Below are 51,517 nucleotides of genomic sequence, written 5' to 3' on the forward strand. Positions count from 1 at the left end.
ACGCAAAATATTTCAGTAAGAAAATGCAGTAATCATGCAATTCCTTGATATAGGTCAAACGAAGAAGGCCGGAAGACGGTAAAACCATCTGTTTTAGGTATTGCACGACTGATTTTTTCCCCTTAACTTTGCAGCCGGAAATCAATAATAAAATATTGCGCTTATGCAGAGACCAGTTATGACTCCCGTCGACTTGAAGGTTCTCATGAACCACATCTACGAATATCAGAAAGGCGTGCGGCAGATGGTCAACCGTCCGTTGAACCGTCTCTCTCCCGAGGAAGACTTCATCCTCGGTGCCATGCTTGGCTACGACATTTGTGCCCAGTGTGAGCGCTACTGTGAGCGGAAAGAGAAACATTTGTGTCCGAAAGCATGAGATCATTCGTTTTAGCATGTTGTTTGTAAGCGTATAGCGGAACATGATCTATCATGTCCCTGTAAATGAATATTTAACTATAAAAGGAATTTAGATATGAAGAAGACTATTGTTATTTACGGCTCCTCTACGGGGACGTGCGAGAGCATCGCAGAGGCCATTGCCAAGAAGCTCGGTGTTGAGGCTATCAATGTCACGGATATGACGGAAGAGACGGTCAAGAGTCATGACAACCTTATTCTCGGTACGAGCACGTGGGGTGCCGGCGATATGCAGGATGACTGGTATGATGGCGTCACCGTCTTGAAGGATGCCGGCCTGCAGGGCAAGACTGTCGCCATCTTCGGTTGTGGTGACAGCGAGAGCTACAGCGACACGTTCTGTGGCGGCATGCATGAGCTCTATGATGCCTGCAAGGAAGCCGGCGCCAACATCATCGGCAGTGTGTCCACGGATGGCTATACTTATGATGACTCTGAGTCGGTCGTCGATGGTAAGTTTGTCGGCTTGGCTCTTGATGATGTCAATGAGGACGACCAGACAGAAGGCCGTATTGATGCTTGGCTCAAAGAGATCACTCCGGCATTGTAATAAAAAGATGGCGCGCCGTCCTGTGCTTGCGCTTCGCAATCGCAAGGCGGTGTGCCATCCTCCCGTATCCGCCCAATCATTGGCGGATTTTTTTCTCATAATATTGTAACATAAATTCCACCTGCTGTTTGCTTTGTAAAAAAATATTATGTAACTTTGCAAACAATATGGAATATATGTCACAACAAGGCTACGATGAACTGGTAGCCGAACTCAACCACATGATCAAGGTCGAGCTGCCGAAGGTCATCGAGGCGGTCGCTGAGGCCCGTGATAAGGGCGATCTCAGCGAGAACTTCGAGTATCATGCCGCCAAGCGCGAACAGGGCCGTCTGCTCGGCCGTATCCGTTTCAAGCAGAACATCCTAGCTCATGCCCGTGTTTTGGATACCTCGCAGCGCCCCGCTGACACCGTGCAGTTGCTCAGTAAGGTCACGCTGACGAATCTCAAGACCAACAAGCAAATGGTCTACACCCTTGCCAGTCCTCACGAGGCCAATCTGCGGGAGGGAAAGATCTCTATCAAGTCGCCTATGGCCCAGGCCCTGCTGAACCATAAGGTTGGCGAGACCGTGGAAGTCCGTGTGCCCGCCGGCCTCCTGAAGTTGCGCATCGAGAAAGTTGAACTATAGAGGCAGGATTTTATCATTTTTCGTACGTAGGGGCATGATTATTTTTTTTTCATCACAAAAAAGAAGGAATAACATTTGCAACTATAAGATAAAAAATATATCTTTGCAAAAAAATATAGGATATGAAAACTATACCTCTAAATCCTGAACAGGACGCCATTGTTGATGCCGTATGGACATTGATAGAGAATATGGATGACAAGATGAAGAAAGCTTTGTTAGACAGACTTTCTCATCTTAACATACCCCATGCAGTAACCATTCATAAAGAAAAACACAAATGGGAAAATATTCCTATATCAAAAGAGGTAATGGATATGACGTTTCCACATAGAAAAAATATCCCAACTCCGTATGACAACACGATTGTAGACGAACTTCAGAAAAAATACTTATGAAAGTTTTTCTCGACACGAATATCATTATTGATTTCTGCAATGCCAGAAAAGATTTCTTTCAAGCTGCAGCCCTAATCTTTGAGTTGGGTAGACAGAAGAAAATAGAAATATTGGCTTCTGCAACAACATTCGTGAACAGTTTCTATATCCTCAGAAAAATCTACGATCCACAAGAACTCTATATGCGAATGAAAGCTATAGCAGATAAGTGCGTTATAACGCCAGTAGATCAAAAAATCATTTAATAATTCTCCGTATGGCACGGCCTCCATGCCGTCCTAATTCCTATTAAACAAAAATATTATGATCAAAATGTATGTTATGCAGACGTGTCCCTACTGTACGTATGTGGAGCGTCAGATTAAAGATAATCCCGAGTTTCAGATCATCGATATCGGTGCCCATGTCCGTAACCTCCACGAGTTCCTTGAACTCCGCGACCATACCGCCGCCTTCGACGAGGCCAAGAAGATTGGAGATATTGGTATTCCTTGTTATGTGCTGGAAGACGGTACGGTGACGCTGTCATCAAAGGATGTCGGTCTCGAGCCGATGCCCGATGATGAGCCGGCGGCTCCCGCCTGCAGCCTCGACGGAAAGGGCTGTTGATATGGAAACGATGAAACATCCGGAGGTGGAGATCCTCCACAGCGCTTTCGTCCAACCGCTCCCGCTGCCCTGTGCTCCCGTGCTGCGCGCCGGCTTCCCGTCGCCCGCGGAGGCCTATGAGGTGGAACCGTTGGATTTCAACAAGGATATGATCCGGCATCCCGACACGACGTTCTATGCCCGTGTCAGCGGTGACTCGATGATCGATGCCGGTATCCATGATGGCGACATCGTTGTCGTCGACCGCTCCCTAGAGGCACAGAACGGCGATATGGTCGTGGCCTTCTACAACCGTGAGTACACCTTGAAATATTATGATGACTCGCATAAGGAGGATGGCTATATCCAACTCGTCCCGGCCAACAAGGCCTATCCCGTCTTCAAGATTACGGCTGATGACGACTTCATGATCTGGGGCGTCGTGCTCTATGCCATCCGTAATTTTCGGAAATAATCATAGTTAGGACGGCCATAAGGGCCGCCCCTACGAAGATAAAATATGAAACAACGATACTGGGCTTTGATAGATGTTGACAATTGTTATGTCAGTTGTGAGCGGGCATTCCGGCCCGATCTCAACGGAAAGGTCTGTGTCGTCTTGTCAAATAACGATGGCTGTGTCGTAGCCCGGAGCAATGAGGCCAAGGCCATGGGCATCAAGGAGGGCACGCCGTTCTTCCAACTGCCTCAGCTCTTCCCCGGCAAGGAAATCTACGCTTTCTCTTCCAATTATGAACTTTATGCCGACATGACGCGCCGGTTGATGAATATTGTGCGCAACAGTGCCCCGGAGTTCCATCGTTACTCCATCGACGAGGGCTTCTGTATCCTCGACGGCATGAGTTCTGACGAGATGAAATCATGGGGTGAAGAGCTCCACAAAAAGATACTGAAAGGTCTTGGCATGCCCGTGAGTATCGGTATCGCCCGTACGAAGACGCTGGCGAAAATGGCCAGTAAGTACGCCAAGCGCTATCCCGGCTATCATCACTGTTGTCTCATCGACAACGAGGAGAAGCGCGAGAAAGCCCTGCGACTCTTTCCCATTGGTGATGTATGGGGTATCGGACGGCGCTGGGAGGAACGGTTGCGGGGAATCCAGGTCGAGACGGCCTGGGACTTTGCGGCCCTGTCGCAGTCCTATGTCCGACTGTCGTTTAATGTCATTGCCGAACGTACGTGGCTGGAACTCAACGACACCGACTGTATCCCTGTTGATGATATGGAGATGGTGACGAAGAAGAGTGTCTGTACCTCCCGGTCTTTTCCCAATATGATAACGTCGAAAGAGGTGCTGCGGCCACATATCGCCAACTATGCCGCCCGTTGTGCCGAAAAGATCCGGCGGCAGCATAGTGTCTCCTCCGTCGTCGGCGTGTTTATCGATACCAACCGCTTCCGCGACGACCTGCCACAGTATGGCATGTTCCGCACCCGTAGTCTCCCCACGCCGAGCAGCAGCACGCAGACACTCATCGAGGCGGCTATGGACTGTCTCGACCGGGCGTTCGTTCAGGGCTACCACTACAAGCGGGCTGGGGTAATCCTTATGGATATCAGTAGTGACCGGAGTATTCAGACGGACCTTATCGATTATCATGCCGAACAATATCAGAAACTCCGGAAACTCGATAAGGTCGTGGATCATCTCAACCAGGTGTATGGCACGGAGACGCTCATCTGTGGCTCCCAGCAGTATCCCTCGAAGGATGCCGACGGCAAGGCTACGCATTTCGCCGACGCTATCCGCCGTGACCGCAAGAGTCCGAACTTCACCACCCGCTGGTCCGATCTGCTGATTGTGAAGTAGGGACATGATGATCATATTCCGCCAATTTTATGGCCTACCGTCGTGTGCTTGCACTTTGCAAGCGCAAGTAGGCCTACACCGACTCCACGAGCAGCCAGATATTCAGGACGGTGACGAGGGCGGCGATGCCGTAGAGGACGATTGTGTTCCAATGGCTGTTGGCATATTTTCCCATGACACGCCGTGATGAGGTCAGACTGACTTGCAGAAATACCGTGAAAGGCAACTGAATACTCAGAAACATTTGGGAATAGAGCAGACCCTGGAAAGGATTGCTGATGACGAAGACCATCAGCAGCGCCAGACCGAGCGAGAGGATGATGCCGACGATGGAGTGGGTGTCTTTGGCGTTGTAAGACTCTCCGAAGAGACCGGAAAAAATACTACCGGCGGCCATTCCACTCGTGATTGTACTCGACAGGCCGGCGAGCAACAGGGCAATGGCAAAGATATTTGCCGCATTGTTGCCGAGCAGTGGCTGCAACATAGCTTGTGCTTCCGACAGTTCCTCCACTTGTTTTCCATGCTCAAAGAAGGTGGCGGCGGCGAGGATGACCATGGCGGAGTTGATGGCCCAGCCGACAATCATAGAGAAGAGCGTGTCAAAAAGCTCGTATTTCAGCATGTGACGGATACGCTCGTCGCCTTCGAGGTTGATCTCCCGGCTTTGTACAATCTCGGAATGGAGAAAGAGGTTATGGGGCATGACGACGGCACCGAGGACACTCATGATGACGAGCAGGGAGCCGTGAGGTATGGAGGGCACGACGGCATGGACAGCCACGGCACCCCAGTCGACATGTACGAGGAATAGCTCATAGATAAAGCTCAGGCCGATCATGGAGACGAAGCCGATGATGGCCCGCTCCATCTTCTTGTAACTATTGGTGAAGAGCATGATCAGTACGGCCGCCGTCGTCAGGATGGCTCCCGTGGGGATACTCATGCCGAAGAGCATCTGCAGGGCGATGGCACCACCGAGGATCTCCGCCAGTGATGTGGAGACGGAGGCGAGGATAGCACTGATGATAATCGGGCGTCCCACCCATCGTGGCGCATACTTCACCGCCGCTTCACTCAGACAGAGACCGGTGACGATGCCCAGATGAGCCACGTTATGCTGCAGGGCGATGAGCATGATCGTGCTCAGCGTCACCACCCACAACAAGGCATATCCATAGGTGGAGCCGGCGGCGAAGTTCGTCGCCCAGTTGCCGGGATCGATGAAGCCTACGGTAACGAGGAGGCCGGGACCGATATATCGGAAAATGTCAAGGGCACCGAGGACATGCGGATGGTCCTTGCGTGCCAGTTCTTTGATGAGATTGATCATGCCACAAAGTTACGTTTTTTCTTTTGACCATCCAAACGTAGGAGCTACTTATTTTTGGTGATTTCATCTGTGTGGGTACCAAAAAATAGGTAAAATGGATGTGGGTGGTTGACGTCTGAAGAAAATATTGTAACTTTGCACGATAGTTAATCAATGAAAAATGGAAAATTATTTTTTTATCCAACCGGGCAAAATGGCGGAGCGGAACGAATATGGTTTCTGTGAGCGACTCGATGACCTGCTCGTCCAACTGCGGCAGCGCCTTGACGAGGAGCGGCAGCAAGGGCGCCGGCTGACTTATTGCAAGGCGTTCTTCAGTGATCTGCAAAATCAGCATCAAGATTTCCTTGACTCTGCCTTATACCAGGAAATTCTGCAGCATGTCGACCTGACGCTCGTGGAACAGCCTCCCGTTGACGGTACGAAGATCACGCTGCTCGTGAAGACGAGTGATGAGGAGAAGGACTATATTTTCCAGAGTCTCCGGCTCACCGATGAGGAGGCAAAGGGTCAGAGCAGTTATCTGCAGACGATGCTGCTCTTCGAACATTATATAAAAGGTATAGAAGCCCGCGGTCTGAACCTCCGGGACCACTGTGTGCGTACGTGGATCTATGTGGCCGATATCGATGTCAACTACGATGGTGTTGTCCGTGCCAAAGTCTGCCGCCCCCAGTGGCTCATCGAGATGGAAGCCGTTGCGGAGCAAAATGGATAATAGACAATAATCCCTTTGCAGGGGCCGTCCCTTGTGGCGGCCCGATGCCGGAACGGCATTAATCCCTGTAGATTCGGCGTAACCGCCGACGGGCCGCCACAAGGGACGGCCCCTGCAGTGGGGATGCGGATCATGATGAATCATGTCCCTACGGCTTAGAATCTCAGCGAGAGGTTGTTGTCGGGAGTGGGTGTGTCGGTGGTCAGCGACTTCGCCGTTTGATCGACAAAAGCAGCGAGTTGTGAAGAAATGTGGTTGAGGGCCTGGATGAGGCGCTGCTCTTTCTTTTCCCACGCTGTCGTCGGCTGTTCATCACCGCGGAGATGCATGATGGCAGCCTCGGCGAGGAGACTGTTGACGGCCTTTCTTGTGGCCTTTGGCGTGTTGTTGGGGATGTATTTGATCGTCATGGATGAGATGGCATCGACGACGAAGGAGCGTGACTTTCTGTCGAGATTGACCCCCTGACGACGCATCGAGGTAAGGGCCGTGACATGGGCCGTACGGATATCCATGATATTGCCGTGGACATTGATGATGCGGTAAGGATGGGGATAGGAGACGGTGGAGCCCGTCTGTACATCAGACAGAGAACCATCGGTGGCGACATCATTGGCATGGAAATGTCCGGTGAAGATGACGCGGACTCCGAGGTCCTGTAGTACCTTGGAGACATAATCGTTGTCGGCGATGAGGAACTCACCATACAGTTGTTTCTCCATCGAGAAATGAGGGATGACACCATGATGGATCATGGCGATGACCTCACAGCCGGCCTCGTGGGCTTTCTCTACCTGGTTCTGGATGAACGAGATGGTCTGCGGCTTCAAGCGACCTCCCGTGACACAGTGGTTTTTCGTGTTCTCCTCATAACGGCAACCGTCGAGGGCGAGGAGGCGCAGGCCCGGCCGTAGTTGGGCGACATAGCTCAGAGAGAAGGGATCACGGGCGATAGCACTGCCATAGCCACAGTCACGATAGATATTGGCAAACTCCTGAGGAGAGACCGACGGAACTTTATAACTCTTTTTTCCAAAGAAGCGTGAGGCCCAGGGATTGTTGATGTCGTGATTGCCGGGGATGACATACACCTTTGTTCCATTCTTGATCCACCGCTCGAGATAACGGTTGATGAGGAGCTCGTGGGAGACTTTCTCGCCATCCTTCGTCAGATCGCCGGTGATGAGGAGTACCTGGGGCTTTTCGGCCAGCACTTGTTTGGAGATACTGTCGAGGATCTCCTCACTCTGCTGCAGGAGCTTGTGGTTGGCTTGAACGGATTTTTGAAACTTCGTACTTTCATCGCCCATCAGACTCGGTGCCATGAGATGGACATCGGAGAGGACCATCATCTTCCAGGGAGTCTGGGAGAGTTGCACACGCATGTTGTCATCGAGACGTGCTGCGGAACTCATAACAAGGACGAGGAGCAGCAAACTTACAATCTTCTTCATATTCTTGTCGTTTTCAACCGAGGGGCCGCGAGGCGTGCCCTTCCTTCTTTCGTTGACAAAGGTACTTTCGTAATATTTCGTTTTTAGCACAAAAGAGTGACAAAATCATAAAGATTGTTCGTCTTTGTTTTGTCATCTTTTCGTATTGAAAGGGAAATATGTTCGTGCTACCTTTGTCGGCAAGAATCAATACAGAGTAAGGTATGAAGATTGGATTATTCAATGATTGTTTTCCACCGGTCATGGATGGTGTGTCGCTGACGGTGAAGAATTATGCGGAGAAACTCTCACGCAAGGGTAACGAAGTAACTGTGGTCACGCCCGATGAGCCGGGACTGCAGACGGACGGAAAAGACTATGACATTTTTTCTTATATGTCTCTCCCTGTTCCCCGTCGTCATCCCTATCGCTGGGGACTGCCGCAACTCGATTTTCCGTTCCAGTATCGCATCAGCCGTATGCCCTTTGATATCGTTCATGCCCATTGTCCTTTCTCTTCCGGACAGGTGGCACTGAAACAGGCACAGCGCCAGCAGATTCCTATCATCGCAACCTTTCATTCCAAATATCGTGAAGACTTCCGTCGTGTGATCCCCAACGACTATATCGTAGACCGTCTCGTCCGTCAGGTCGTGGAGTTCTATGAGCAATGTGATGAAGTGTGGGTACCCCAGGCCTCTGTCGGAGAGACACTGCGTGAGTATGGTTACCGGGGACCGATGGAAGTCGTGGATAATGGTTCGGAGTATGCGGAACTCGTCTATAGTGAAAAGATGAAGGCAGAGGGTCGCAAGCTCCTCTATATAAATAAGGAGGAGCCGCTGCTGCTCTTCGTCGGCCAGCATATCTGGGAGAAGAATGTCGGCATCATCATCGAGGCACTCGCCCGGCTGACGGATATTCCGTGGCACATGCTCTTCGTCGGTGACGGTTACGCCCGTCAGGACATGATCGCGAAAGCCACACAGCTCGGTCTCACGGGTAATGACGATTATCGCCAGGACCGTATCACGTTCATGGGTTGCGTCCATGACCGCCGGATGTTGGCACAGATCTATGCCGCCGCCGATCTCTTCCTCTTCCCGTCGATCTACGACAATGCGCCGCTCGTCGTACGTGAGGCGGCCGCCCTCCACACGCCGGCCCTCGTGGCCCGTGGCAGCAATACCGCCGAGGTGATCACCGACGGTACGAATGGCTTTCTCGCTGATGCTGACGCCGAGGCTTATGCCAACCGCCTGCGCTACCTCCTCTCTCGTCCTTGTCTTATCGACTTCTCCGCCGGCAATGCCGCCCGTACACTCGTCCGTTCTTGGACTAACATTGCCGAAGAAGTACAGGACAGATACCAGCATCTCATCCGCCGCGTTCAGCGGAAACAGGTAGCTTTGTAGGGACATGATTTATCATGTTCCGCTTGTAGGGACATAATTTATCATGTCCCTACCTTAGTATGCCATGGCGGTGGCCGGGAGCTGTTCGTGGTTCTCGGCGACATCCTCAAGGGCGGCGAGGATACGGGTGGCGGCATTGTTCTCCCAGAAGCGGAAGTCGACATCCTCCTCGTATTCATGGGCGAAGTCGAGGAGACGGCTAAGGTCGAAACGGTCGGCGGCGATGCCTACGCCCTCACGTTCGGCGTCATAGACATTGCACTCCTGTTCGATATGTGCGGGAACCATCAGTGCGGGCTTGCCCATGTACAGTGCCTCACAGACACTCTCGAAGCCGCCGGTTGTGGCGTAGGCCTTGCAGTTAGCGAGACTCTCGAGGAAAGCCTCGTCATCTATCTGGTGGAAGGAGAGGTTTTCGTCGATGATGGTCTCCACGGGCGCACCTTTTTTATCCCAAAAGAAACGGAGCGGGGTATGGGGATGTTGCTGGTGCCAGGCGATGACGGAGTCGGCGAACCCGGCATTGAGGATATATCCCGTGATATAATTGCCATGATGACGGGCGATCTCCCGCACTTCCTGACGTAGCAAGGGCGGCACCGTCGTGATTTTTCCTTCGGGATCGTCACGATAAGGATGGAAGGAGAGGGCGAGGATGCGACTGGCACCGATGGCGGTGAGCTCGGTGAACCAGCGCAGCCACTGCTGACTGTAGCGGTGTTCGTCGGGAAACTGAAAGTCGGGGTGAAGGAAGAGGTACTGATGAGCGATACATACCTCCGGTGTCTCGGGGCGGAGAAGGAAATAAGTCAGTCCACAGAGTACCTCATAGAAATTGATCACCAGGTCGGCATGACTGTCGCGGATGCAATGCCAGATCTCATGGATACTTGTGACATACTGTGGTGTCTTGAGGATATTATAAATGGTGGAACGGATATGTCCGATATGACAGTTGTTTTTCGATGGCAGAAAGTTCGGACTGTCAAAGGTCATGATAGGCGCCTGTGCCTTCTCATAAAAGAAATCGGGAATCTTACGGCTTTTGCTCTTTCCCACGAGCATGCCCACGACCTCATGTCCGTGAGCTAATAACATCTTCTCCAGAGTCAGGGCTTGCGTGAGATGACCACGTCCCTCGCCCTGCACGACAAATAATACTTTCATACGCTAAAACTTATTATTGTTTTCTCGACAACAAAGGTCGGAAAGTATTATTTCTAAATCGTGTCAGAGCGAAGACAATAGGATGAAAAAAGAACGGGCCGTCAACAAGGGCGGCACCTTGCATTATCTGCTCATCATCTCTACTTGTTGGGCAAGGCGCTTGGCAGGATCCTGCATGAACAGCCAGTAGGCCACGGGCATAACAATGAGGATGAAGAACATCGTGATGATCGTACCCCAGAAGACGACGGCAGCCATCGGCATCCACAGACTGCTGCCACCGAGGAGCATCGGGATGACACCCGTGGAGGCGCAGGCTGAGGTGAGGAAGATCGGGCGCATACGCCGTTTGGCAGCCACGAGAATGCTGTCCTTCAGACTCAGTCCGGCGGTATAGAGCTCCTGGGCGTAGTCGAAGAGGATGATACCGTTGCGTACGAGGACACCCATGAGGGATACGAAGCCGAGGATACACGTCAGACTGACGTCGATGCCCGAGAGGAGGATGCCGAAGGCGGCACCACAGATGCACAGGCTCAGACTGGCGAGCATGATCAGCGACTCACGGACATCGCGGAAATGCCAGATGAGGACGAAGAAGATGATCGCGATGGAGATGAGGAGGGCATGGATGATATTCGGGATCTGTTCGTTGTCCGTCTCATACTGTCCGCCGTAGGAGATATGGATATTTTCCGGGAGTTTGAGGCTCTTGACGATCTTCATGATGTCACTCGTCTTCTGTTCAACATTGACACCGTCGTCGACCTCACTGATGACGGAGATGGTGCGCAGGCCGTTGCGGTGCACGATCTGTCCGTATTCCATCTTGTTGTCCACACGGGCGATCTCCCGCAATGGCACGTTCTTCATGCCTCCCCATACCGGGATCTGCTCATCGAGGAAGTCATTGAGGTTGGCACTGTTGCTCTTGTCAGTCTTCAGCACCGTTTTCACGCCATAGTCACCATCCCAGGCTGTACTCACGGGGATGCCGTCACTATAACGCATGCCGAGGACCATCTCCACGTCGAGATTCGTCAGGCCGAGACGGCTGGCGGCATCCTCGTTGACATGGACGCGCGTCGTGGCCAGCGGCTCGCGGAAGTCGGTACGAACGAGCTCGAGGCCCTTTGTACGGCGCAGCGTGTCCTCGATAGTCCGTGCGGCAGTGTTGATATCTTCCAGGCTCGAGCCGGTGATCCGTACCTCAATGGGGTTCTCCTCTTTACTATAAGAGAGGTGCTTGATCTTCACAATGCCTTCGGGGAAATAGTTCGTGTATTTCTTCTTGTATTCCTTCACGAGATCCTCCGTCGCATCGATGCTCTTCGTGTTGACGATGAACTGGCAGAAGTTTTCGCCCGGGATCTGTGGCGCGTAGGTCGTCTGGAAACGTGGTGACGACATGCCGTGGAACGAGGCCACGGAGATGACACGGGGATCACGGCGCATCATGTGCTCCAGGGAGTCGGCGACCTCATTGGTATGCTCTACGGTGGAGCCCGTAGGCATGAAGATCTCCACGGCGAACTGGTCACGCTGGGCAATCGGCATGAGTTTCTGCGGCAGACGGGTGAAGACGAGAATACCTACAAGAACGCCGGCAAGGCCGATGCTGATGGTGATCTTCTGATGACGGAAGCACCAGTCGATGGCCTTATCATAGGTCTTCTGCATGATGTCGAGGAGGTTGAAGGCTTTCTTGCCGTTGCGGGTCACGCCCGTCTCGATCGGCTTACGGATACAGAAGTACATCAGGATCGGCAGGAGCGTCTGGGCAATGATCATACTCACGAATAGGACGATGGTGATGGCCCATGGGAACATCTTCAGGAAGTCATGCATGACACCCGTCATCGTCACGAGGAAGGGGAAGAAGGTGATGGAGATGCAGAGGGTAGCGGAGAAAATACTCTTCAGGAAGTGTTTCGTCGCTTCCACGGCACTGTTCCAGCGCGTCATCCCCGCCGCAAGGTCGTTGACATAGCCGTCGATGATGACGATGGAGTCGTCGACAATCATACCGAGGGTCATGATGAGGGCAGCCAGCGTCACCGTGTTCAGTTCGAGGTCGAAGATATAGAACAGGCCGAGGGAGATGAAGATCGTCACGGGCATCGTTGCTGCGGCGACCATGGCGACCTGTCGTGGCATGATGAGGACGACGACGAGGAGGACGGTGACGATGGCGATGAGGAGCTCACGGAGAAAGTCGACGATGGAGTCGTCGACGACCTGTTTCTGGTCCGTAATCTTGCTGACCTTCACATCTGCCGGCAGCTCAGCCTTGACATGATCGAGTTTCTTGTTGACGGCAGAGCCCATCTTCGAGACATCCATCCCCTCCTTGTTGCTCACGGAGAGAAGGAGGGCCTTCGTGCCGTTGACGGTGACATACTGTGTGAGTTCGGGGAACTCGAGCTTCACCGTCGCGACATCTTTCAGTCTGACGATATGTCCTTTGGGATCACTGTATACGATGGTATTCTCAATATCATAGATACTGTTGAGGTTATGGTCTACATAGACGGGACTCTTAAACTCCGGTGTCTTCAGTCGTCCGCCCGTCGTCGTAAAGCCTTTTCCGGCGAGCTTCTGCGCGATATTGAAGATATTCACGCCATAGTGGGCGAGTCTCTCGGTGTTGACATAGACGGAGATCTGCTCCTGGTTCATACCTACCATACTCATCTTTCCTACACTCGGGATGAGGCGCAGGGAGTCACGAAGGGCACACATATAATTGTAGAGTTCATGATAGGTCTTGTCCTTACTCTCCATGGAGATCAGTTCCGAACTGACATCGCCGAAATCATCCTGGACTTTCACGGCAAGGACACCCTGGGGGAGAGAGGTGGCTTTGAAGTCCTGTACACCATGTTTGAATTTCGACCAGAACTCATCCTTATTCTCAAGGTTCTCGTTGAGCTCAACCATGATGATAGCCATACCGTCACGGGAGTAGGAGACGGTCTTTTCCTTTGATACCTCTTTATAGGTGAAGATATAGTTCTCCAGTGGTTTCGTCACCTCTTCCTCTACTTCTTTAGAGGTGGCACCGGGATAGACGGCGGCGACGAGACCCTCACGGACGGTATAGTCGGGGAACTCATTCTTGTTGATATTCACAAGGCCCCAGATACCGAGGCATACAAGGATACAGACGAGGAGGATGACGAGCTGACGGTAGTACAGGCAGATCTCCTGAAAACTTTTCTTTTTCTTTCTCATCACAGCCTCCTATTTGATGATCTCACAACGGGTTCCCTCGCTGACTTTTTGCTGACCGTCGACAATCAATTGGTCGCCGGCCATGAGGCCGCCGTTGACACGGACACCCTGGGAAGTGTCACCGACATAATTGATATAGCGTTTCGTAGCGCGTCCGTTGTTGACGACCCATACAAACATGCGGTTGTCGGGGTTAAGCTGGATAACGGTGGCGGGGACGAAGACACTTGTCTGACCACGTTGAAATCGGGTGAAGACATTACAGATCATGCCCGGCAGGAGATGATGGCCGGGATTATTGACAAGGAGCTTCACGTCATAGGTACGGCTCAGCGGATCGGCGCTGACGCCGCGCTCAATGACCTTGCCGTAATAGACGGCATTGCCGAGGGCCTCACAGCTGATCATCATCGTCTCTCCTTGACGGATCTTTGAAATTTCATCCTCCGGAACACTGATATTGACTTTCACACGGTCGATATGTACGAGTTTGACAACCATCTCTCCGGCTACGACATTCTGACCCTCATCGGCAGAGCGACGGGAGATATAACCGGAGAAGGGGGCGACGAGACGGGTGTCACGGCTGTCCTTTGCCGAGATTTGTTCGAGGGCGGCAGCAGAGTGCCAAGCCTCACGGGCTGCGGCGAGGGCTGTCTGGGCAGCGACCCATTTGGCATCGCTGATGACACCACCGGCATGAAGTTTCTGGGAACGTTTATAGGTATCTAAGGCTTGGAGATAGGCGGCATGGGCCTGCGCCGTCACTGCGGCATTGGAATTTTGCAGACTGTTCTGGTTACTGCCGTCGAGCGTCGCCAACAGTTGACCTTTACTGACGGTGGAGCCCTCGTCGACGAGGAGAGTGCGGATGGTACCGGCGGTGGCGAAGCTCAGGGAGCTGCCGCTCTCTTCTTCCACAGTGCCGGAGTAGCCTTGTTCACCGTTGACCTGTTCGGCGCCAACGGTCATCACTTTTACGCGTACGGCCTCTTGTTGTTCTTCCTTTTTCGCGCCTCCACAAGCGGTGAGGAATAGCAGAAGGCTCAGTAGTCCCAATCTGCTGAATGTCATCTTCATCTTCCTTTAAGTCTTTGTTTTTTGCAAAAATAAGCATTTTTCCCGAGGAAGAGGAGGAATTAAGAGAGATTAACGGGGAAAGATTAGCTCGCAATAGATTTCTATAGGCTCGCAATAGATCTATAGAGAGCTATAGGATCTATTGCGAGCTAAGAGAGGGGATTACTTCGCGTAGTAGATAGTGATGGTCTGAACGCGGAGCTGGACGCCGCCACCACTGGTGATACTGGGATCACTGTTGGTATAGACGGCCTGCTTGCCGTTGAAGGTCACTGTTGCGGCAGCATTGCCGACATATTCGGTGCCGTTGTATTTATCGCAAGTCAAGACAATCTTGGCGATGTTCTTGACGCCTTCGAAGGTGATGGTGTTGTTCAGATAGACACGGACACCCTTGGATGCCGTATAGAACTTTGGTCCATTCTTCTGACCATTGGCATCAAAGGTGACCTTCGTACCATCGGAGAGCGTGAAGGTAGTTACTGCGGCACCATTCTTCAAGCCTTGCTCATTGAAATCGATGGTAGCCGTCTCTGTTCCGGCCGTAGCGGAGGAGTTGAGCGTCACTGTGGTACCATCGATAGAAACGGCGCTGGACGTCGGCGTATCCGGCGTGGTGCTGGCTGTTCCCGGGGTGATGGTGAAGTTCTGAAGCTCCCATGTTGTGGAGTTGTCAGAGCCACAGGTGAACTTGAAGGCGATATAGACCTCCTTGTTGATGAACTCAGCAGGGATCTGGATGGGGCTGGCGGCATAGAACGTCCAGTCCTGCGTAGCACTCTCGACGGGCTTATAGTCGAGTTTCGTCCAGTTGGTGGAGTCGGTGCTGATATACAGTTCGTGGTTGTTGATATCCGTGGCGTTCTTGACATAACGGATAACGTTGTCGAAGGAGATGTAGGCGGCATTCTCCGATGTCGTCAGGTTGATCTTCGGAGAGACGAGCCAGGTCTCCGTGGCTGTCGTCGTCTTGGAGGAACTCTCATAGCCCGTAGCCTTGGCATAGGAGTTTCCGAGGCTCCAGGGCGTACCGGCCTTCGTGACGACGGTCCAGTCTTTCAGGTTCGTGTCACTGTAGGGGAGGGCGTTGCCGGCCGTCGGCGTATTGGGGTTCGTATTCGGCTGGTCGTACGGCATAGGTACGTCATCACAACTGGTGAAGGTCAGGGCCGTCATGGCCAGAACCATCAGGGTATAGAATAACTTTTTCATATTTCGTTTCGTTTTTTTATAGCGCGCGATAGATTTCTATAGCTCGCAATTGACATTATATTGATAATGAGGAGGCTGATTATTTGATGATGTCGTCGCGTGTGCGGGCGAGGATCTGCCAGGTGGAGCGGTAGACGGTGAAGATGCCCGTGGCGCTCGTCGTGCCCTGGGGGACGAGATCAGCGGCGAACTTCGCGTAGGTGCTCGTGCGCAGGACGAGCTTGCTGGAGCTGATGCCCTTGAAGGCGCGGTTGACACTGTTGCCGGCATCCTTCTCGCTCTCCGGGGCAATCGTCGTCTTGCCGTCGCCATTGGTATAGGTGACATTCTCCACCTTCATCAGCTTGCCCTCGTTCTGCCAGATATAGTCGGCGTCAGAAGCCTTGCTGACATCGAAGGTCGTCATGAGGCTCTCGGCCTTGGAGGCGTCGGGGCTGCCGATATTCTTATGGCAGGCGGCCCACTGATAGCGGTCCATGCTGCCGATGCCCAAAGCGCCGGTCTTGGCGTTGGCGTACTCACCGCCGATCTGCGCCTGAGCGCCGTAGCCACCGATATAGAGGCCCTTGAGGTTGATGAGTACTTCCTGGCCCACGGGAATCTCACCATAGAGGCCACCTTTGGCGACATTGATGAGGATAGCGCCGCTGGCATCCTGGATAGCGAATTTCTGATAGATATTTCCGCCCTGGTCGTTGCCCGTGACGATGCCTTTGATCTGTACGTCCTGCGTGATGAGGGTATAGGAGCTGCCCTGGATCACCGATTTATATTGATCCTTCAGGTCCTGGATGTTCACCACATTCGTCTCCTGGATATCGGCTGTAGCGGGCGTCGTGTTGGGATCATCCCAGTCCTTATCCATACAGGAGGCGAAGAGGACCATCGTCAGGGCGAAGAGGATAGTTGATAATTTCTTCATTTTCTTGAGATTTTAATTGTTAGAAGCGATAGGAAACCTGGAACATCCCGTTGGTGCCGAAGGCATAGTATTTCTTTGGATTTTTCTGGAAGTTATATACACGGGTGTTGTTCAACTGTCCTTCTGAGTTGACGGTATAGGAGCTGCGGCTCTGCTCATAGCCACCGGTGACGATATGCTGGTTGTTGAGGATATTCGTGACCATGAGGTTGAAGTTCAGCTGGCCGTGCTTCAGACGGATACTCTTGCCGATGCTGCCGTCGATCATCCAGCCGCCGTGGCCTTTGGCCTGGTCGGGGACCTCGTAGTTGCCACTGTTGTCGACGAGACCTGCCGTCGTCATTGAACTGCCGTAGCGCAGACAGGGGGAGTAGGAGAGATAGATACGGTCGTACCAGTTGGCGTTGAGGTCAATGAACCAGCCGCCCTGATGGAAGCTCAGTCCGAGACTTGTCGCTGTCAGCGGTGTACCGCTCTCGCGCATACCTTTATTATATACTGTCTCACGGGTATAGGTAGCCTTCGTGGAACTCATATAGACGACATCGGCGTTGTTCGTGTATTTAGCGTCGGAGATTGTCCCGAGGGCCTTGAAGTCGAGGAAGCTGGTGAGTTTCACGTTCATGCCGGCCTCTACGCCGTAGTAACTCTTCTTAATGCCCGTCATGGACACGTAGGTGAAGGAGTTGACATCGTCGAAATAGAAGTTCTGCCATTCTGTGCCGTGGTTCGTATTGCTGTAGTATGCGTTGACATTGGCATGGATCCAGGAGTTCTGATACTGGTAGCCGAGTTCCGAGGAGAAGATACGCTCGCTTTGGAGGTTGCCGACGAAATCGTTGTTCATCTCCGGGGATACGAAAGCCGTAGAGGCATCAGGTGCGCGATGCTCATAGCCAACGCCGAGGGTGAATACCTGTCCGTGGCCGAGGTCGATGTTGGCACCGAACTTCATACCACCCGTGAGGAACTTCGCCAGACCGCTGTGGCCGTAGCTGTTGTCGGCGAACATACCGTTGCGCATATAACCTTTACGGCGCATGTCGTCGTAGTTGAGTTTACCAGCGAGGAAATAGTGGACGTTTCCGAAATCCTCGGTATAGTTGGCCCAGAGGGTACCCTTGCGCACCTCGATCTGGTAGTCGTAGCCGAACTTGTCACCCTCACCGACGACACCGTTGCGGTTGTTGAGATCGTACTGTACGCGGTCGTCGCCAATGCCATAGGTACCAAGGGCATACGTGTTGATATTATGATAGGTGGCGGCACCGAGAAGATCCTCCATCGTCTGATAGTGGCGTCCGCGGTTCTGTCCGAGGATGAGGCCGCCGACGAGGGTCTGCTTGGCGCTGAGCTGTGCCTTCAGTGTCGAGGCGAGGCTGAAGACGAGGGCGTTGTTATGCTTGGCCTGTACGTAGTAGAGGGCGTCGCGGCTGTTGATCTCCGAGCCCGTACTGCTGTTGTTGGCGCGGTTGGCAGCATAGAGAGCGTCCCAGTTGATCTGTCGGTTCTGCTTCGAGGCCTGCCACCAGTTGACCGAGCGCTGCCACTCCGAGAGGGCGAAGTCGGTATTGCGCACATCACTGCCCCAGACATTGAAATAGCTGCTTGGCAGGTTCTTCCAGTAGTCCGGCTGCGGGTTCTCAGCATTGCTGTAGTTGAGTTTCGTACTCTTGTACATGCCGTACTTTCCGAAGGCGGAGGTGGTGAGTTTCAGCTTGTCGCTGATGTCCCAGTCCCAGGTGAGGATGGCAGAGGGCGAGAAGTCGTTGACGACGCGGCTGTTGCGCTTCTTGCCATTCTGATAGCCCCAGTAAGGATTGTAGTAATAATCATTGGCGAGCCAGTAGGTCTCGTCGGTGGCAGCACCCTGTGAGGAGCGTTCCGTAGGATTGCCCCATGTAGTGAAGCTCAGGGAGTGGCCGTTGTTCCATTTCTTCTGCACGCCGAGGAAATAGGAGAGGGCGTTGTAGAATGTCCCCTCGACATATCCGCGGTTGGCCCAGCGGTAGGTGAGGCCGCCGGCGAAGGCCCAGCCTTTGGCGTTGAAGCCGGAGGCATAGGTGTACATGCCACGAAGGGTGTAGTTACGGTTGGCGGCACCGAGGGAGAGGTAGTTGCCGGCGCCCATGCTTCCGGCGCGGAAGTCGTAGTTGTTACTGCCGGCCATAGCAGGAACAGCGAAGGCATTGCTCTCAAAGGGGAGGGCGTAGTCGACACTGCGCGTGTAGCGGTTCAGTCCTCCGACAGTGGAGAAGCGGAACTGTCCCGACTCCATGTCGTTCTGCGGGGCGCCGTTGATAAACACCTCGTTGTACTTCTGGTTGAAGGCGCGGTAGCGGAACCGGGTGGGCGAGAAGAGGTAGCCCACCTCAGAGGCATAGATGTTATTGTTGGAGTTGACGATGGTGACATTCTGACTCATGTCATCATCCTCGCCCAACTGTGCCTCAGTGAAGGTGAAGGCATTGTCGTCCATCTGTCCGGCTATCGTCTGTTCAGTCTTTGGCGTCTGCGCCAGGACGAGAGGACTATAACAAAGTGCCATCAGTGTAATTTTCGCTTTGTTATGCATACATGTGTTAGTTTGAGTTATTAATTCTTATTTGCAAAGGAACAAATTTTTTTTTGATATTGGAAATTTTTCTCAATAAATTTTCAAGAAAGATGCAGTTGTTTCCGAAAAAATTCCGATATTTGCAGTAAAAATAAACAGAACACGATGAAAAAGTATTTATTGATGACGGTGCTGCTGCTTCTGTGGCTTACGGGCACCGTCAGAGCTCAGCAGAAATACGGCTGTTATGCCGTAGGTTTTTACAACCAGGAGAATCTCTTCGACACCTGTCATGACGCGGGGAAGAACGACTATGACTTCCTGCCCGGCGGGTCGTATAAATGGGATGGCCTGAAGTACAGCAACAAGCTTAAGAACATGTCGCGCGCCCTGGCTGACATGGGGACTGACGTGCTGCCGGGCATCGGCTGCTCCTTTATCGGTCTGGCGGAGGTGGAGAACGATCATGTCCTCCGTGACCTCGTGGCCCAGGAACCGCTGAAGGCGCGTAACATGCAGTTCATCCATATCGAGGGCGCCGACCGCCGTGGCATCGACTGTGCCCTGTTGTATAATCCCCGTTTCTTCACGCCGACGAAGAGTGTCCTCCATCCTTATGTCCAGGAGTTGGCGAAGGACAGCGCCTTCAAGACCCGTGGCTTCCTGACCATCGAAGGTACGCTGGCCGGTGATCCCGTGGCCGTCATCGTCTGTCATCTGCCGAGTCGTGCCTCCGCACCGTTCTACCGTGAGAGTGGTGCCCGTCAGGTGAAGGTCATCAAGGACAGCCTGCTGACTGTCCATCCCGATCTGAAGATCTTCGTGATGGGGGATATGAATGACGATCCAACGAACGCAAGCATGCATAAGTATCTCGGCGGAAAGGCGGAGATCAGTGAGGTCGGTCCCGATGATATGTATAACCCGTGGTATAACACCCTTGCCAAACAGGGCAAAGGCACGCTGAGCTACCGTGGCAGTTGGAACCTCTTCGATCAGATCCTTCTCTCCCCGGCGCTGTTGAATAAGGACGGGAAGAAAGATTACAGTACGTTGAAATATTATAAGCATCAGATTTTCCACCGTGACTACCTCACGCAGCAGGAAGGGCCGTATAAGGGCACGCCGAAGCGTACTACTGCCGCCGGAGTATGGCTCAACGGATACAGTGACCATTATCCCGTGGTCGTGTATTTATTAAAACAGATGAAATGAGTGAGGAGATAGAGACCCATCCCTTTGAGCCGTGGCTGCCGAAGGACGCGCGGTTGTTGATGCTCGGTACCTTCCCGCCGGCTCCGAAGCGCTGGTGTATGGAGTGGTATTATCCCAATTTCCAGAATGACATGTGGCGCATCATGGGCCTGTGCTTCTACGGTAACAAGGATGAGTTTGTGCTCCAGGAGCAGAAGACCTTCGATCTTCCGCGCATCCAGGCGATGCTGAAGGCCCGGCATATCGCCATCTTCGATACGGCCCTGCGCATCCGCCGTCCTACGGGGACGGCTGCCGATAAGGACCTCGACATCGTGGAACGGGCGGACCTTGACGGGATGCTCCGCTCCCTGCCGGAGTTGCGTGGCGTCCTCGCTGCCGGCCAGTTGGCCACGACGGTGTTCACGGAGCATTACGGCATCTCGACGAAAGGGATGAAGATGGGCGATCATGTGCCGTTCACCTTTGAGGGCCGTGAGCTGCGGCTGTACCGCATGCCGAGCAGTTCGCGGGCTTATCCGCTGAAGGTGGAGAAGAAGGCGGAATATTATAAGCGGATGTTTGAGGAGATACTATAAGCGCTGTAGGCACACTACAAAAAGACAGAAAATTATGGATAAGATTACGATTATTGGCATTGCCGGAGGCACAGGCTCCGGAAAGACGACGGTGGTGAAGAAGATTGTGGAGGCGCTGCCCCCCGACTACGTTGCTGTCGTACCCCTTGACAACTATTATAATGACACCACGGGTCTCACCGATGAGGAGCGAAAGGCCATCAACTTCGATCATCCGGATGCTTTCGACTGGAAGTTGCTCATCAAACAGGTCAACGAGCTGCGCCATGGTCATGCCATCGAACAGCCCACCTATTCTTATATCCTCAGTAACCGTTTGCCGGAGACGATTCATGTGGACCCGAAGCCGGTGATCATCATCGAAGGTATCATGACACTTATCAACAAGCGGTTGCGCGATATGATGGATCTGAAAATATTCGTTGACTGTGACAGTGATGAGCGGTTGATCCGTAATATCCAACGGGACACCATCGACCGCGGCCGTACGGTGAGTATGGTCGTGGACCGTTATCTGAAGGTCCTCAAGCCCATGCATGAGCAGTTCATCGAGCCCACGAAGCGTTATGCCGACCTTATCATTCCACAGGGCGGTGAGAACGAGAAAGGAATATCAATCCTCTGCAAATATATTGAAGGATTATTGGGCGAGAAATAAACATCCTCTTGCAGGGGCCGTCCCTTGTGGCGGCCCGTCGGCGGTACGCCGAATATAAGGAATTATGAATGCCGTTCCGGCATCGGGCCGCCACAAGGGACGGCCCCTGCAATAGAATCAAATATAACAGAAAATGAAAGTCATACAAAGTCATATTTTCCGGGCACTGGTGGCGATCATCGTCGGCATCCTGCTCATCGAGTATAAGGAGTCGATGGTGACGTGGATCACGATGGCCATCGGTATCCTCTTCTTTATTTCCGGCGTGATCTCCCTGATCACCTATTATGTCAATCTGAAACGGTCGGAGAAGACGGATGCCATCGTCTATGATACCAATGGCAAACAGCTGACGGGCATCAAGCCGAACTTCCCCATCGTCGGACTCGGCTCCGCCATCCTCGGCGGTATCCTCGCCCTGATGCCGACGGCGTTCATCAACGGCCTGGTGTATATCCTTGCCGCCATCCTCATCCTTGGTGCCGTCAACCAACTGTCGAATCTCGTTGCTGCCCGTAGCTACGCGAAGATTGGCGTATACTATTGGATCATGCCCGTACTGATCCTCCTTGTCGGTATCCTCTGTATCCTCCGTCCCGGTGCTGTCGCCTCGGCGCCGTTGCTCATTGTCGGCTGGTGTATGCTCCTCTACGGTATCGTGGAGTGCGTGAACAGTTTTAAGATGTGGCGAACGAAGCAGAACTCCGGGAATATTTCACAGCAGACAACAGAAGGAGGGCAGGCATGAGTGTAAAACTTTTCTTGGTCCGTCATGGAGAGACGGTAGATAATGCTGCGAAGATCCTGCAGGGACAGGAGCAGGGCCAGTTGAATGAGAATGGTATCCGTCAGGCCGAGGAGACCCGCGATAAACTCCTCCACGAAAAGATCGACGCCTTTGTGTCGAGTGATCTGAAACGGTCGTACGATACCTGTCGCATCATTGCCGCACCTCATGGCAAGGCCGATGAGATACAGCAAACCCCACTCCTGCGTGAGCGGGACTGGGGTTCGTTTACGGGAAAATATATCCCGGATCTGGAGCATGCAAAATGGCCTGATGATGTGGAGACCCTTGAACATATCAAGAGTCGTGCCCGTAACTTTCTGACATGGCTGAAAGTTACCTATCCTGATCAGACGGTCCTTGCCGTCGGTCACGGTATTGTGAACAAGGCCATTCAGAGTGTCTATTTCAACAAGCCTATGAATGAGATACCGAAGATGGGAAACGCGGAGGTCCGCGTGCTCATCCTTTAGGGTTACCGATGACCACCGAAGGAGCCGCCACCGCTGAAGTTGCCGCTATGGCCGCCGCCGAAGGAACTGCCACCGTTATTTCCACTGCCGAAAGAGCGACTCGGAGCACTGTAGGATCGGTTGCCGCTGAAGGAATTTGAGTGACCGCCGAAAGAGCCGCTGCGGTTGCTTTCAGAGGGTGTGAAGACGCGGTTTGGTACTGTGCTGCGGTTGCTTCCGAAGGGGCGGCCGTTACTGTTGTTGTAGGTACGGTTGCCAAAAGATCGGTTACTATTGGACCCCGGATTGACATTCGTGTTATTGTTGAAGTTTCGGTTTACCGTTGTCCGTGTGCTGCTCGGACCACCGAAGGTGCGGGAATTTCCGAAGGTGCGGGGCTGGCCGAAGGTACGGTTGTTCTGCGGGTTGGAGGCGTTCCACCCCCGACCATAATCGCCGCGGTTGAAACCGTCGCGCATACCTACATAACGGCCTCTCTCACCGGGGCGCGGTCCCCAGGAGCGTCCGGCGTACCAGGAGCGCCCGCCGTTCATTCTCCAGCTGTGTCCGCCGCGGTAAACGAAGCAGAAGGACGGCTCGCCGAAGAAGTAGTAGTCGCGGACGGGATAGCGGGCGTAGATGCGGAAATGCCAGCAGCCGGCGTCCCAGTAGAGGGGACGGTAGAAATAAAGGCTGTTGAGGTAGGCGTTCCACTGTGTCGCGGCAAGGATATATTCCAGGTCGCGGTTCCGCTGCCGCCAGTAGAGTCCATAGAGATCATCATAGTTGTTGATACTCATGAGGTAGTCGAGATTGATCTCGTAAGCAGCCTCATACTGATCATCCGTCAGATTGAGTTCATACGCCATCTTGTCCGTCAGGAAGAGGGCCTGCTGGCGCGCATCCTCATAATCCATGGCACTGGCGGAGAGTGCGAGGCAGAAGAATGCTACGAGGGATAATATCAACTTTTTCATATCTTTACACTTTTATTCTTTTTTCTGCTGCAAAGATATGGTTATTAAGGTGCATAAAAAAAGGATTTCCCCTAACCTTGTTGGGGGAAATCCCTAAAGTATTGTTTTCCGAGAATTACGGAACATGTTGAATCACGTCCCTAGGTGCGGAACATGATAAATCAAGTCCCTACCGGATGAATTTCTTGCCGTTGCTGATGACGAGGCCCTTGAAGGACTTGTTGACGCGCTGACCGGCGAGGTTGTAGACTGCGGTGTTGGCAGCCTGCTCTGCCGTAGCGACGGTCTTGATGGCCGTGGAAGAAGAGGTGGCGAACTTAAAGCCGAAGAAACCGAGCTTGGAACCGGTGATCAGCACATCATAGGTCTCACCGGCTGTGACGTCGAAGGCTACGGTACCGTAGATCTTGGCGGCCAGGGCGTGGTTTTCATCGAGGGTCGCCGTCGTACTGGCATCACTCATAATCGTCAGTTTGCTGTCCTCGAGGGCCGTATAGGCACCATTGTTTTTAGCGACGACGTAGAAGGGCTTTGCTGCGTTGGCACAGATCGCGACAGTCAGCGTACCATCGGCGGTCGGTGCGAACTCATAGTAGCATCCCGTAGGAGCTCTACCTTCTGTGAATGCGCCACTGACGCCATTACCTTTCGTGTAAGCCGTGAAGTCGGCATCCGCCTTGTTGGCATAAGCGGCTGCGGCCAACCATGTTCCCTCATCGGGATAGGTCAGCGTGATGCCATTGACGGAGGTGACGGGCGTAGCAGGATCGGGAGTGGCTCCTTCCGTGAGAGCGAAAGTACCTTGTGCGTAAGCACCGATCGTGAGCAGTGAAACTGCGATAAGAGTAAAGAATTTTCTCATAGTTTTTTTTGTTTTAGTTATACAATAGTATTGGTTTGTAGTTCTGTGGGCAAAGATACAAAAAAAAGTAATACATGACAAAAAAATAAGAAGAAAAATTGTGAAATCGGAGAAAAATGTTTACTTTTGCCTTGTAGACCATAAAAGAAAGGAAACATTATGAACGATCAGAGGACCATCAACGGGTTGGTCAAAGAAAATCAAGGATATGTGGTTTCATTGGCCAAGAAATATCTTCATCACGGCATGGATCTCGAGGATCTTGTCAGTGAGGGGAATATTGGTATGATTCGGGCGGCGCAGAGTTTTGACGCCTCCAAGGGCAGTCGTTTCGTCAGTTATGCGGCCCCTTTCATCAAGGATTGTATTGAGAAGGCGCTGAAGGTCTTTGAGGAGCGCAGTCCGCTGAGTGTTGATGAGCCGTTGCCCGTTGGCAGCAGTAACACCATCAACCTGCTTCATGTCATGGCCGATCCCCATGCCACCCATCCCGACGAGCGGATTTTCGTCGAGGCTGATGAGCAGGAGGTAGGAAAGATGCTTGCGCAGCTCAATGACCGTCAGCAGACCGTCATCCGTGAGTTCTACGGTCTGGGATGTGAGCGTCACACGATGGCGGAGATAGGCGAGGCCCATGGCTGGAAACGGGAACGTGTGCGTCAGATCCGCAAGAAGGCCCTTCGCCGATTGGCGAAGGTGAAGGCCATCGTCGATTTGCTGTAAGGGATGCGGGACATGATGAATCATGTCCCTATATTAATATCCAGGATTCTGCTCAAGCCGTTTGTTGAGTTCGCGGGCTTTCTCGGGGATGGGGAAGACAATGGTGTAGTGGGTCTTCTCCTCATCGGTGAGTGGCGTGCGTAGGTCATAGGCTGAGCAGAAACGTCCGAAGCGGATAAGGTCGTTACGTCGCCAGCCCTCCCATTGTAGTTCCATGAGGCGCTCACGGAGGATATTCGGGAGAGAGGCGGTAGAAAGATCCGGCATGCCGGCCCGCTCCCGGATTAGATTCATATAAACAGTGCTTTTTGTGACATCGCCGTTGCGCAGGAGCGCCTCGGCGCGCATAAGCAGGACATCGGCATACCGGAATAGTACGATATCATTACTTTGAAGTTTACCATCATCATAGGCGTTACGGTCGATCTCGTATTTCGCCATACGGGCACCGGCTGTCTTCTCGTACTCGCTGCCCGTGAGGTTCACCTTCACTTCCAGCGGTTGGTAGATGAGAGGCTTGCCGTTGGAGAGCATGACGGTGTTGCCGTCGACCTTCACCGTGTCGGCATAGAAGTTGAGGGCGAAGCGGCTGTCGACGTCATCAGTGCCGTAGCCGTAGGCCTTCACGCAGCTGACGGTGGCACAGGAGCCGTTCTCGGCGTCGAAGCCGAGGGCAGAGCCATGCGCATAGTGGCGTGAGCGGAAGAGGTTCAGAAATCGGTTCGTATAACGTTGCGGGTCCATGGGGATGGTGAAGATATTCTCTTTTGATGTTTCGTTGGTCGTAGAGAAATCCGTTGACTCATCGCTCTCAAGGCTGTAGCCCATCTGTTTGAGTTTCTCTGCATAGGCGATCGTTGTCTGCCAGGCGTTAAGGCGCTGACCGTCGACGGTGAAGAAGATGTTCTTGCCGTCGGGCTGCTGGCTGTCGGTCCAGTCGGCATCGTCATAGACCTCCGCGTTGATAGCGAGCTTGGCCAGAAGAAACCAGGCCACGGGGGCTGTCATACGGCCGTAGTAGTAGCCCGCCTGGTTACTGCGCTGCTTGGGGAGGTAGGGGAGGGCCTCCTGCAGTTCGTTGACGGTCCAGCGGTAGACCTTCGGCCGCGGAGAGGTCTTCACGCTGTCGAGGCCCACGGAGTCCTCGGTGACGAGGGGCACATTGCCGAACATATCGAGGATATAGAAATAGAACATCGCGCGCACGGCACGTACCTCACTGCGGTCGGCGGCATACTCACTGTCGGAGAGGAGCCCGCGGTTGTTCTTCAGGATCCGCAGCGACCGGTTGCAGAGGGTGACGACCTTATAGAGGTAGTTCCATGTGTTGTTGAGCTCATCATCATTGGCCGACCAGGCATGGAGATAGAGGTTTTGCCAGAAGCCGCCGTCGTACCAGTCACCGCCACGGATGGGGATGATGGCCTCGTCGGTAGTGAAGGTATTGAAGTCGTAGACGCCATATTTCGTGCCCTGCAGTCCCTGGCTGTCACTGCTGCCGCCGATATAGTTATAGAGGATGGCGACGGTATTTTTCTCCAGGGAGCTCTTATCACTGTAAGTCTCCTCTTCAGAGAGCATACCTTTGTCATTCTCGTTGAGACAGGAGGTCATGACGAGGACGAGGGAGAGGAGAAGGAATATCTTTTTCATACGTTGTTATTTTTGTGGTCGGTGGTCGTCCTGTTGCGGCCACGCCGTCTTGATGGATTTAGAATTGTATGCTGACACTCAAGGAGTAGGAGCGGTATACGGGATAGCAGCGCTTGTCGTCGATGCCGAGGGTCTCATTGGCGATATAAGAGTTGATCATCGGCGTCAGTCCACTGTAGGAGGTAATCGTGGCGAGGTTGTTGACGCTCAGGGCCAGTCGGAGGGCGGAGATGATCTTGTTACGCGGCGTGCCGTCACTGTTATGCTTCAGTGGTACGTTCCATCCGATGGTGAGGTAGTCGAAGTTGAGGTAGTCACCTTTCTCGAGCCAGTAGTCGGAGACGCGCTGGTCCTTGATGTTCTTTGCCGGGGCCTCCTTAAGGACGTTATAGTCGGGGAAGGAGGTCATACACATATAACTCAGATAGGTGCCGTTGAAGATTTTATGTCCGAAGGCGCCGTTCATCTGCAGGGAGATGTCCCAGTCCTTGTAACGGAAGGAGATATTTGAGCCGAGCGTCATCTTTGGCGTGGCCTGTCCGGCGATATAGCGGTCACCGCCGTCGCTGAGGTCCACCTTCCCGTCGTTGTTCAGGTCCACGATATTATACATCGTGTTACCGTTGACATCTGTCGTTAGTCCCTCGCAGTGGGGGAGGTAGAAAACGCCGAGGGGTTGTCCGACGATCTGGTAGACGACATTGTTGTAGCCGCCATGCTGTCCGGCACCGTTGAGGCCGCCGAGGGCCGTGTAGGCGTTGGCCGAGAGCTGTGTGCCGTTGTAGTTGCCCGAGAGGGAGAGGACGCGGTTGCGTTGGAAGCTCATATTCATGTTGATATCGAGCTCCATATCCTTCTTCCGGATGGGCGTCACGGCGATGCCGAGTTCGAGACCCTCATTGCTCATCTCACCGATATTGGCCAGGAGCTTGTTATAAGTAAACGGCGGCACGGGGACGTCATACATATAGAGCATGTCCCACGTCTTGGAATAGTAATATTCCGCCGTGAGAAGGAGACGGTTGTCGAGGAAGCCGGCATCGATACCGATGTTGAAGTTGCCGCGTGTCTCCCATTTCAGGTCAGGGTTGACATTCTTCTGCAGGCCCGTCACCGTCGTCGATGCTCCCTGCCATGGTACGATACCCACGGGGCCGAGGAGGGTGAGGGCGTTATAGGCACTGATGCCACCGGTATTTCCCGAGAGACCGTAGCCCGTACGGAACTTCAGCAGGGAGAAGATATGCTGGTGGCGCATGAAGGACTCCTTCATCACATCCCAGTTGAACGAGACGGAGGGGAACCAGCCCCAGCGGTGGTTCTCACCGAAGAGGGTAGAGCCGTCGGCGCGGATGTTGGCGTTGAGGGTGTAACGGTCGAGGAGGGTATATTCCACCTGTCCGAGGAAGGAGAGCATACGCTCCTCACTGTACTGCGCTCCCTGGTCGCCCCAGTAGATCTGTGTGCCGGCGGCGAGGTTGTCATAACCGTAGTCGTTGGACGTGAAGCCGCGCGTGCCGGTGTTAAAGCCCCGGAGGTTGTTCTGCTGGTATTCGGAGAGGGCCATGAGTTTCAGCTGGTGGATGCTCCACTGCTGGCTGTAGGACAGCGTTCCGTTGACGAGCCAGTTCTCCGTCTTCGTCTCCGCGCGCCGTGCCTCTCCCTTGGCCCATACCCAGGTCGGCATGAACTTGTCGTTCTCCGTGGAGGCATAGCTGTAGGATCCGAAGATACTCAGACCGAAAGTCTGGTGGTTGTCTTTATGCAGTCCAAGGACTTTCATGAGGTCGAAGTCGAATTTGATATGCGAGTTGAAGCCGAGATTTTTGTCGTGGTTCTTCTCGTTGAGATAGGCATCGGGGTTACCGATCTGCGAGGCGTTCTGATTACGCTGCCATCCTCCCGAGCCCTGCCGGTCGAAGCTCAGTGTGGGGTTCATCGTAGCGGCGGAATAGAAGATCTTCTGATATTCGAAGAAGGAGCTGTTGCGCAGGGATGAGCCGAAGACGCCGAGGTCAATGTTCAGGGCGTCGTCGAAGGCCCGCTGGTTGAGGTCGACCTTTGCGATGAAGTTCGTACGACTGTAGTTCTTCACCACCATGTCATGATCCATGATGCTCAGGGAGGCGCGGTAGCCGCTGTTGTCCCCGCCGCCACTGAAGGCGACGTGATGGTTCTGTACCGTTCCCGTCCGTGTGATGAGGTCTACGAAGTTGTTATCGTAGCCGCCGTCGACGACATCCTCGCTGAGGGCCTTTGCCGTGGAGAGGTAGCCGTTGCGGTCGAGCATCTTGAGGTTCTTATACACGCCCTCCAGACCCATGGTACCGTCGTAGGAGATCTGAAAGCGCCCGCCGTGGCCGCGCTTCGTTGTCACCTGGATGACACCGGAGGCGCCACGGGCACCATAGGGCGCTGTCTCGGCGGCATTCTTCAGGATGGTGAAACTCTCGATATCGCCGGGATAGATACTGCTCAGCGTCGTCACGTCGGCATAGACACCGTCGATGATGACGAGCGGGTCATTGCCGCCCGTCAGAGAGGTGGTACCACGGACACGGACACTGTTGAGCATCGCCATGCGGTCGGCGCCGGAGACGGACATCGTCACGCCGGCGGCCTTACCGTTGAGGGCATCGAGGGCATTGGTGACGAGGCCTTGGTTGAGGCGGTCACCGGTGACGATATCCACGGAGCCGCCATGGATACTGTCTACGAGTTGTTCCAGTTGCAGGGGCCTCCGTTTCTCTTGATCCGTCTGCTGTGCTGCCGCTGTCAGTGGGAAGACGGCGGCGAGGAGAAGGGTTATCGTGTAGTGTTCAGTCATAAGGTGAATATAGGTTTTTTAGAAATCTGAGACAAAGATACGTTTTTTTTATTAAAGTGATGTGCTTTATGGAATTTTTTTTAGGAAAGAGGAAAATATCTGTGTTTTTATTTGCTTAGATGAAAACTTTTCCCTACCTTTGCAATCGTTATCCTGAAAACAATCTTTTTACCTTATAGCAACTAATGCCTATAGAAGATTTGGAGCGGGGCGCCTGTGAAGGTAGACCGCTTTTTTTATGCCTTGACGTGTAAAGAATCCATGAAAAATGTGAAATCGTTTGCATGCTAATTTCTAACAAAATCAAAGTTTTCTGTTGTTTCCTAAATCATTTCCATCGTATATTTGCAAAGAGAATAATTAGATTAAACAATTTTTTTACACTTATGAACAAACGAACCTTCCTGGTTGGCCTCTTGTTTTTGGCTGGCCTGGGTGTGACTCGCGCTGACAATGGCAGCGACTTTAATTCTAACCGTACTGATTTCCGTGATGAGAGCATTTATTTTATGATCACGACACGGTGGTATGATGGTGATGAGAAGAACAATGTGCTCTGTTGGGATAACCAAACGGCGCAGGTCCAGACGAAGGACCCGGCGTGGCGTGGTGACTTCCAGGGTGTCATCGACAAGCTTGACTACATCAAGGCCCTCGGCTTCACCGCTATCTGGATCACCCCTATCGTACAGAATGCTTCCGGCTACGACTATCACGGCTATCATGCCATGGACTTCTCCAAGGTAGACTGCCGTTATCAGAGTGGTGATGGCAAGAAGAGTGGTGATGAGATGTTTCAGGAACTCATTAATGCCGCCCACAAGAAAGGTATCAAGATCATCCTTGATATCGTGCTGAACCACACGGGTAACTTCGGAGAGAACAAACTCTGTAAGGAGTTCAAGCGTTCCACTGATATCCGTAACCAGGCCGATATCAACAAGTGCATGATTCCGACGGATCTCCTGCCTTCTGACTATCTCGCCAATGAGAAAACGCAGTACAACCGTCGTCTGGCTCTGATGAAGAATACTGACGGACAGAATCACGACAGCCACAACTACTGGCACCATGTCGGAAACGGCTGGAACTGGGATGAGCCGAGTCGCTGGTGGGGACAGATCGCCGGTGACTGTGTCGATCTGAACACGGAGAATCCCGCCGTCGATCAGTATCTCGTCGACTGCTACGGCCGTTTCATCGCCATGGGTGTCGACGGTTTCCGTATCGATACCTCCGGTCATATCTCCCGTCTGTCTTTCAACAAGGAGTTCATTCCGAAGTTTGCCGCCCTTGGTGAGAAATACAAGAGCAAGCGTCTGAACCAGGCTCCGTTCTATATGTACGGTGAGGTCTGTGCCCGTTTTGGTGGCGTGACCTACCGCGATCAGCCTAACCTTTCACCTTATTATTATACGTGGGCTTCCGACGCCTCCATCCTCGGTCAGTGGAATGATGATGCCTCCTGGTGGGATAACCAGTATGTCAAGGAGGGTGCGGCTCCCCTGGGCAATATGACGCTCTGTCTGCAGGAAGCCAATACCAAGCAGACCTCCGACAACGCATTGATGGTCAACGGTGCCTACCACACGCCTGACTATAGTAAGGCCAGTGGCTTCAATGTCATCGACTTCCCCGTACATTACAACTTCAATGATGTCGGGTCGGTGATGAATATCATTAAGGAGGATAATCTCTATAATGACGCCACCTGGAATGTCACCTATGTCGACTCTCATGACTATAGTCCGCAGCCGAATGACGGGATCCGTTTTGCCGGCGGCACGAACCAGTGGGCCGACAACCTCACGTGGATGTGGCTCTTCCGTGGCATCCCCTGTATCTATTACGGCTCCGAGGTGGAGTTCCAGAAAGGTCAGAAGATCGACAATGGTCCCAACGGACCGCTGAGCCAGACCGGCCGTGCCTATTTCGGTCAGAACCTCGAGGGAAATGTCAGTGCTTCCGACTTCGGCGTGTTCACTGCTGACGGCCAGGTTGCCAAGACACTGAACCACCCGCTGGCCAAACATCTCGAGCGGCTGAACCGTATCCGTCAGGCCGTCCCAGCCCTCCGTAAGGGCCAGTATACGCAGGATGGCTGTACGGCCAATGGCGGCTGGGCTTGGAAGAAAGCCTACCAGAGTGGCAGTATCAACTCCTTCGCCTGTGTCTGTATGGATGGTGGCGCCACGTTCACCGGTATCCCCAACGGAACCTATAAGGACTGTGTCACGGGTGATGTGAAGACGGTGACCAGCGGCACACTGACGGTGTCCTGCCCGAACAACCAGGGAAATGCCCGCGTCTATGTCCTCGACGGTCCCGGAAAGATTGGTGAGGATGGTCCGTTCCTCTACACCTCTACGGCAGGCAGCGCAGACAATAGTGAACTGGCTACGGATACCGGCGCCACATTCTGGTATGACAAGACGAGTGCCGTAGATACCGGTGGTGATACTGGTGATGATGGAGATGACCAGACCACAGAACAGTATGTCTATTTCGATAACCCCGATAACTGGCAGAATGTCTACTGCTTCTTCTATGACGGCAAGCAGGCTTACAAGGCATGGCCGGGCGTACAGATGACCTATGATGCCTCCGCATCCTTCCATGGAAAGACGGGCTGGTGGACAGTCGTCGTTCCTACCCAGTATGCCCATGCCAAATATTTCCTCAACAACGGCACCGCCGCAACAACGCTCGCCGGAAAATCATCCTATAGTGAAAAGGGCGTAAACCAGTAAAGCCTCACCCCCAAAAAAATGGGACCGATCATGATAAATCATGTCCCTACAGAGGGTCAACCAATAAAAAAGTATAAACAATTTTTCCCAATAGAAACCAAAATGAAAAAGATCAACGTTTTCTTCCTCCTGCTCATCATGCTCGTCTGTGGCGTGAGCGGCATCAAGGCTACCACCGTCTATTATGACAATGCCAATAGTTGGAGCAATGTCTACTGCTACTATTATGCCGACGGTGTCACCGGAAATCCTTCCTGGCCCGGCACGGCGATGACGCAGACCACCGTCAATGGCAAGACATGGTATAAGCTTGACATCCCCGACAACTTCAAGGCCGGTAAGTTCATCGTCAACGATGGTAACGGCAACCAGTATCCTGGTGCTAACCAGCCCGGTGTCGATCTGAACGGTAAGGATAATGTATGGCTTACGGGTACTACCGTCAGCTATACCGACGGCTCTGCCTCCGATGGCGGCAACACTGATGGTGGCAACAGTGACGGCGGCAGCACTTCCGGCAGCACCGGCGTTACTGTCGTAGAGGGTGAGATCTCCTGCTTCCTCGAGACCTCTCAGTCTGACAATGTCTATGCTTACGTATGGAAGAGCGGCAGCACCGTTACGGAGTATGCCGGTGCATGGCCGGGCAGCGCAATGACCCTCGTCGGCAAGGCCGATAACGGTAACAATATCTATAAGTGGACCTATACGGGCACGTCTACCGATATCCCTTCCAATGTGATCTTCACCCATGGCGGTGTGAAGTTCGTCGACAAGGATATCGACTTCACGAACCACGGCTATTATGTAGACGGTGTCTATTCCACAACCATTGAGCCTGAGACGACGACCCCGGTATATGTCTACTTCTACAACAGCAGCAACTGGGATAATGTCTACTGCTATCTCTACAAGGGCACCACGGGCTATGAGGAGTGGCCGGGCGTGAAGATGACACTTGATAACTCGATCACCTATGATGGTAAAACGGGCTGGTATACCGTTGAGGTCCCCGCTGGTTACAAGAGTGCTTCCTATGTCGTCAACAACGGTAAGAGTGGTGTCTCCATGGAGGGTAAGACCATTTGTCAGATGGGCTCCACCTCCTATTTTGAGGATGGAACTACTACGAACATCAATACCGTCACCCCGACGACGGTCACTGCCGAAGGCACTTGGTATACGATTGCCGGCACTCGTGTGAACCGTCCTGTGAAATCGGGCGTCTACGTCCATAACGGCAAGAAGGTTGTCATCACGAAGTAAAGTATTAAGGAATAGGAAATGAAAAATCTCAGAAAAATCTCCCTCATGCTGACGCTGTTGCTCTCCATGGCGCTCAGCGTCATGGCCGGCAACAAGTATGGCCTGAAGGATAATATCCAGGATGGTGTCATCCTCCACTGCTTCGACTGGACGCTGACGGATATCAAGTCGGCCATCCCCGACATCGCCAAAGCCGGTTTTACGGCCGTGCAGACATCGCCGGTCTCCAAGGGTGGCAGTCTCGGTGCCGCATGGTATGATGTGTACCGTCCGCAGGACTACACCATCGGTAATGGTATCGGAAGTGAGAGTGATCTGAAGGCACTCTGTACGGAGGCTCACAACTATGGCGTGAAGGTCATCGTCGATGTCGTCGCCAACCATACCGATTATCCCAACTGTACGGGATATATGAACGACCAAAGCCGTTATCATTCTCCTTTTGAGGTCTCTGACTGGAACAACCGTTACCAGGTGACGCACGGTAAGATCGGTATGTGGGATAATAAGACTGAGGATAGTGGCGTACAGAACTACATCCACCAGTTCATCGAGGCCCTGAAGGGTTGCGGCGTCGATGGTATCCGTTGGGATGCTGCCAAGCACATCGGCCTGCCTTCTGAGCAGGATAACTTCTGGGCAACAGTTCCCGACCAGAGCATGTACAACTACGGTGAGATCCTCGACGGTACCGGCGGTAATGACAACAGCCTCTTCCCCGAGTATCAGAAGTACATGTCCATCACTGATAATGGTTATGGCAATGCTTTCGCCAACTCTTTCAACAGTGGCCAGGTGAACAGTTCCATCGGTAACTTCAACCAGAAGGGTGCCGCTACGGCTAAGCTCGTCTACTGGGGTGAGAGCCATGACACCTATGCCAATGATGGTGGCTCCTCAAAGTATATCTCTCAGAACAACATTGACCGTGCCTATGCTATCGTTGCCGGTAACAATGGCGCTACGGCCCTCTATCTCTCCCGTCCTTCCGCAACGGATAAGAACGCTATCAAGATTGGTCAGAAGGGTTCTACCCACTTCACCTCCAACGAGGTTGCTGCGGTGAACCACATGCATAATGTCTGTGCCGGTGAGGCCAACTATTATGTACACAGTGGTAATGTCGGCGCACAGGTCCGCAAGAGCGGTGCCATCATCGTCCTTGGCTCCGGTGGTAACCAGAACGTCTCTGTCGCCAATGGTGCCGGTGACGGCAAGTGGCTTACGGCAGGTACCTATACTGATAAGGTTGCCGGTGGCCAGTTCACCGTTACTTCTTCTACGATCTCCGGTCAGGTAGGTTCTACGGGTATCGCCGTCATTTATAAGGAAGACGGTACCGGTGGTGACGACAGTGGTGATGACAATAATGACGATACGAATCAGTACGTCTATTTCAACAACCCGAATAAGTGGAGCAATGTCTACTGCTTCTTCTACAATGGTCCGAAGAGCTCTGCCGTATGGCCGGGTACGAAGATGACCTATGATGCTACGGTTACTTTCAAGGGTAAGACGGGATGGTATAAAGTCGCTGTGCCGAGTGGCTATACGAATGCAAAATATGTCCTCAACGATGGTACGGGTGCCAACACGCTCAGTGGCGCTAACGCTTATACCGTGACGGGTGCCGTGACACAGGGCTCTAACTCTAATGCTTCTTCTGATAACAACGGTGGCGACTCCTCAGACAATGGTGGCAGCTCCTCAGACAATGGTGGTTCTTCCTCTGACAACGGTGGCAGCTCCTCCGATAATGGCGGTTCTTCCTCCGACAACAACGGCGGCAGCACGACGACCGGTAATCTCGACAGCCAGTATGCTACGAACCCCAATGGTGTAGGTATCAAGAAGACAATTACTGTTGATGGTGATATCAGCGACTGGAACAGTTCCATGATCATCGCACAGGGTGTTGCTAATGACGACCCGCGTGTCTATCGTGATAACTCCATGTACGAGGTGCCTATCGATCTCTATGCCCTCTATGGTTGTTATGATGATAACAACCTCTATCTGATGTGGGAGATGACGAACGTACAGGATGTCGTTGCTCCGAATGACAACTATCCCCTCTCTCAGGGTATCCTTTATCAGACGATGAACGTGCCGTTCTTCATCGCCATCAACACCGGCGACAATAGTACGAAGATCGGTAACAATGGTAAGACAACTGCTGGTGGCACCCTCTGGGGGTCTAATATCACCCTCAGTGAGGACTTCAATAAGATCATCGCGATCTCTACGAATGGTGCCAACGGTCCTTATATCTATAGTGGTGACAGTAATGGTCTGAATGCTAAGGAAGAGTACAACAGCAAGACAGCCGGTATCGCCTTCAAGTATGGCCTCGGCATCCTCAGCTCTTCAGTGAAGGGTATCAATGGCGCCTATGGTACGAACAACGGCCGTGTCGTCGGTGATATGACGAAGGGCAGCACGTATGTTGACTTCAACACCCTCGGCCACAGTTCCTCAACGATGGACTTTCATTATGAGATGTCCATCCCCTTGAGCAAGCTCGGTATCACGGCCAGTGATGTTGCCAGCAAGGGTCTCGGCGTCCTCCTCATCGCCACGATGGGAAAGAGTGCCATGGACTCCCTGCCTTACGACCTGACGTGTAATGATAATGCTGATCAGCCGGATACGGAGTCGCAGGAGTTCAACTCCTATGAGAAGAGCGACGCGGATAACTTCACCGTGTCGTTTGCGAAGATAGGTAAATAAAGCCTCACCCCCGACCCCTCCCCGAAGGGGGAGGGGAGTAAAATGCGAGACACGCCCTGTCTTCCCTTTTGTGGGAAGGCAGGGCGTGTCGTTTCCGGGCTTGCCGTTGTGTGCTTGCGCTTTGCAAGCGCAAGGAAGCGCAGAAGCTGAGGTGAGAGGCCTCTTATTTCTTCAGGAAGTTCTCCATGATCTTCCGGCCTTTCGGCGTGAGGACGCTCTCGGGATGGAACTGGATGCCATGGATGTCATAGTCCTTATGTTTCAGGCCCATGATCTCACCGTCATCACTCAGCGCGGTGATCTCCAGACAGTCGGGGAAATCCTCACGGCTGACGACCCAGCTGTGATAACGGCCGACGGTGATCTCCCGTGGCAGTCCCTCGAAGAGCGCATCGTTGCCGAGAGTCATGATTGGTGTGGCGACACCATGGTATACTTCTTTGAGGTTCGTCAGTTTGGCGCCGAAGACCTCACCGATGGCCTGATGGCCGAGACAGACGCCGAGCATCGGTTTCTTCCCGGCATAAGTGCGGATGACATCCTCCAAAAGACCGGCCTCGGAGGGGATGCCGGGACCCGGCGACAGTACGATCTTGTCGTATTTCTCCAGGTCCTCGAGTTTGAACTGGTCATTACGCAGTACGTCAACCTCAGCGCCAATCGATTTGATGAGGTGCGCGAGGTTATACGTGAATGAGTCGTAATTATCTACTATTACAATTTTCATATCCATTTACTTTTCTGCTTGTTGGATGGCGGCAACGAGTGCTCCCAACTTATTATTACTCTCGTTGAGCTCATAGGCATCATTACTCTTGGCGACGACACCACTGCCGGCCTGGAACCACAGCTCACCATTGCGCGAGATGAAGGTGCGGATGACGATGGCCTGGTTGAGGTCACCATTGAGACCGATGAAGCCGATGCAGCCACCATAGGCACCACGGTTGTGTGGCTCGAGCTCGGAGATGATCTGCATGGCACGGACCTTCGGCGCTCCCGAGAGGGTACCGGCGGGGAACGTGTCGATGAACTCCTTGATATGGTCGGCACCGTCATTCAGCGTGCCACTGACACGGCTGACAAGGTGGATGACATGACTGTAGTACTGCATATCCTTGTAGAAGTCGACATGCACGTCATGACAGTTACGGCTGAGGTCGTTACGGGCGAGGTCAACGAGCATGACATGTTCGGCATTCTCCTTCGGGTCGTTGCGCAGGAACTCGGCGGCACGACGGTCTGCCTCAGGGTCATGGGTGCGCTTCGTCGTTCCGGCGATCGGATCGATGAAGGCCTTGTTGCCGACGATGCGGTTATGCGTCTCGGGGGAAGAACCGAAGATGCGGAAACCACCGAAGTCAAAATAGAACAGATACGGACTGGGGTTGATGGAGCGCAGGGCACGGTAGAGGCGGAAGTCATCACCCTCGTATTTCTGACAGAAACGGCGGGAGATGACGATCTGGAACACGTCACCACGCAGACAGTGCTGGACGCAACGGCGGATATTCGCCTTATGCTCCTCATCAGTGAGGGTAGAGTAGGCGTCGCCGATGGCTTTAAAGCCGAAGGGTTTCACGTTGGCTTTGTTGATGGCTTTCTCAAGTTCGTCGAGGCGCTGCTCACCGTCGAGGGTGATGAGTTGCATGGTGTTGTTGAAATGGTCGAAGACGATGAGGTCCCGGTACATGATATAGTACATGTCGGGGGCGTCATTCTTCTCCATCGTCGTATCCTTCACGGGGATATTCTCGAAATAGCGGACGGCATTGAAGGCGGTATAGCCATAGACGCCGTAATACTCACTCCCCGGGCCTGTGATCTTGAAAGCATTCAGAAAGTCGTTGATGCCCTTGGAGATGGCGAGCTTACACGCCTCGCCGCAACCGGGACCGAAAGGCGGCAGCTGCTGCGTCTTCGTCGTCCCGTCGGGCCATGACGTAATGAGTTTACCGTGGCTGACAGCGACGGATGCCATGGGATGGATGCCAATAAACGACCGGCTGTTCTCTGTCCCGTGATAGTCTGATGACTCCATCAGCGCACTCTTCGGATACAGGTCCCGCAGGCGGAGATACACGCCGACAGGGGTATAGAGGTCAGCCAATATAACCCTTTCATTCGCCCGAAGGGCGTAGCTAGAATTTTCCATATTCCTTAGCCATTTCTTTATGATTCAAATACGTGTTCATATCCTTGTCGCCACGACCGGAGACGGTGAGGACGACGACATCATCGGGGTTGAACTTCAGATGCTTCAGGGCAGCGATGGCATGGGCACTCTCGATGGCGGGGATGATACCCTCCGTACGTGTCAGCTCATAACCGGCATAGATGGCCTCGTCATCATTGATGGCCAGCACCTGCTCACGACCCTTTTGGGCGAGATAGGCGTGCATTGGGCCGATACCGGGATAGTCGAGGCCCGCGGAGATCGTGAAGGCCTCCTTGATCTGGCCATCATCGGTCTGCATCACGAGGGTGCGGGCACCATGGATGATACCCTCCGTGCCACAGTGGATAGTGGCGGCGGTATAGTCGGTGTCGATACCATGGCCACCGGCCTCGGCGAGAACAATCTTCACGCGGTCGTCATCGACATAATGGTAGATGGTACCGGCGGCGTTACTGCCACCACCGACGCAGGCGATGAGATAGTCGGGATAGTCGCGGCCGATCTTCTCCTGCAGTTGCTCCTTGATCTCCTCGGAGATGATGCTCTGCATCTTCGCCACGATATCAGGATAGGGATGGGGACCCATCGTGGAACCGACGATATAGAACGTGTCCTCGGGATGGCAGCACCAGTCACGGATAGCGGCGGAGCAGGCATCGGAGAGCGTCATGTTTCCCGTTGTGACGGGGTGTACCTTCGCGCCGAGCATCTTCATTCGTTCCACGTTAGGGTGCTGGCGCTCGACATCGGTCTTTCCCATGTAGATTTCACACTCCATATTGAAGAGGGCACAGACGGTAGCCGTGGCGACACCATGCTGACCGGCACCGGTCTCGGCGATGATACGCTTCTTTCCCATCTTACGGGCCAGGAGGATCTGTCCGATGGTGTTGTTGATCTTATGGGCACCGGTATGGTTCAGGTCCTCACGCTTCAGGTAGAGCTGACAGCCATAGCGCTCACTCATGCGCTTGGCATAATAGAGAGGTGAGGGACGGCCGACATAGTCTTTCAGCAGACTGTGGTATTCTTTCTTGAACTCGTCACTCTCGATGATCGGGAGGTAGGCATCCTGCAGGTCGTGTACACATTTATAAAGGATCTCCGGGACATAGGCACCGCCATACTGTCCGAAGAAACCGTCCTTGGTGGGGTTGGTCAAACTATTACTCATGGGTCTTTATTTCTTTAATGCGTCAAACAATTCAGTTAATGCCTTGTCGGGATCTTTCGTCTCGTTGAGCAAGGTCACGAATTTTGAACCGATGATGGCACCGGCGGCATTGGCCTGTGCGCTCTCCAGCGTCTGCTTGTTGGAGATACCGAAACCGATCATGCGGGGATGCTTCAGGTTCATACCGTTGATATGACGGAAGTAGGCCTGCTTGGCCTCGCCGAAGCTCTTCTGGGCTCCTGTGATACTTGCGGAGGAGACCATATAGATGAAACCGTCGGTGTTCTCATCAATGAAACGGATGCGCTCCTCACTCGTCTCGGGCGTGATCATCATGATGACACGGATGTCATACTTGTCGGCGACGGGCTTGACGACATTCATATAATCCTCAAAGGGCAGGTCGGGGATTATGCAGCCGCTGGCACCACTCTCCACACAACTCTGGAAGAAATGTTCGATGCCATAATGCATGATGACATTGAGATACCCCATCATCACCAACGGGATCGTGACCTGGTCCTTGATAGCCTTCAACTGGTCGAAGATCTTCTGCAGCGTGGTGCCGTTCTTCAGGGCCACGGTACCGGCAGCCTGGATGACGGGACCGTCGGCGAGGGGATCACTGAAGGGGATACCCACCTCGATCATGTCGATACCACGGCGCTGCATCGTCAGAATGACATCGGCAGTGCCTTCGAGTGTCGGACAGCCGGCACAGAAATACAGGGAGAGGAGCTTGCGGTCTCCCCGGGTTTGGAAGAGTGTGTTTATTTTGTTCATTGTGGGGAATTAATTTCTTATTTTTTCTATAAACTCTCTTAACTGATTTACATCTTTATATCCCGGCCGTGTCTCGAACTTACTGTTCAGATCGATGCCGCGGAACATCGGATGATGGAAGGCCTTGATGCGGTCGGCATCATCAGGACCGATACCACCGGAGAGGAGGAAGGGCGTGTGACCGTCATAGGCCTGGAGAATATCCCAGTCATACTGTGTGCCATTGCCACCGGCCAGTGGGCCTTTGGCATCAAAGAGGAAGAGGTCGACATGGCCTTCATAGTCCTCCGTGGCCTTGAGATCATCGGCGGTCTTCACGGGGAGGGCTTTGATGATCTTGATACCCGGCGCGATATCGGGGTCAAGGGTGCGCCGGAGGTTGTCGATCATCACGGGCGACTCATGGCCGTGGAGCTGTACATAACTGAGATGATAGTTGTATACGCGCGTAACGATGTTTTGGGGCATGTCGTCAACGAAGACGCCGCAGAAGTTGATCAAATCATTAGATTGGTCAGAGACGTGAGGGATCTTGATCTTCTGCTGTCCTTCAAGCACGGCATAGTCGGGGATGATGCCGGCGAGGCTGGAGGCCATGGGGACAAAACGCGGGGACTTCGGGGCGAAGATGAGTCCGATGATGTCGACGCCTAAGGCCCGCACCTGACGGATATTCTCGGCATCCGTCATGCCACAGACCTTAATCTTCATCCTTCAGGCTTTTTATGAAGTTACTTAATGCAAGCCCCGGATCCTCTTCTCTCATGAAGCGCTCACCCATGAGAAAGCCGTTGAAACCGGCCTGGCGGAGCGCACGGATGGTCTCGGGCTTACTGATGCCGCTCTCGCTGATCTTACAAACACCCTCGGGGAGACGTTCGGCGAGGCGGAAACTGTTCTCCACATCGGTGACGAAACTGCCGAGGTTACGGTTGTTGATCCCGTAGAGGTCAGGCCCGAGCTCGGCATATTCGAAGTCACGGTCGTTATGCATCTCCAGGAGAACCTCCAGTCCGAGGTCGTGGGCCATCTTCAGCAGGTGGCCACACTCTTCCTTCGTCAGACAGGCGGCGATGAGGAGGACGGCACTGGCACCGGCGACCTTCGCCTCAAAGAGCTGATACTCGTCGATGATAAAGTTCTTATAGAGAATAGGGAGCTTGACACCGAGGGCACGGGCATCCTTGATGAACTCATCATAACCCCCGAAATACACCGCGTCGGTGAGGATGCTCACGGCGGAGGCGCCTCCTTTCTCATAGAGGGGCACGACATCCTTCACTTTCGCGTCACGATGGATCCAGCCTTTCGACGGACTCTTGCGCTTGAACTCGGCAATGATACCACTGTCGGAGTCCATGATACGCTGACGCATCGACACACGCTTCCCGGGGTTCTTGGCTTCCTCGTCGAGGATCCCCGTCGTCTCGGCATAGAGGCGCTGGATAGGGATATACTGTTTGAAGTCGAGGAGCTCCTCACGCTTGTGGGCGACAATCTCTTCTAATATATCGGTCATATTATTTTATTTTCACGTTATTGGCGGAACATGATGAATCATGTCCCTACTTGTTATATTCCACGAATTTCTTGAACGTGGCCAGGGCCTTGCCACTGTCGATACTCTCGCGGGCGATGGCGATACACTCCTGGATGTTCTTCTTGCCTTTCTCCAACACCTGGATGGCGAAGGCGGCATTGGCCAGAACGATATTCTTCTGTGCCGGGAGGGCCTTGTTGGCCAGGACATTGTCGAAGATCTCCTTCGCCTCTTCCTCCGTGGCACCACCGCGGAGCTCTTCGGGCTTGGCGATGTCGAAGCCAAGGTCACTGGGCTTAAAGACCCGCTCGTAGTCGTTGGTCTGAACCTTGAAATCACCTGTGAGGGAGATCTCGTCATAGCCGTCGATGCTGTGGACGATGCCGTAGTCGATGCCGAGGCGCTGGTATACCTGGTTGTAGAGGCGCATCTGGTTGAGGTTAGCGACACCGAGTAGCTGGCATTGCGGCTTGCTCGGGTTCACGAGGGGACCGAGGAGGTTGAAGAAGGTGGGGAAGGGGAGGGCCTTACGCGTAGGACCGACGAACTTCATGGCCTTGGCGAAGAGCTGTGCATGGAGATAGACGATGCCGACCTCGTTGAGACAGCGGTTGAGTTTGTCGATATCATCGGTGAACTTCACGCCGTGGTTGGCAATGACATTAGAGGCTCCGGAGACGGAGGTGGCGGCATAGTTACCGTGTTTGGCGACCTTGTAGCCGGCACCGGCGATGACGAAACAGGATGTTGTGGAGATATTGAACGTGTTCTTGCGGTCACCACCCGTACCGACGACATCGATGTAGCGGTCACAGTCGAGGGGCACGGGGACACCCGTCTCGAGGATGCCGTCGCGGAAACCGAGGAGCTCGTCGACGGTGATACCGCGCATCTGGATAGCCGTGAGCAGTGCGCTGATCTCGGCATCATTGAGTTCTCCACGTGTAATACCGATGAGGATCTCTTTCGTCTCCTCACGGGTCAGCTCCTCATGATTGAGGAGCTTGTTGAATAATTCTGTTGCGTCCATAAGCTGAATATTTTATTTTTACAATCTTTTCTGATATGAAAAAAGGCCTGTCGTGAAAACGGCAGGCCTCTGAGTGTATCTTTTCAGTATCTACACGGCTTGTGCGACTCACGACTTTTTCAATCTTGAGCAACGCCACCACCAAGAAGTAGAAACTGTAAATGTCATATTACTTATAGTTTAATTGTTATTTTTATTATTCGGTTGCAAATTTACAGCATTTATTTGAAACCACCAAAGAAATGGGCGAAAAAAATCAAATTTTCTTTTGGCAGCACCAACGGCTGACTTTCATCAGAAGACCGAAATGGTCCGTCTCCTTCAGGAGATAGTATTTTTTGCTCATCCGGACGAGACGGCCCGTGAAGCCCTTCAGCGGCCCGTGATGGACGACGACGGGATCGCCGGCCTTCAGACGGCAGTCGGCGAGGGGCATGAGGTCGACGATGGGCAGGTTCGAATTGCAGGCGAGTTGAAACTCATGCATCTCGGAGGCGCTGATGAGGGCATAAGCCTGCGACTCCTTGTTCTTACGCAACACACTCACAGGGAAGGTACATTGCTGGATGATCGTACGGAATGTCTTGTCATCAACGGTACCCTCAACAAACAGGAGATTGTTCACAACGGGCTCCGGTTTCCGGCGGTGACGGCCGTCCTTGTCCTCATAGTCGCGGTAGCTTTCGGGAATAAAGGTATGAAGTCCCTTGTCCTCCAGATAGTCTCTCACCGCATAAGGACGGTAAGTGAACAGGCGGAGGGCATACCACGGAAGGGCTGCGCTCTGAGTCGTCTCAGCAAGTACATTCGTATTGTCAGGATTCATGTTTTTACTCCTATAGGGTTGCAAAAATACGGTATTTTTTCCTTTCTTGCAAATATTTTTTGTAATTTTGCAATTCCATATGAAAAAGGACCATAAAGGATAACGTAAATATGAAGACTATTATCAAATATCAACCCCAAGATGAAAACCCCTTTATCGTTGAACCGCTGTTCATCCCCAGCAGCACGGAATTCTTCCTCTCGCATGACGGGGAAGAGGAGCCGGTGCGTCTGAGCCGTATCGTCTTTCGTAAGAAAGGTACGACGGAATGGGTCGACGACCCCGTCCGTGGCTGGAACGAGGCAACGGTGCTCTGTAAGGATGCCGAGCCTGAGCCTGCCACCTTATTATATATGGGTGATGACGCGAAGAAGGTCCTCTCCCTCGTGGAGAAGGATGAGAAGAGCATCACCTTCGCCACCGACGGCTTCGCCATCCCCGGTGCCCGTTGTGTTGACGAGGTTGAGGAGGATGCCGCCGGTAATGAGGTGCATCATCAGAAGTATGTTGTCGACCGGTCTGCCTTCGCCGATGGTGCGCAGCTGGAGGTTCCCGTTGCCGATGGCGCCCCCATCCATCTCGCCATCCCCTTCGAGGGCTTCGCAATTCTCGACGGTGAAGGGAATCAACACAGTGGTGATATGCAGATCCCGTTCGCCGAGATCATGAACTATACCTATAAGTTCAAGGCCAACGGCACTACCGACCGTTTCACCATCTCGTTCAATAACGACAAGATGATCTATCAGTATATCCTCAACGACGAGGGCACACTGAGCATCCGCTCGAAGCGTGACCGCATGGAGAAGGTGGGTGAGATGCCCGCTGAGGGTCGTCTCGCCCTCCTCCTCCAAGGCATCCCCAATGCCGTCATCAAGCTCGGCAACCAGCGGTGGCGGATCGAGGTGACGGAATAGGGCGCGCCCGTTGTGGGGCTTGCCGTTCCGTGCTTGCGCTTTGCAAGCGCAAGGATCCTTAGAACTCGCTCGTGAAGTGGAACTTGATGTGCTTGAAGTCCTGCTCCGCCATCTGCAGCACATAACTGCTGTCGGCGAGGAAGACATCACGGCCCTCGGTATCCTTGGCCATATACTGGTATTTCCGCTTCTTGAAATTATCCAGCTCATCAGGATCATCGGCCTCGATCCAGCAGGCCTTATACAGGTGCACGGGCTCCCAACGACACTTGGCGTTGTACTCATGCTCAAGACGATACTGGATGACCTCAAACTGCAACTGTCCGACGGTACCGATGATACGACGGTTGTTGAACTGGTTGATGAACAACTGGGCGACACCCTCGTTCATCAACTGCTCAATACCTTTTTGGAACTGCTTGCTCTTCATCGGGTCGTCATTCTCGATATACTTGAACAACAACGGGGAGAAACTCGGCAGACCCTTGAAATGCAGTTCTTCGCCTTCCGTCAGCGTGTCACCGATCTTGAAGATACCGTTATCGGGAAGACCGACGATATCGCCCGGCCAGGCCTCGTCGACGGTGCTCTTCCGTTGCGCCATAAACTGGGTAGGGGAGGAGAAGCGTACATCCTTGTTCAGTCGGATATGATGATAGGTATGATTACGCTGGAACTTTCCTGAACAGACCTTACAGAACGCGATACAACTGCGATGGTTCGGGTCGATATTCGCCGTGATCTTGAAGATGAAACCCGTGAACTTCGGTTCCGTAGGCAGCACGACGCGCTCCTCGGCCTGTGTGGGACGGGGACTGGGGGCAATCTCCACGAAACAGTCGAGGAGTTCCTGTACACCGAAGTTGTTCAACGCTGATCCGAAGAATACCGGCGCCACCTCAGCACTGCGGTACGTCTCCACCTCAAACTTCGGATAGACCCCGTCGATGAGCTCGAGGTCATCCCGCAACTGCTGGGCCTCACGCTCGCCGACATGCTGGTCGAGGTCCTTCGACTGGATGTCGACCTCCACCTTCTCCGTCACACGCTGCTTGTTCGGCGTGAAGAGGTTCAGCTGCTGCTCGTAGATATTGTATACGCCCTTGAAACGCATACCCTGACCGATAGGCCAGGACAGCGGACGGACCTTGATATTCAGCTCTTCCTCTAGCTCATCGAGGAGGTCGAAGGGATCACGGCCCTCACGGTCCATCTTGTTGATGAAGATGATCACCGGGGTGTTGCGCATGCGGCAGACCTCCATGAGCTTCCGCGTCTGAGCCTCGACACCCTTGGCGCTGTCGACGACGATGATGGCGGAGTCAACAGCCGTGAGGGTACGGTAGGTATCCTCGGCAAAGTCCTGGTGACCGGGGGTGTCGAGGATGTTCACCTTGTAGTCGCGGTAGTCAAACTCCATCACACTCGTGGAGACGGAGATACCACGCTGTTTCTCAATATCCATCCAGTCGGAGGTGGCCGTCTTGCGGATCTTGTTGTTCTTTACTGCTCCTGCCACCTGGATCTGACCACCGAAGAGGAGGAATTTCTCCGTCAGCGTCGTCTTACCGGCATCAGGATGGGAGATGATGGCAAAGGTGCGGCGTCTTTCTATTTCGTTCATTTATTTCTTCAGTTCATTCATATTGTTTAAACACTTCTTCAGCGAATCTAACCAGTAAGGCAGTTTCACGCCAAAGGTTTCTTTTACCTTCGTCTTGTCGAGGACACTGTAGGCGGGGCGCTTCACGGGTGACGGGAACTCGTCACTGTGGCACGGCTCGATGTCACAGTCGGTATGTCCACTGAGCAGGGCGATCATCTTCGTGAAGTCATACCAGCTGCAGACACCCTCATTACTGAAATGGTAGATGCCTGTCTTACCCTCATACTCACGGTTCTCGACAACCTGGAAGATGAGGTCGGCGAGGTCTCCGGCATACGTCGGCGTACCGGCCTGATCGAAGACGACCTTCAACTGGGGCTTTGTGGCTGTGAGGTTCAGCATCGTCTTCACAAAGTTATGACCGAACTCAGAATAGAGCCAGGCTGTACGGAAGATGAGATAGTTGCCACCGACAGCCTGGATTTTCTGCTCGCCATGGAGCTTCGTCAGTCCGTAGACACCCGTCGGCGTGCCTTTCTGGTCCTCGCGGCACGGCGTGTTGTAAGGATCACCACCGAAGACATAATCGGTGGAGATATGGACGAGGAGGCCGCCGACAGCCTTCATGGCCTTGGCGAGATTCTCGGGGGCCACGGCATTCAGCGTCTCCACGAGATCACCGGCCGTCTCTGCCTTGTCGACATTCGTCCAGGCGGCACAGTTGATGATGCACTTGACGTCCTTCTCTTTGACCATTGCCTCGACAGCCTCCAGGGAGGTGATGTCGAGCTTCTCATAGCCTTCACAGACGTCGGTGAAGATATACTGGTCTTTCTTGCTCTTTTGGGCGGCGAGCTGTATCTCGTGGCCCAGTTGGCCGTTAGCGCCCGTAACTAATATATTCATTGTGGTTGTCTTTCTGTTTTTTTTCTTCTATTTTATTGGAATCTGTCTTTCCTCTTGCAGGGGCCGCCACAAGGGACGGCCCCTGCAAGAGTGTCGACGTCAGTCGTCACTCCATTTCAGTCCTTTCGTCTCATCCTCAAGGTAATAGGCGGAGAGGGTGGCGAGGAACTTCGAGATCTCCTCGACGGCATGCTGCGTCGCCGGCGTCACCTCCTTCTTCTGCATGTGCAGGAGCATGACACCATAGACGGCATTGAAACACGTCTCGATCTCGTCCTGGCTGCCCCCGACTTCCTCAAGAGCTTCCTGCTCGTCGATGCCATATTCCTCGGCACGCTTCTGGGCGGCCCGGCGGTTGTATTCCCGCAGCTCGACGATGAACGGCAACACCTTATAATACTCGGCGTTGTAGAGCGGGAACCGGTCGGAAGCCAACAGACGCTTATGGAGGTCGATGAGATCCTCCATGAGAACCTTGTTGATGTTCAGATGCCCGAACTCACGTTTCCCTTCCTCATTCATCATACGGATGAGGTCAGCAAACCAGTCGGCCTCCTCTTCCTGCTCCTCCTGGGAGTAGTCGGTGAACTTACTGATATATGCCTTCTCAATCACGGGCAGCGAACAGCCGCAGGCCCGGATGATATCCTCTATCTGCCACATATACAGCAGATATTCGGCAATGGATTCCTTTCTTAGTTTCTTTGCTGTCTTCAACTTTCTTATGTTTAATTGTCCCCTATTTTTCCTCTTGCAGGGGCCGTCCCTTGTGGCGGCCCGATGCCGGAACGGCATTCCCTTCTATTCGGCGTTACCGCCGACGGGCCGCCACAAGGGACGGCCCCTGCTAAAGGGTGTATAGGTTGAACACGGTTCCGATGAGTGCCAGCAACGAGAAGATGATGACGACGGAGCCGATGATCTTGTTGATAATGCAGATGCCGTTCTCGTCAAAACGGGAGCGGATCTTGTCGATGAGCCATGTCAGGCCGTACCACCAGAGGATGGCACCGCCGATGATGCACAGATAACCGGCCGTCATCTCCACGGGACGATCCGGGATGATGAAGGCAAACTGGGCGAAGAGGGCCATGAAGAGGAAGACGATGAGGGGGTTGGCGAAGGTCACGAGGAATGCCGTGATGGCATTGTGCCATAGTGTTCCCTTCCCGTTATTCTTCTTATGGCTCTCATGTTTCAGCCGGTTCGGGTTGCTGCGGTAGGTATAGATACCGAAGAGCAGGAGGATGATGGATCCGCCGATCTGCAGCACGAATTTCCGTTGGGGGTCATTGATAAAGTCCATCACGAAACTCATGCCGAAGCCCGTGAACAACGCGTAGATGATATCGCTCACGGCAGCCCCCACTCCCGTGACAAAGCCGTACCACCGCCCCTTGTTCAGGGTGCGCTGGACGCACAGGATGCCTACGGGTCCCATAGGTGCCGAGGCCGCGATACCGATGATGACACCCTTGATCATGATGTCCAGGATGTCGATAGGAAATAGCTGTTTCATATTCGCCTGCAAAAGTACAATTTTTTTGCCAAATGGCAAAAAAATAACGGATAATATCATCCCCTTGCAGGGGCCGTCCCCTTGTGGCGGCCCGTCGGCGGTAACGCCGAATCAAAATGGGAATTATTTGTCATTGTGAATACCGAAAAACATCGGGCCGTCTAATAATTCCGGCCCCCATAAGTATATCATTTGAAAAAAATCATTCGTTTTTTTCCTCCTTTCGATTTTTTTGCTTATCTTTGTCGGATAAATTAAAGATTACCTAATTTAAAACCCATAAGAAAATGGCAGTAGTAGAAACTGAACTCCAGAAACCGTACGTCATCGGACTCGATCTCGGCGGTACGAACAGTGTCTTCGGCATCGTCGATGCCCGTGGTGATATCAAGGCCACGACAGCGATCAAGACACAAGGTTATAAAACAGTAGAAGAATATGTCGACGCTTGTGTCGCCGCTCTCCAGCCGATCATCGATACCGTCGGAGGTATTGAGAAGATCAAGGCCATGGGAATCGGTGCTCCTAACGGCAACTTTTATACCGGTGCCATCGAATATGCTCCTAACCTGCCGTGGGCACACGACTGTGTCGTCCCCCTGGCCAAGATGTTCAGCGAGCGTCTGAAGGATCTCCCCGTAGCACTGACGAATGATGCCAATGCCGCCGCCCTTGGTGAGATGACCTATGGTGCCGCACGTGGTATGAAGAACTTCATCGAGATCACGCTCGGTACGGGTGTCGGTTCCGGTATCGTCATCAACGGTCAGATGGTCTATGGCTCCGACGGTTTCGCCGGTGAGCTCGGTCATGTCACGATGGTCCGCGGTGAGGAAGGTCGTGTCTGCGGCTGTGGCCGTAAGGGTTGTTTGGAGGCTTACTGCTCCGCTACGGGTGTGGCCCGCACGGCCCGTCAGTTCCTCCAGGACAGCAGTGAGGAGAGTCTGCTGCGCCAGTACAAGCCGAAGGACATCACCTCTCTGGAGGTCTCCCTGGCTGCCGCCAAGGGTGACAAACTCGCCAAGCGCGTATACGACTTCACGGGAAAGATGCTCGGTGAGGCCTGCGCTGACTTCACGACATTCTGCTCTCCTGAGGCTTACGTCTTCTTCGGTGGTCTGACGAAAGCCGGTGACCTGCTGATGAAGCCGCTCATCGAGGCTTACAACAACCATGTCATGCCGATCTTCAAGGGTAAGGCGAAATTCCTCGTCTCCACCCTTGATGGCTCCAGCGCTGCCGTCCTCGGCGCTTCCGCAGTAGGATGGGACATGTAATTCAATGATCCAAATGCAGGGGCCGTCCCTTGTGGCGGCCCGATGCCCGAAAGGCATTCATTAATGCGACTAACCCCTCGTTTTGATTCGGCGTTACCGCCGACGGGCCGCCACAAGGGACGGCCCCTGCAAACAGATTTACCAATAACCTATAAAAAATTACCTGATGACTAACGATTCTATTCGCAAGAAAATGCGGTTTCCTGATTTTGACTATGCCGCACAAGGTTGCTATTTCATAACAATAGTTACCCATCAGAGATTATGTCTCTTTGGATTTATTCATGAAGGAAATATGATCCTTAACGAGGCTGGTGTTATGATCAATAATTACTACCAGTCTATCGAAGAACGATTTCCTAAAGTGACGATTATGGAAAGTGTCGTCATGCCCAATCATTTTCATTGTATGATTTTCTGTAATAAGGATAATACTGATGATATTCCGAAAATCATTGATTACTTCAAGTCTTCTACAACAGACGCTTATATCCATGGAGTAAAAGAAAAGGGTTGGCGACCATTTCATCAGCATTTATGGCAAAGAACCTATTGGGATGATATTATTTGGAATGGACGTCAATTCGAATTTGTAAAAAATTATATCGCATTGAATCCTTATAGATGGCAAAAAGATAACATCAATGTGCAGCATGACATTGATGTAGATCATATTCTTTGGAAATTGAAGACATTGAGATGAATCCACATGCAGGGGCCGTCCCTTGTGGCGGCCCGATGCCCGAAAGGGCATTCATTAATGGCGAAAAATTCCTGTTTTGATTCGGCGTT

General features: G+C 53.1%; 46 protein-coding genes. 22 read left to right on the forward strand and 24 right to left on the reverse strand.

What is annotated here, in order from left to right; translation table 11 throughout:
- The first annotated feature begins 163 nt into the window (after nucleotides 1–163).
- The 8 genes from G604_RS0107570 (at nucleotide 164) to G604_RS0107610 (ending at nucleotide 4,419) form a co-directional block, all read left to right on the forward strand.
- Nucleotides 164–379, forward strand: coding sequence for a DUF2023 family protein (locus G604_RS0107570; RefSeq protein WP_028910046.1), 216 nt, complete (start codon nucleotides 164–166; stop codon nucleotides 377–379).
- Nucleotides 380–475: 96 nt separating this feature from the next.
- On the forward strand, nucleotides 476–970 hold the full coding sequence (gene fldA, locus G604_RS0107575) for a flavodoxin FldA (RefSeq protein WP_028910047.1): 495 nt from the start codon (nucleotides 476–478) through the stop codon (nucleotides 968–970).
- A 167-nt stretch (nucleotides 971–1,137) separates the two neighbouring features.
- Nucleotides 1,138–1,602, forward strand: a complete 465-nt coding sequence (gene greA / locus G604_RS0107580) for a transcription elongation factor GreA (RefSeq protein WP_028910048.1) — start codon at nucleotides 1,138–1,140, stop codon at nucleotides 1,600–1,602.
- Between the two features lie 122 nt (nucleotides 1,603–1,724).
- Nucleotides 1,725–2,000 (forward strand): hypothetical protein, encoded by a 276-nt coding sequence (locus tag G604_RS0107590; RefSeq protein ID WP_028910049.1) that lies wholly within the window; start codon nucleotides 1,725–1,727, stop codon nucleotides 1,998–2,000.
- Nucleotides 1,997–2,245: a PIN domain-containing protein gene (locus tag G604_RS15710; RefSeq protein WP_036904912.1), complete on the forward strand. Its 249-nt coding sequence runs from the start codon at nucleotides 1,997–1,999 to the stop codon at nucleotides 2,243–2,245. The genes G604_RS0107590 and G604_RS15710 overlap by 4 nt, the downstream gene beginning before the upstream one ends.
- Before the next feature lie 58 nt (nucleotides 2,246–2,303).
- Nucleotides 2,304–2,609, forward strand: a complete 306-nt coding sequence (locus tag G604_RS0107600; RefSeq protein WP_028910050.1) for a glutaredoxin — start codon at nucleotides 2,304–2,306, stop codon at nucleotides 2,607–2,609.
- Nucleotide 2,610: 1 nt separating this feature from the next.
- Entirely contained in the window at nucleotides 2,611–3,063 is a 453-nt protein-coding gene (locus tag G604_RS0107605; protein ID WP_036904914.1) for a LexA family protein, read from the forward strand.
- A gap of 45 nt (nucleotides 3,064–3,108) precedes the next feature.
- Nucleotides 3,109–4,419, forward strand: a complete 1,311-nt coding sequence (locus G604_RS0107610; protein WP_028910052.1) for a Y-family DNA polymerase — start codon at nucleotides 3,109–3,111, stop codon at nucleotides 4,417–4,419.
- A gap of 73 nt (nucleotides 4,420–4,492) precedes the next feature.
- Here G604_RS0107610 and G604_RS0107615 read toward each other — a convergent pair whose 3' ends face one another.
- Entirely contained in the window at nucleotides 4,493–5,752 is a 1,260-nt protein-coding gene (locus G604_RS0107615; RefSeq protein ID WP_028910053.1) for an Nramp family divalent metal transporter, read from the reverse strand.
- Between the two features lie 160 nt (nucleotides 5,753–5,912).
- On the opposite strand from G604_RS0107615, the gene G604_RS13840 reads away from it, so the two are divergent.
- Nucleotides 5,913–6,470: a RidA family protein gene (locus G604_RS13840; RefSeq protein WP_155941885.1), complete on the forward strand. Its 558-nt coding sequence runs from the start codon at nucleotides 5,913–5,915 to the stop codon at nucleotides 6,468–6,470.
- 155 nt (nucleotides 6,471–6,625) lie between these two features.
- Here the strand turns inward: G604_RS13840 and G604_RS14770 are convergent, their stop codons facing one another.
- A complete protein-coding gene (locus tag G604_RS14770; RefSeq protein WP_051220284.1) occupies nucleotides 6,626–7,924 on the reverse strand; it encodes a metallophosphoesterase family protein in 1,299 nt (432 codons plus the stop codon).
- Nucleotides 7,925–8,127: 203 nt separating this feature from the next.
- Between G604_RS14770 and G604_RS0107630 the strand changes: the two genes are divergently transcribed.
- Complete coding sequence (locus G604_RS0107630; protein WP_028910054.1) at nucleotides 8,128–9,318, forward strand: glycosyltransferase; 1,191 nt, start codon at nucleotides 8,128–8,130, stop codon at nucleotides 9,316–9,318.
- A 54-nt stretch (nucleotides 9,319–9,372) separates the two neighbouring features.
- Here G604_RS0107630 and G604_RS0107635 read toward each other — a convergent pair whose 3' ends face one another.
- From G604_RS0107635 to G604_RS0107660, 6 genes are all read right to left on the reverse strand, one after another.
- Nucleotides 9,373–10,485, reverse strand: a complete 1,113-nt coding sequence (locus G604_RS0107635) for a glycosyltransferase family protein (RefSeq protein ID WP_028910055.1) — start codon at nucleotides 10,483–10,485, stop codon at nucleotides 9,373–9,375.
- Between the two features lie 123 nt (nucleotides 10,486–10,608).
- Nucleotides 10,609–13,719: an efflux RND transporter permease subunit gene (locus G604_RS0107640; RefSeq protein WP_028910056.1), complete on the reverse strand. Its 3,111-nt coding sequence runs from the start codon at nucleotides 13,717–13,719 to the stop codon at nucleotides 10,609–10,611.
- Between the two features lie 9 nt (nucleotides 13,720–13,728).
- Entirely contained in the window at nucleotides 13,729–14,793 is a 1,065-nt protein-coding gene (locus tag G604_RS0107645) for an efflux RND transporter periplasmic adaptor subunit (protein WP_196801103.1), read from the reverse strand.
- Between the two features lie 168 nt (nucleotides 14,794–14,961).
- Nucleotides 14,962–16,011, reverse strand: coding sequence for a choice-of-anchor J domain-containing protein (locus G604_RS14775; RefSeq protein WP_051220286.1), 1,050 nt, complete (start codon nucleotides 16,009–16,011; stop codon nucleotides 14,962–14,964).
- Between the two features lie 79 nt (nucleotides 16,012–16,090).
- On the reverse strand, nucleotides 16,091–16,933 hold the full coding sequence (locus G604_RS0107655) for a DUF5689 domain-containing protein (protein ID WP_028910059.1): 843 nt from the start codon (nucleotides 16,931–16,933) through the stop codon (nucleotides 16,091–16,093).
- A 19-nt stretch (nucleotides 16,934–16,952) separates the two neighbouring features.
- Nucleotides 16,953–19,508 carry a TonB-dependent receptor gene (locus G604_RS0107660; RefSeq protein WP_028910060.1) on the reverse strand — a complete coding sequence of 852 codons (2,556 nt, stop codon included), beginning with the start codon at nucleotides 19,506–19,508 and terminating at the stop codon, nucleotides 16,953–16,955.
- Nucleotides 19,509–19,655: 147 nt separating this feature from the next.
- Between G604_RS0107660 and G604_RS0107665 the strand changes: the two genes are divergently transcribed.
- The 5 genes from G604_RS0107665 (at nucleotide 19,656) to G604_RS0107685 (ending at nucleotide 23,201) form a co-directional block, all read left to right on the forward strand.
- Nucleotides 19,656–20,705, forward strand: coding sequence for an endonuclease/exonuclease/phosphatase family protein (locus G604_RS0107665; RefSeq protein ID WP_028910061.1), 1,050 nt, complete (start codon nucleotides 19,656–19,658; stop codon nucleotides 20,703–20,705).
- Nucleotides 20,702–21,283 (forward strand): uracil-DNA glycosylase family protein, encoded by a 582-nt coding sequence (locus G604_RS0107670; RefSeq protein ID WP_028910062.1) that lies wholly within the window; start codon nucleotides 20,702–20,704, stop codon nucleotides 21,281–21,283. Before G604_RS0107665 ends, G604_RS0107670 begins: the two co-directional genes overlap by 4 nt.
- Before the next feature lie 34 nt (nucleotides 21,284–21,317).
- Nucleotides 21,318–21,941, forward strand: coding sequence for a uridine kinase (udk, locus tag G604_RS0107675; RefSeq protein ID WP_036904916.1), 624 nt, complete (start codon nucleotides 21,318–21,320; stop codon nucleotides 21,939–21,941).
- 133 nt (nucleotides 21,942–22,074) lie between these two features.
- The gene (locus G604_RS13855) at nucleotides 22,075–22,689 is read left to right on the forward strand and encodes an HdeD family acid-resistance protein (protein ID WP_051220287.1); all 615 of its coding nucleotides are present in this window, start codon (nucleotides 22,075–22,077) and stop codon (nucleotides 22,687–22,689) included.
- Nucleotides 22,686–23,201, forward strand: a complete 516-nt coding sequence (locus tag G604_RS0107685) for a histidine phosphatase family protein (protein ID WP_028910064.1) — start codon at nucleotides 22,686–22,688, stop codon at nucleotides 23,199–23,201. The genes G604_RS13855 and G604_RS0107685 overlap by 4 nt, the downstream gene beginning before the upstream one ends.
- Before the next feature lie 2 nt (nucleotides 23,202–23,203).
- On the opposite strand, the gene G604_RS0107690 is transcribed toward G604_RS0107685, so the two are convergent.
- The gene (locus G604_RS0107690) at nucleotides 23,204–24,157 is read right to left on the reverse strand and encodes a hypothetical protein (RefSeq protein ID WP_028910065.1); all 954 of its coding nucleotides are present in this window, start codon (nucleotides 24,155–24,157) and stop codon (nucleotides 23,204–23,206) included.
- A gap of 169 nt (nucleotides 24,158–24,326) precedes the next feature.
- Complete coding sequence (locus G604_RS0107695; protein ID WP_028910066.1) at nucleotides 24,327–25,019, reverse strand: hypothetical protein; 693 nt, start codon at nucleotides 25,017–25,019, stop codon at nucleotides 24,327–24,329.
- A gap of 159 nt (nucleotides 25,020–25,178) precedes the next feature.
- On the opposite strand from G604_RS0107695, the gene G604_RS13860 reads away from it, so the two are divergent.
- On the forward strand, nucleotides 25,179–25,742 hold the full coding sequence (locus tag G604_RS13860; RefSeq protein ID WP_036904918.1) for a sigma-70 family RNA polymerase sigma factor: 564 nt from the start codon (nucleotides 25,179–25,181) through the stop codon (nucleotides 25,740–25,742).
- Nucleotides 25,743–25,775: 33 nt separating this feature from the next.
- On the opposite strand, the gene G604_RS0107705 is transcribed toward G604_RS13860, so the two are convergent.
- Both G604_RS0107705 and G604_RS0107710 read right to left on the reverse strand, forming a co-directional pair.
- The gene (locus G604_RS0107705) at nucleotides 25,776–27,395 is read right to left on the reverse strand and encodes a RagB/SusD family nutrient uptake outer membrane protein (protein WP_028910067.1); all 1,620 of its coding nucleotides are present in this window, start codon (nucleotides 27,393–27,395) and stop codon (nucleotides 25,776–25,778) included.
- A 58-nt stretch (nucleotides 27,396–27,453) separates the two neighbouring features.
- Nucleotides 27,454–30,222 (reverse strand): SusC/RagA family TonB-linked outer membrane protein, encoded by a 2,769-nt coding sequence (locus tag G604_RS0107710; RefSeq protein ID WP_036904920.1) that lies wholly within the window; start codon nucleotides 30,220–30,222, stop codon nucleotides 27,454–27,456.
- A gap of 386 nt (nucleotides 30,223–30,608) precedes the next feature.
- On the opposite strand from G604_RS0107710, the gene G604_RS13865 reads away from it, so the two are divergent.
- The 3 genes from G604_RS13865 (at nucleotide 30,609) to G604_RS14780 (ending at nucleotide 36,968) form a co-directional block, all read left to right on the forward strand.
- A complete protein-coding gene (locus G604_RS13865) occupies nucleotides 30,609–32,972 on the forward strand; it encodes an alpha-amylase family glycosyl hydrolase (RefSeq protein ID WP_051220289.1) in 2,364 nt (787 codons plus the stop codon).
- Nucleotides 32,973–33,074: 102 nt separating this feature from the next.
- Nucleotides 33,075–34,238: a starch-binding protein gene (locus G604_RS0107720; RefSeq protein WP_028910069.1), complete on the forward strand. Its 1,164-nt coding sequence runs from the start codon at nucleotides 33,075–33,077 to the stop codon at nucleotides 34,236–34,238.
- Between the two features lie 18 nt (nucleotides 34,239–34,256).
- The gene (locus G604_RS14780; RefSeq protein ID WP_081657703.1) at nucleotides 34,257–36,968 is read left to right on the forward strand and encodes an alpha-amylase family glycosyl hydrolase; all 2,712 of its coding nucleotides are present in this window, start codon (nucleotides 34,257–34,259) and stop codon (nucleotides 36,966–36,968) included.
- A gap of 163 nt (nucleotides 36,969–37,131) precedes the next feature.
- Here G604_RS14780 and G604_RS0107730 read toward each other — a convergent pair whose 3' ends face one another.
- The 8 genes from G604_RS0107730 to G604_RS13875 form a co-directional block, all read right to left on the reverse strand.
- Complete coding sequence (locus tag G604_RS0107730) at nucleotides 37,132–37,695, reverse strand: anthranilate synthase component II (RefSeq protein WP_028910070.1); 564 nt, start codon at nucleotides 37,693–37,695, stop codon at nucleotides 37,132–37,134.
- 6 nt (nucleotides 37,696–37,701) lie between these two features.
- Entirely contained in the window at nucleotides 37,702–39,123 is a 1,422-nt protein-coding gene (locus G604_RS0107735; protein ID WP_028910071.1) for an anthranilate synthase component I family protein, read from the reverse strand.
- Complete coding sequence (gene trpB / locus G604_RS0107740; protein WP_028910072.1) at nucleotides 39,110–40,321, reverse strand: tryptophan synthase subunit beta; 1,212 nt, start codon at nucleotides 40,319–40,321, stop codon at nucleotides 39,110–39,112. Before trpB ends, G604_RS0107735 begins: the two co-directional genes overlap by 14 nt.
- Before the next feature lie 6 nt (nucleotides 40,322–40,327).
- Complete coding sequence (trpA, locus tag G604_RS0107745; protein ID WP_028910073.1) at nucleotides 40,328–41,104, reverse strand: tryptophan synthase subunit alpha; 777 nt, start codon at nucleotides 41,102–41,104, stop codon at nucleotides 40,328–40,330.
- A gap of 9 nt (nucleotides 41,105–41,113) precedes the next feature.
- The gene (locus tag G604_RS0107750; protein ID WP_028910074.1) at nucleotides 41,114–41,815 is read right to left on the reverse strand and encodes a phosphoribosylanthranilate isomerase; all 702 of its coding nucleotides are present in this window, start codon (nucleotides 41,813–41,815) and stop codon (nucleotides 41,114–41,116) included.
- Entirely contained in the window at nucleotides 41,805–42,623 is an 819-nt protein-coding gene (gene trpC / locus G604_RS0107755; protein ID WP_028910075.1) for an indole-3-glycerol phosphate synthase TrpC, read from the reverse strand. The genes G604_RS0107750 and trpC overlap by 11 nt, the downstream gene beginning before the upstream one ends.
- Nucleotides 42,624–42,669: 46 nt before the next feature.
- Nucleotides 42,670–43,674 carry an anthranilate phosphoribosyltransferase gene (gene trpD / locus G604_RS0107760; RefSeq protein WP_028910076.1) on the reverse strand — a complete coding sequence of 335 codons (1,005 nt, stop codon included), beginning with the start codon at nucleotides 43,672–43,674 and terminating at the stop codon, nucleotides 42,670–42,672.
- Between the two features lie 256 nt (nucleotides 43,675–43,930).
- Nucleotides 43,931–44,500, reverse strand: a complete 570-nt coding sequence (locus G604_RS13875; RefSeq protein WP_036904923.1) for a UpxY family transcription antiterminator — start codon at nucleotides 44,498–44,500, stop codon at nucleotides 43,931–43,933.
- 110 nt (nucleotides 44,501–44,610) lie between these two features.
- On the opposite strand from G604_RS13875, the gene G604_RS0107770 reads away from it, so the two are divergent.
- Nucleotides 44,611–45,417 carry a hypothetical protein gene (locus tag G604_RS0107770; RefSeq protein ID WP_028910077.1) on the forward strand — a complete coding sequence of 269 codons (807 nt, stop codon included), beginning with the start codon at nucleotides 44,611–44,613 and terminating at the stop codon, nucleotides 45,415–45,417.
- 58 nt (nucleotides 45,418–45,475) lie between these two features.
- Here G604_RS0107770 and G604_RS15215 read toward each other — a convergent pair whose 3' ends face one another.
- From G604_RS15215 to G604_RS0107790, 4 genes are all read right to left on the reverse strand, one after another.
- The gene (locus G604_RS15215; RefSeq protein WP_028910078.1) at nucleotides 45,476–47,041 is read right to left on the reverse strand and encodes a peptide chain release factor 3; all 1,566 of its coding nucleotides are present in this window, start codon (nucleotides 47,039–47,041) and stop codon (nucleotides 45,476–45,478) included.
- On the reverse strand, nucleotides 47,042–47,929 hold the full coding sequence (gene rfbD / locus G604_RS15220; protein WP_028910079.1) for a dTDP-4-dehydrorhamnose reductase: 888 nt from the start codon (nucleotides 47,927–47,929) through the stop codon (nucleotides 47,042–47,044).
- Nucleotides 47,930–48,028: 99 nt separating this feature from the next.
- Nucleotides 48,029–48,646, reverse strand: coding sequence for a DUF4924 family protein (locus tag G604_RS0107785; protein WP_036904925.1), 618 nt, complete (start codon nucleotides 48,644–48,646; stop codon nucleotides 48,029–48,031).
- A 130-nt stretch (nucleotides 48,647–48,776) separates the two neighbouring features.
- Nucleotides 48,777–49,448, reverse strand: a complete 672-nt coding sequence (locus G604_RS0107790; RefSeq protein ID WP_028910081.1) for a LysE family translocator — start codon at nucleotides 49,446–49,448, stop codon at nucleotides 48,777–48,779.
- Between the two features lie 287 nt (nucleotides 49,449–49,735).
- Between G604_RS0107790 and G604_RS0107795 the strand changes: the two genes are divergently transcribed.
- A complete protein-coding gene (locus tag G604_RS0107795) occupies nucleotides 49,736–50,725 on the forward strand; it encodes an ROK family protein (protein WP_028910082.1) in 990 nt (329 codons plus the stop codon).
- A gap of 166 nt (nucleotides 50,726–50,891) precedes the next feature.
- Nucleotides 50,892–51,428, forward strand: a complete 537-nt coding sequence (locus G604_RS13880; RefSeq protein WP_051220291.1) for a transposase — start codon at nucleotides 50,892–50,894, stop codon at nucleotides 51,426–51,428.
- Nucleotides 51,429–51,517 lie beyond the last annotated feature (89 nt).

Source organism: Prevotella sp. AGR2160, from assembly GCF_000424185.1.
GTDB lineage: Bacteria > Bacteroidota > Bacteroidia > Bacteroidales > Bacteroidaceae > Prevotella.

Bases quoted from the DNA above. Each gene is read 5' to 3' on its own strand.
- greA (WP_028910048.1), top strand. From the start codon at position 1,138: ATGGAATATATGTCACAACAAGGCTACGATGAACTGGTAGCCGAACTC.
- G604_RS0107605 (WP_036904914.1), top strand. From the start codon at position 2,611: ATGGAAACGATGAAACATCCGGAGGTGGAGATCCTCCACAGCGCTTTC.
- G604_RS0107645 (WP_196801103.1), bottom strand. From the start codon at position 14,793: ATGACATTCAGCAGATTGGGACTACTGAGCCTTCTGCTATTCCTCACC.
- G604_RS0107570 (WP_028910046.1), top strand. From the start codon at position 164: ATGCAGAGACCAGTTATGACTCCCGTCGACTTGAAGGTTCTCATGAAC.
- udk (WP_036904916.1), top strand. From the start codon at position 21,318: ATGGATAAGATTACGATTATTGGCATTGCCGGAGGCACAGGCTCCGGA.
- G604_RS0107630 (WP_028910054.1), top strand. From the start codon at position 8,128: ATGAAGATTGGATTATTCAATGATTGTTTTCCACCGGTCATGGATGGT.
- G604_RS0107610 (WP_028910052.1), top strand. From the start codon at position 3,109: ATGAAACAACGATACTGGGCTTTGATAGATGTTGACAATTGTTATGTC.
- G604_RS15215 (WP_028910078.1), bottom strand. From the start codon at position 47,041: ATGAACGAAATAGAAAGACGCCGCACCTTTGCCATCATCTCCCATCCT.
- G604_RS0107670 (WP_028910062.1), top strand. From the start codon at position 20,702: ATGAGTGAGGAGATAGAGACCCATCCCTTTGAGCCGTGGCTGCCGAAG.
- G604_RS0107790 (WP_028910081.1), bottom strand. From the start codon at position 49,448: ATGAAACAGCTATTTCCTATCGACATCCTGGACATCATGATCAAGGGT.
- trpC (WP_028910075.1), bottom strand. From the start codon at position 42,623: ATGACCGATATATTAGAAGAGATTGTCGCCCACAAGCGTGAGGAGCTC.
- G604_RS14770 (WP_051220284.1), bottom strand. From the start codon at position 7,924: ATGAAGAAGATTGTAAGTTTGCTGCTCCTCGTCCTTGTTATGAGTTCC.
- G604_RS0107770 (WP_028910077.1), top strand. From the start codon at position 44,611: ATGAAGACTATTATCAAATATCAACCCCAAGATGAAAACCCCTTTATC.
- G604_RS0107660 (WP_028910060.1), bottom strand. From the start codon at position 19,508: ATGCATAACAAAGCGAAAATTACACTGATGGCACTTTGTTATAGTCCT.
- G604_RS0107705 (WP_028910067.1), bottom strand. From the start codon at position 27,395: ATGAAAAAGATATTCCTTCTCCTCTCCCTCGTCCTCGTCATGACCTCC.
- G604_RS0107695 (WP_028910066.1), bottom strand. From the start codon at position 25,019: ATGAGAAAATTCTTTACTCTTATCGCAGTTTCACTGCTCACGATCGGT.
- G604_RS0107750 (WP_028910074.1), bottom strand. From the start codon at position 41,815: ATGAAGATTAAGGTCTGTGGCATGACGGATGCCGAGAATATCCGTCAG.
- trpA (WP_028910073.1), bottom strand. From the start codon at position 41,104: ATGAACAAAATAAACACACTCTTCCAAACCCGGGGAGACCGCAAGCTC.
- trpD (WP_028910076.1), bottom strand. From the start codon at position 43,674: ATGGACGCAACAGAATTATTCAACAAGCTCCTCAATCATGAGGAGCTG.
- G604_RS0107600 (WP_028910050.1), top strand. From the start codon at position 2,304: ATGATCAAAATGTATGTTATGCAGACGTGTCCCTACTGTACGTATGTG.
- G604_RS0107590 (WP_028910049.1), top strand. From the start codon at position 1,725: ATGAAAACTATACCTCTAAATCCTGAACAGGACGCCATTGTTGATGCC.
- G604_RS0107685 (WP_028910064.1), top strand. From the start codon at position 22,686: ATGAGTGTAAAACTTTTCTTGGTCCGTCATGGAGAGACGGTAGATAAT.
- G604_RS13855 (WP_051220287.1), top strand. From the start codon at position 22,075: ATGAAAGTCATACAAAGTCATATTTTCCGGGCACTGGTGGCGATCATC.
- G604_RS15710 (WP_036904912.1), top strand. From the start codon at position 1,997: ATGAAAGTTTTTCTCGACACGAATATCATTATTGATTTCTGCAATGCC.
- G604_RS0107640 (WP_028910056.1), bottom strand. From the start codon at position 13,719: ATGAGAAAGAAAAAGAAAAGTTTTCAGGAGATCTGCCTGTACTACCGT.
- G604_RS13865 (WP_051220289.1), top strand. From the start codon at position 30,609: ATGAACAAACGAACCTTCCTGGTTGGCCTCTTGTTTTTGGCTGGCCTG.
- G604_RS0107795 (WP_028910082.1), top strand. From the start codon at position 49,736: ATGGCAGTAGTAGAAACTGAACTCCAGAAACCGTACGTCATCGGACTC.
- G604_RS0107710 (WP_036904920.1), bottom strand. From the start codon at position 30,222: ATGACTGAACACTACACGATAACCCTTCTCCTCGCCGCCGTCTTCCCA.
- G604_RS13860 (WP_036904918.1), top strand. From the start codon at position 25,179: ATGAACGATCAGAGGACCATCAACGGGTTGGTCAAAGAAAATCAAGGA.
- G604_RS13840 (WP_155941885.1), top strand. From the start codon at position 5,913: ATGGAAAATTATTTTTTTATCCAACCGGGCAAAATGGCGGAGCGGAAC.
- G604_RS13875 (WP_036904923.1), bottom strand. From the start codon at position 44,500: ATGAATCCTGACAATACGAATGTACTTGCTGAGACGACTCAGAGCGCA.
- fldA (WP_028910047.1), top strand. From the start codon at position 476: ATGAAGAAGACTATTGTTATTTACGGCTCCTCTACGGGGACGTGCGAG.
- G604_RS13880 (WP_051220291.1), top strand. From the start codon at position 50,892: ATGACTAACGATTCTATTCGCAAGAAAATGCGGTTTCCTGATTTTGAC.
- rfbD (WP_028910079.1), bottom strand. From the start codon at position 47,929: ATGAATATATTAGTTACGGGCGCTAACGGCCAACTGGGCCACGAGATA.
- G604_RS0107665 (WP_028910061.1), top strand. From the start codon at position 19,656: ATGAAAAAGTATTTATTGATGACGGTGCTGCTGCTTCTGTGGCTTACG.
- G604_RS0107615 (WP_028910053.1), bottom strand. From the start codon at position 5,752: ATGATCAATCTCATCAAAGAACTGGCACGCAAGGACCATCCGCATGTC.
- G604_RS0107735 (WP_028910071.1), bottom strand. From the start codon at position 39,123: ATGGAAAATTCTAGCTACGCCCTTCGGGCGAATGAAAGGGTTATATTG.
- G604_RS0107655 (WP_028910059.1), bottom strand. From the start codon at position 16,933: ATGAAGAAATTATCAACTATCCTCTTCGCCCTGACGATGGTCCTCTTC.
- G604_RS0107635 (WP_028910055.1), bottom strand. From the start codon at position 10,485: ATGAAAGTATTATTTGTCGTGCAGGGCGAGGGACGTGGTCATCTCACG.
- G604_RS14780 (WP_081657703.1), top strand. From the start codon at position 34,257: ATGAAAAATCTCAGAAAAATCTCCCTCATGCTGACGCTGTTGCTCTCC.
- G604_RS0107720 (WP_028910069.1), top strand. From the start codon at position 33,075: ATGAAAAAGATCAACGTTTTCTTCCTCCTGCTCATCATGCTCGTCTGT.
- G604_RS0107730 (WP_028910070.1), bottom strand. From the start codon at position 37,695: ATGAAAATTGTAATAGTAGATAATTACGACTCATTCACGTATAACCTC.
- trpB (WP_028910072.1), bottom strand. From the start codon at position 40,321: ATGAGTAATAGTTTGACCAACCCCACCAAGGACGGTTTCTTCGGACAG.
- G604_RS14775 (WP_051220286.1), bottom strand. From the start codon at position 16,011: ATGAAAAAGTTATTCTATACCCTGATGGTTCTGGCCATGACGGCCCTG.
- G604_RS0107690 (WP_028910065.1), bottom strand. From the start codon at position 24,157: ATGAAAAAGTTGATATTATCCCTCGTAGCATTCTTCTGCCTCGCACTC.